Origin of the sequence: uncultured Pseudoalteromonas sp. (assembly GCF_963922945.1) — a bacterium.
Classification (GTDB): Bacteria; Pseudomonadota; Gammaproteobacteria; order Enterobacterales; family Alteromonadaceae; genus Pseudoalteromonas.
Window position 1 is genome coordinate 1 of the sequence record NZ_CAWUKC010000014.1, and the last position, 55,175, is coordinate 55,175.

The 55,175-nt window shown below is 41.8% G+C and carries 58 protein-coding genes; 21 read left to right on the plus strand and 37 right to left on the minus strand.

Features of this window, described 5'->3' with window-relative positions; all coding sequences use genetic code 11:
• The first annotated feature begins 196 nt into the window (after positions 1-196).
• The 4 genes from greB (at position 197) to AABI99_RS04970 (ending at position 4,280) form a co-directional block, all read left to right on the plus strand.
• The gene (greB, locus tag AABI99_RS04955) at positions 197-670 is read left to right on the plus strand and encodes a transcription elongation factor GreB (RefSeq protein WP_055015444.1); all 474 of its coding nucleotides are present in this window, start codon (positions 197-199) and stop codon (positions 668-670) included.
• A gap of 132 nt (positions 671-802) precedes the next feature.
• On the plus strand, positions 803-1,114 hold the full coding sequence (locus tag AABI99_RS04960) for a hypothetical protein (RefSeq protein ID WP_338364006.1): 312 nt from the start codon (positions 803-805) through the stop codon (positions 1,112-1,114).
• Positions 1,115-1,165: 51 nt separating this feature from the next.
• Positions 1,166-1,747: a CBS domain-containing protein gene (locus tag AABI99_RS04965; protein WP_338364008.1), complete on the plus strand. Its 582-nt coding sequence runs from the start codon at positions 1,166-1,168 to the stop codon at positions 1,745-1,747.
• A gap of 211 nt (positions 1,748-1,958) precedes the next feature.
• Entirely contained in the window at positions 1,959-4,280 is a 2,322-nt protein-coding gene (locus AABI99_RS04970) for a Tex family protein (RefSeq protein WP_338364010.1), read from the plus strand.
• A gap of 55 nt (positions 4,281-4,335) precedes the next feature.
• On the opposite strand, the gene AABI99_RS04975 is transcribed toward AABI99_RS04970, so the two are convergent.
• The 3 genes from AABI99_RS04975 to bioH form a co-directional block, all read right to left on the minus strand.
• Entirely contained in the window at positions 4,336-5,199 is an 864-nt protein-coding gene (locus AABI99_RS04975) for a putative metalloprotease CJM1_0395 family protein (protein ID WP_338364012.1), read from the minus strand.
• Between the two features lie 5 nt (positions 5,200-5,204).
• A complete protein-coding gene (locus tag AABI99_RS04980; protein WP_338364014.1) occupies positions 5,205-5,513 on the minus strand; it encodes a hypothetical protein in 309 nt (102 codons plus the stop codon).
• Between the two features lie 90 nt (positions 5,514-5,603).
• On the minus strand, positions 5,604-6,341 hold the full coding sequence (bioH, locus tag AABI99_RS04985; RefSeq protein WP_338364016.1) for a pimeloyl-ACP methyl ester esterase BioH: 738 nt from the start codon (positions 6,339-6,341) through the stop codon (positions 5,604-5,606).
• A gap of 73 nt (positions 6,342-6,414) precedes the next feature.
• Here bioH and AABI99_RS04990 point away from each other — a divergent pair, with 73 nt between their 5' ends.
• Positions 6,415-7,092 (plus strand): ComF family protein, encoded by a 678-nt coding sequence (locus AABI99_RS04990; RefSeq protein WP_338364017.1) that lies wholly within the window; start codon positions 6,415-6,417, stop codon positions 7,090-7,092.
• A gap of 8 nt (positions 7,093-7,100) precedes the next feature.
• On the opposite strand, the gene AABI99_RS04995 is transcribed toward AABI99_RS04990, so the two are convergent.
• Positions 7,101-9,656 (minus strand): M14 metallopeptidase family protein, encoded by a 2,556-nt coding sequence (locus tag AABI99_RS04995; protein WP_338364019.1) that lies wholly within the window; start codon positions 9,654-9,656, stop codon positions 7,101-7,103.
• A 146-nt stretch (positions 9,657-9,802) separates the two neighbouring features.
• Between AABI99_RS04995 and nfuA the strand changes: the two genes are divergently transcribed.
• Positions 9,803-10,378: a Fe-S biogenesis protein NfuA gene (gene nfuA, locus AABI99_RS05000; protein ID WP_338364021.1), complete on the plus strand. Its 576-nt coding sequence runs from the start codon at positions 9,803-9,805 to the stop codon at positions 10,376-10,378.
• A gap of 6 nt (positions 10,379-10,384) precedes the next feature.
• Positions 10,385-10,654 (plus strand): hypothetical protein, encoded by a 270-nt coding sequence (locus tag AABI99_RS05005; protein ID WP_338364023.1) that lies wholly within the window; start codon positions 10,385-10,387, stop codon positions 10,652-10,654.
• Positions 10,655-10,663: 9 nt separating this feature from the next.
• Here the strand turns inward: AABI99_RS05005 and dinF are convergent, their stop codons facing one another.
• Positions 10,664-11,998 carry an MATE family efflux transporter DinF gene (dinF, locus tag AABI99_RS05010; protein ID WP_338364026.1) on the minus strand — a complete coding sequence of 445 codons (1,335 nt, stop codon included), beginning with the start codon at positions 11,996-11,998 and terminating at the stop codon, positions 10,664-10,666.
• Between dinF and AABI99_RS05015 the strand changes: the two genes are divergently transcribed.
• Positions 11,978-13,006: a polysaccharide deacetylase family protein gene (locus tag AABI99_RS05015; RefSeq protein ID WP_338364028.1), complete on the plus strand. Its 1,029-nt coding sequence runs from the start codon at positions 11,978-11,980 to the stop codon at positions 13,004-13,006. The genes dinF and AABI99_RS05015 overlap by 21 nt on opposite strands.
• Here AABI99_RS05015 and AABI99_RS05020 read toward each other — a convergent pair whose 3' ends face one another.
• The 13 genes from AABI99_RS05020 to AABI99_RS05080 form a co-directional block, all read right to left on the minus strand.
• Entirely contained in the window at positions 13,007-14,038 is a 1,032-nt protein-coding gene (locus tag AABI99_RS05020) for a chemotaxis response regulator protein-glutamate methylesterase (RefSeq protein WP_338364030.1), read from the minus strand.
• 8 nt (positions 14,039-14,046) lie between these two features.
• A complete protein-coding gene (cheD, locus tag AABI99_RS05025; RefSeq protein WP_338364032.1) occupies positions 14,047-14,670 on the minus strand; it encodes a chemoreceptor glutamine deamidase CheD in 624 nt (207 codons plus the stop codon).
• Positions 14,654-15,484: a protein-glutamate O-methyltransferase CheR gene (locus AABI99_RS05030; protein WP_338364034.1), complete on the minus strand. Its 831-nt coding sequence runs from the start codon at positions 15,482-15,484 to the stop codon at positions 14,654-14,656. The genes cheD and AABI99_RS05030 overlap by 17 nt, the downstream gene beginning before the upstream one ends.
• 60 nt (positions 15,485-15,544) lie before the next feature.
• Positions 15,545-18,250 (minus strand): methyl-accepting chemotaxis protein, encoded by a 2,706-nt coding sequence (locus tag AABI99_RS05035; RefSeq protein WP_338364036.1) that lies wholly within the window; start codon positions 18,248-18,250, stop codon positions 15,545-15,547.
• A gap of 48 nt (positions 18,251-18,298) precedes the next feature.
• A complete protein-coding gene (locus tag AABI99_RS05040; protein ID WP_338364038.1) occupies positions 18,299-18,784 on the minus strand; it encodes a chemotaxis protein CheW in 486 nt (161 codons plus the stop codon).
• Complete coding sequence (locus tag AABI99_RS05045) at positions 18,781-20,871, minus strand: chemotaxis protein CheA (protein ID WP_338364040.1); 2,091 nt, start codon at positions 20,869-20,871, stop codon at positions 18,781-18,783. The genes AABI99_RS05040 and AABI99_RS05045 overlap by 4 nt, the downstream gene beginning before the upstream one ends.
• 14 nt (positions 20,872-20,885) lie before the next feature.
• On the minus strand, positions 20,886-21,248 hold the full coding sequence (locus tag AABI99_RS05050) for a response regulator (protein WP_338364042.1): 363 nt from the start codon (positions 21,246-21,248) through the stop codon (positions 20,886-20,888).
• Positions 21,249-21,256: 8 nt separating this feature from the next.
• Positions 21,257-21,529 carry an STAS domain-containing protein gene (locus AABI99_RS05055; protein ID WP_338364118.1) on the minus strand — a complete coding sequence of 91 codons (273 nt, stop codon included), beginning with the start codon at positions 21,527-21,529 and terminating at the stop codon, positions 21,257-21,259.
• A gap of 164 nt (positions 21,530-21,693) precedes the next feature.
• Positions 21,694-22,311 (minus strand): SCO family protein, encoded by a 618-nt coding sequence (locus AABI99_RS05060; RefSeq protein ID WP_338364045.1) that lies wholly within the window; start codon positions 22,309-22,311, stop codon positions 21,694-21,696.
• A complete protein-coding gene (gene cyoE, locus AABI99_RS05065; protein ID WP_338364047.1) occupies positions 22,308-23,237 on the minus strand; it encodes a heme o synthase in 930 nt (309 codons plus the stop codon). The genes AABI99_RS05060 and cyoE overlap by 4 nt, the downstream gene beginning before the upstream one ends.
• A gap of 12 nt (positions 23,238-23,249) precedes the next feature.
• Positions 23,250-24,239, minus strand: coding sequence for a COX15/CtaA family protein (locus tag AABI99_RS05070; protein ID WP_338364050.1), 990 nt, complete (start codon positions 24,237-24,239; stop codon positions 23,250-23,252).
• Positions 24,240-24,269: 30 nt separating this feature from the next.
• On the minus strand, positions 24,270-24,764 hold the full coding sequence (locus tag AABI99_RS05075) for a hypothetical protein (protein ID WP_004588220.1): 495 nt from the start codon (positions 24,762-24,764) through the stop codon (positions 24,270-24,272).
• Positions 24,754-25,494 (minus strand): SURF1 family protein, encoded by a 741-nt coding sequence (locus tag AABI99_RS05080; RefSeq protein WP_338364055.1) that lies wholly within the window; start codon positions 25,492-25,494, stop codon positions 24,754-24,756. The genes AABI99_RS05075 and AABI99_RS05080 overlap by 11 nt, the downstream gene beginning before the upstream one ends.
• A gap of 14 nt (positions 25,495-25,508) precedes the next feature.
• On the opposite strand from AABI99_RS05080, the gene AABI99_RS05085 reads away from it, so the two are divergent.
• Positions 25,509-25,820, plus strand: coding sequence for a DUF2909 domain-containing protein (locus AABI99_RS05085; protein WP_338364056.1), 312 nt, complete (start codon positions 25,509-25,511; stop codon positions 25,818-25,820).
• Here the strand turns inward: AABI99_RS05085 and AABI99_RS05090 are convergent.
• From AABI99_RS05090 to lexA, 5 genes are all read right to left on the minus strand, one after another.
• Positions 25,720-26,595, minus strand: coding sequence for a cytochrome c oxidase subunit 3 (locus tag AABI99_RS05090; RefSeq protein WP_338364058.1), 876 nt, complete (start codon positions 26,593-26,595; stop codon positions 25,720-25,722). The genes AABI99_RS05085 and AABI99_RS05090 overlap by 101 nt on opposite strands.
• A 35-nt stretch (positions 26,596-26,630) precedes the next feature.
• Positions 26,631-27,161 carry a cytochrome c oxidase assembly protein gene (locus AABI99_RS05095; protein ID WP_338364061.1) on the minus strand — a complete coding sequence of 177 codons (531 nt, stop codon included), beginning with the start codon at positions 27,159-27,161 and terminating at the stop codon, positions 26,631-26,633.
• A complete protein-coding gene (gene ctaD, locus AABI99_RS05100; protein ID WP_338364063.1) occupies positions 27,161-28,753 on the minus strand; it encodes a cytochrome c oxidase subunit I in 1,593 nt (530 codons plus the stop codon). Before ctaD ends, AABI99_RS05095 begins: the two co-directional genes overlap by 1 nt.
• Positions 28,753-29,889, minus strand: coding sequence for a cytochrome c oxidase subunit II (coxB, locus tag AABI99_RS05105; protein ID WP_338364065.1), 1,137 nt, complete (start codon positions 29,887-29,889; stop codon positions 28,753-28,755). Before coxB ends, ctaD begins: the two co-directional genes overlap by 1 nt.
• A 463-nt stretch (positions 29,890-30,352) precedes the next feature.
• Complete coding sequence (lexA, locus tag AABI99_RS05110) at positions 30,353-30,970, minus strand: transcriptional repressor LexA (RefSeq protein WP_338364067.1); 618 nt, start codon at positions 30,968-30,970, stop codon at positions 30,353-30,355.
• A 175-nt stretch (positions 30,971-31,145) separates the two neighbouring features.
• Between lexA and AABI99_RS05115 the strand changes: the two genes are divergently transcribed.
• Positions 31,146-31,586, plus strand: coding sequence for a hotdog fold thioesterase (locus tag AABI99_RS05115; protein WP_338364069.1), 441 nt, complete (start codon positions 31,146-31,148; stop codon positions 31,584-31,586).
• Positions 31,587-31,596: 10 nt separating this feature from the next.
• Here AABI99_RS05115 and AABI99_RS05120 read toward each other — a convergent pair whose 3' ends face one another.
• Positions 31,597-31,977: a hypothetical protein gene (locus tag AABI99_RS05120; protein ID WP_338364071.1), complete on the minus strand. Its 381-nt coding sequence runs from the start codon at positions 31,975-31,977 to the stop codon at positions 31,597-31,599.
• A gap of 228 nt (positions 31,978-32,205) precedes the next feature.
• On the opposite strand from AABI99_RS05120, the gene AABI99_RS05125 reads away from it, so the two are divergent.
• The gene (locus AABI99_RS05125; protein WP_338364120.1) at positions 32,206-32,460 is read left to right on the plus strand and encodes a Rho termination factor N-terminal domain-containing protein; all 255 of its coding nucleotides are present in this window, start codon (positions 32,206-32,208) and stop codon (positions 32,458-32,460) included.
• 131 nt (positions 32,461-32,591) lie between these two features.
• Positions 32,592-33,308, plus strand: coding sequence for a hypothetical protein (locus AABI99_RS05130; protein WP_338364072.1), 717 nt, complete (start codon positions 32,592-32,594; stop codon positions 33,306-33,308).
• On the opposite strand, the gene AABI99_RS05135 is transcribed toward AABI99_RS05130, so the two are convergent.
• Positions 33,283-33,633, minus strand: a complete 351-nt coding sequence (locus tag AABI99_RS05135; protein WP_338364074.1) for a VOC family protein — start codon at positions 33,631-33,633, stop codon at positions 33,283-33,285. The two genes, AABI99_RS05130 and AABI99_RS05135, sit on opposite strands and share 26 nt — an antisense overlap.
• Before the next feature lie 126 nt (positions 33,634-33,759).
• Here AABI99_RS05135 and AABI99_RS05140 point away from each other — a divergent pair, with 126 nt between their 5' ends.
• The 3 genes from AABI99_RS05140 to AABI99_RS05150 all read left to right on the plus strand — a co-directional run bounded on the left by AABI99_RS05140 (position 33,760) and on the right by AABI99_RS05150 (position 36,519).
• Positions 33,760-34,419, plus strand: coding sequence for an endonuclease (locus AABI99_RS05140; RefSeq protein WP_338364122.1), 660 nt, complete (start codon positions 33,760-33,762; stop codon positions 34,417-34,419).
• 109 nt (positions 34,420-34,528) lie between these two features.
• Complete coding sequence (locus tag AABI99_RS05145) at positions 34,529-36,151, plus strand: S41 family peptidase (RefSeq protein ID WP_338364076.1); 1,623 nt, start codon at positions 34,529-34,531, stop codon at positions 36,149-36,151.
• Positions 36,151-36,519 carry a hypothetical protein gene (locus tag AABI99_RS05150; RefSeq protein WP_338364078.1) on the plus strand — a complete coding sequence of 123 codons (369 nt, stop codon included), beginning with the start codon at positions 36,151-36,153 and terminating at the stop codon, positions 36,517-36,519. The genes AABI99_RS05145 and AABI99_RS05150 overlap by 1 nt, the downstream gene beginning before the upstream one ends.
• Before the next feature lie 59 nt (positions 36,520-36,578).
• Here AABI99_RS05150 and hmpA read toward each other — a convergent pair whose 3' ends face one another.
• The 3 genes from hmpA to AABI99_RS05165 are packed head-to-tail and all read right to left on the minus strand — an operon-like array spanning position 36,579 to position 39,282.
• Positions 36,579-37,760: an NO-inducible flavohemoprotein gene (gene hmpA / locus AABI99_RS05155; protein ID WP_338364080.1), complete on the minus strand. Its 1,182-nt coding sequence runs from the start codon at positions 37,758-37,760 to the stop codon at positions 36,579-36,581.
• A gap of 20 nt (positions 37,761-37,780) precedes the next feature.
• Complete coding sequence (locus AABI99_RS05160) at positions 37,781-39,013, minus strand: NnrS family protein (RefSeq protein WP_338364082.1); 1,233 nt, start codon at positions 39,011-39,013, stop codon at positions 37,781-37,783.
• Positions 39,013-39,282: a hypothetical protein gene (locus AABI99_RS05165; protein WP_338364084.1), complete on the minus strand. Its 270-nt coding sequence runs from the start codon at positions 39,280-39,282 to the stop codon at positions 39,013-39,015. The genes AABI99_RS05160 and AABI99_RS05165 overlap by 1 nt, the downstream gene beginning before the upstream one ends.
• A 160-nt stretch (positions 39,283-39,442) precedes the next feature.
• Between AABI99_RS05165 and norR the strand changes: the two genes are divergently transcribed.
• Complete coding sequence (gene norR, locus AABI99_RS05170; RefSeq protein ID WP_338364086.1) at positions 39,443-40,999, plus strand: nitric oxide reductase transcriptional regulator NorR; 1,557 nt, start codon at positions 39,443-39,445, stop codon at positions 40,997-40,999.
• On the opposite strand, the gene AABI99_RS05175 is transcribed toward norR, so the two are convergent.
• The gene (locus tag AABI99_RS05175) at positions 40,992-41,891 is read right to left on the minus strand and encodes a LysR family transcriptional regulator (RefSeq protein WP_338364088.1); all 900 of its coding nucleotides are present in this window, start codon (positions 41,889-41,891) and stop codon (positions 40,992-40,994) included. The two genes, norR and AABI99_RS05175, sit on opposite strands and share 8 nt — an antisense overlap.
• Before the next feature lie 119 nt (positions 41,892-42,010).
• Here AABI99_RS05175 and AABI99_RS05180 point away from each other — a divergent pair, with 119 nt between their 5' ends.
• Positions 42,011-42,577, plus strand: a complete 567-nt coding sequence (locus tag AABI99_RS05180; protein WP_338364090.1) for an NAD(P)H-dependent oxidoreductase — start codon at positions 42,011-42,013, stop codon at positions 42,575-42,577.
• Between the two features lie 3 nt (positions 42,578-42,580).
• Here the strand turns inward: AABI99_RS05180 and AABI99_RS05185 are convergent, their stop codons facing one another.
• Positions 42,581-43,024, minus strand: coding sequence for a TerB family tellurite resistance protein (locus AABI99_RS05185; protein ID WP_338364092.1), 444 nt, complete (start codon positions 43,022-43,024; stop codon positions 42,581-42,583).
• A 98-nt stretch (positions 43,025-43,122) separates the two neighbouring features.
• On the opposite strand from AABI99_RS05185, the gene AABI99_RS05190 reads away from it, so the two are divergent.
• Entirely contained in the window at positions 43,123-43,497 is a 375-nt protein-coding gene (locus AABI99_RS05190; protein WP_338364093.1) for a hypothetical protein, read from the plus strand.
• Position 43,498: 1 nt separating this feature from the next.
• Here the strand turns inward: AABI99_RS05190 and AABI99_RS05195 are convergent, their stop codons facing one another.
• Both AABI99_RS05195 and AABI99_RS05200 read right to left on the minus strand, forming a co-directional pair.
• Positions 43,499-44,092 (minus strand): hypothetical protein, encoded by a 594-nt coding sequence (locus AABI99_RS05195; RefSeq protein ID WP_338364095.1) that lies wholly within the window; start codon positions 44,090-44,092, stop codon positions 43,499-43,501.
• A gap of 43 nt (positions 44,093-44,135) precedes the next feature.
• Positions 44,136-45,122: a hypothetical protein gene (locus AABI99_RS05200; RefSeq protein WP_338364097.1), complete on the minus strand. Its 987-nt coding sequence runs from the start codon at positions 45,120-45,122 to the stop codon at positions 44,136-44,138.
• Between the two features lie 350 nt (positions 45,123-45,472).
• Here AABI99_RS05200 and AABI99_RS05205 point away from each other — a divergent pair, with 350 nt between their 5' ends.
• Positions 45,473-46,984 (plus strand): DUF3360 family protein, encoded by a 1,512-nt coding sequence (locus tag AABI99_RS05205; RefSeq protein ID WP_338364100.1) that lies wholly within the window; start codon positions 45,473-45,475, stop codon positions 46,982-46,984.
• Positions 46,985-47,067: 83 nt separating this feature from the next.
• Here AABI99_RS05205 and leuD read toward each other — a convergent pair whose 3' ends face one another.
• The 5 genes from leuD to fabR form a co-directional block, all read right to left on the minus strand.
• A complete protein-coding gene (gene leuD, locus AABI99_RS05210) occupies positions 47,068-47,667 on the minus strand; it encodes a 3-isopropylmalate dehydratase small subunit (protein ID WP_338364102.1) in 600 nt (199 codons plus the stop codon).
• Positions 47,667-49,067 (minus strand): 3-isopropylmalate dehydratase large subunit, encoded by a 1,401-nt coding sequence (gene leuC, locus AABI99_RS05215; RefSeq protein ID WP_338364104.1) that lies wholly within the window; start codon positions 49,065-49,067, stop codon positions 47,667-47,669. The genes leuD and leuC overlap by 1 nt, the downstream gene beginning before the upstream one ends.
• Positions 49,068-49,121: 54 nt before the next feature.
• Positions 49,122-50,198 carry a 3-isopropylmalate dehydrogenase gene (leuB, locus tag AABI99_RS05220; RefSeq protein ID WP_338364106.1) on the minus strand — a complete coding sequence of 359 codons (1,077 nt, stop codon included), beginning with the start codon at positions 50,196-50,198 and terminating at the stop codon, positions 49,122-49,124.
• Positions 50,195-51,748 (minus strand): 2-isopropylmalate synthase, encoded by a 1,554-nt coding sequence (leuA, locus tag AABI99_RS05225; RefSeq protein ID WP_338364109.1) that lies wholly within the window; start codon positions 51,746-51,748, stop codon positions 50,195-50,197. Before leuA ends, leuB begins: the two co-directional genes overlap by 4 nt.
• 403 nt (positions 51,749-52,151) lie before the next feature.
• Positions 52,152-52,772, minus strand: a complete 621-nt coding sequence (gene fabR, locus AABI99_RS05230) for an HTH-type transcriptional repressor FabR (protein WP_338364111.1) — start codon at positions 52,770-52,772, stop codon at positions 52,152-52,154.
• Positions 52,773-52,899: 127 nt separating this feature from the next.
• Between fabR and AABI99_RS05235 the strand changes: the two genes are divergently transcribed.
• Both AABI99_RS05235 and sthA read left to right on the plus strand, forming a co-directional pair.
• Positions 52,900-54,033 (plus strand): fatty acid desaturase, encoded by a 1,134-nt coding sequence (locus AABI99_RS05235; RefSeq protein ID WP_338364113.1) that lies wholly within the window; start codon positions 52,900-52,902, stop codon positions 54,031-54,033.
• Positions 54,034-54,045: 12 nt separating this feature from the next.
• Positions 54,046-55,175 (plus strand): Si-specific NAD(P)(+) transhydrogenase (gene sthA / locus AABI99_RS05240; RefSeq protein WP_338364116.1); only part of this gene is annotated, 1,130 nt, incomplete at its 3' end.

Here is a 55,175-nt window from a genome sequence, read left to right on the forward strand (position 1 = left end):
CGCCTGTTTGGCATTTATGCTGCGTTATCGCCTATTTATGGGGAATAACCACACCTCATAGGCTCTACCTTGCCTAAAAACCAAATATGCTGCTGCAAATTCGACCACCAAGGAACAACACGCCCTAAATTTACGCTCGACAAATTTTGGCAAGTTTATTAACGTGCAAAGCATTACAGTAAATAAATAAAAGCCGATGAAAACAAATTTAATAACCCGCGAAGGTTACATACAATTACAGCAAGAGCACGACCATTTATGGAATGTTAAACGCCCTGAAGTTACTAAAATAGTAAGTTGGGCGGCAAGCCTTGGCGATCGCTCAGAAAACGCAGATTATCAATACAATAAGCGCTTACTGCGCCAAATTGATCGCCGCGTTAGGTATTTGCGCAAACGCCTACCCGATTTAAAAATTATTGATTACTCACCGCAGCAAGACGGTAAAGTATTTTTTGGCGCGTGGGTAGAAATAGAAAACGAGCAAGGCGAGATAAAAAAATTTAGAATTGTAGGCCCCGACGAAATATACGACCGCAAAGATTACATATCGATTGACTCACCTATGGCGCGTGCCCTAATAAAAAAGCAAGTAGATGATGATTTTGAGGTACCTACACCACAAGGAAAAAAAGAATGGTATGTAAATAGTATTGAATATCAAAAATAATCCCCCATAACATTATTAATAGAGAATGGCATTGATTCAGATCAGGTAAATTTTTTATTGTGTAATGTATCTCACTAGGATATATATTATGTTCGCAGGTTTATTTTTAACCTGGTTTTCAAGGTAGTGGTTATGTCAAACTTAGTACAGCGCATATGTAGTAATGCCGTATTGTTTGCACTTTTAATGAGTGTGAGTTTGACGCTGCACGCCAATACCAACGAAGTAAGCATAGATAACGCCAGTGTATCTAATCATTTTATCGCTTGTGAATTTCCTGACCAAGCAACCCCCGACATTGACTTAGACTCTCATGTTAATGCGTTTGCTATTAGGTTGTTTCAACCGCTGCCTAATGCTGTTTCATCTTTATACCAAAGCACAAACCTAAGCCGCCCTTTTAGTACGGCGTATCAACGTGGCCCACCTAGCTATTTAATTTAATTCACAATTTTACTTTTTTGATTAAATTTTATAACGAATAAGGTGACTACTATGTCTAGCTTTAAAGAATTACGTACCCAAAATATTTCTAATGCTGTTATTGCAAGCACGTTTGAAGAGCAACAAAGCGCTATTAATTTAACGTCTCCTGCATTAACCGTAATCAATAACTTTACCCAAAAAACGCCTATTCGCGCTCAATACGACACAACAATTAGCGATGCGCTTAAACAGGTGTTAGCAGAGCATTCTGACTATGTATTGGTAACTGATGAGGCACAAAAACTAATTGGTATTGTTTCAAGTGCCGACTTACAAAGCGCTAAAATCACAGCCATTGCACAGCGTTTAAATACCACTCGCAATGAGGTGAGCTTACGCTACATAATGACTCCAATTAGCCAACTTAGTGGCGTTAGCATGCAAAGCCTAAGCTATGCCAGTATTGGCGATGCCCTCCAAACAATGGAGCATCAAGGCAGTATGTTTTTATTAGCAACAACCACTAACAACGAAATATGCGGGTTAATTTCGGCGCGTCAAATAGCCAAAACGCTGCACATTCCATTACATATTACACCCATCGCTCACACGTTTAGTGATGTATTAGAAAGCGTAGAGCACCCTCACTAAAGGGCATTTTTGTATTTAACCAACCCAGCCAAACCAACCATCTTAAAGCAAGCAAAATTGCTTGCTTTAAGAGCTTTTTATTACAACCTGCTGTGATATTATTCAACTAATAAATACCTACCAAACTCATTAAATAGCAACTTTAATAAGCTGGGTATAACAGTACCAGAGGGATTTTCTGGTTTTATTTTTTGTATTAAAAGGTTTATGCATGAGCGATATCTCTGCACGTTTAGCCACTGAGCTAAATGCACAACAGCAGCAAGTTGTTGCTGCTACAAAATTACTTGATGAAGGCGCAACGGTTCCATTTATTGCGCGTTACCGTAAAGAAATTACCGGTGGATTAGACGACACGCAATTACGCCTTTTAGAGCAACGCTTGTCGTATTTACGCGAGCTTGAAGAGCGTCGTAGCTTTATTTTATCAACCATCGAATCGCAAAATAAATTAACGTCAGAACTTAGTGCCGATATTGCCAACGCGCAAAGTAAAACTGAGCTTGAAGATTTATACCTTCCTTATAAAGCGAAGCGCCGTACCAAAGGCCAAATTGCTATTGAAGCAGGCCTAGAGCCACTTGCCGATGCACTTTTTAATGACGCAAATTTAGATCCTGAGCTACACGCGCAGCAGTTTATTAATGCCGATAAGGCAATTAGCGATACCAAAGCCGCCCTTGATGGTGCTAAATTTATTTTAATGGAGCGCTTTGCCGAAGATGCTAAGTTATTAGCAAAATTTAGAAGCCACATTAGCCAACACGGTGCTATACACAGCACACTTATTGACGGCCAAGAACAAGCTGGTAGCAAATACCGCGACTATTTTGATCATCAAGAACCGTTAAAAAAAGTCCCTTCGCATCGCGCCCTTGCTATGCTGCGTGCGCGAAATGAAGGTATTTTACAGCTAGGCATAAACCCAGAGCCAAGTAGCGAAAATGCAGCTCAGCTATGTGCACAAATGATTGCTGATCACTACCGCTTAGATGTTAAAAACAAAGCTGCAAGTGCCTGGTTATTAGGAGTTGTGCAATGGGCTTGGAAAATAAAGCTTGGCCTGCACCTAGAAAATGAATTTTTAGCAGCCATGCGAGAAAAAGCCGAAACCGGCGCTATAGATGTATTTGCTAAAAACTTAAAAGATTTACTGATGGCCGCGCCTGCTGGGCCACGAACAACGCTTGGCCTTGATCCTGGGTTACGTACTGGCTGTAAAGTAGCCGTCGTTGATGGCACAGGTAAATTGCTTACAACGCAAACTATTTTCCCCCACGCGCCACAAAACCACTGGGAAAAGTCATTACGCACTTTAGAGCAGCTATGTCGCCAGCATAAAGTAGAGCTTATTGCGATTGGTAACGGCACTGCATCACGCGAGTCTGACAAGCTAGTCGGCGAACTTATTAAGGCCAATGCTGAGCTTAAATTAAATAAAATTATGGTCAGCGAAGCCGGTGCATCTGTTTACTCAGCATCTGAGTTTGCAGCAAATGAATTTCCTAATTTAGATGTGTCTTTACGTGGCGCAGTATCTATTGCGCGTCGCTTGCAGGACCCGCTTGCCGAGCTTGTTAAAATTGAGCCAAAATCAATTGGTGTAGGCCAGTACCAGCACGATGTATCGCAAAGCCAACTAGGCCAGACACTGACCGCGGTGGTCGAGGACTGTGTAAACTCAGTGGGTGTTGATTTAAATATGGCCTCAGTGCCACTGCTTACTCGCGTATCGGGGTTAAATAAAACCTTAGCGCAAAATATAGTAAATTACCGCGACACTAACGGCACGTTTACTAAGCGTAGCGAGCTTAAAAAAGTTGAGCGATTAGGACCAAAAGCGTTTGAACAAGCCGCAGGCTTTTTGCGAATTAATAACGGTAAAGACCCACTTGATAACTCATCCGTTCACCCTGAAGCTTATCCTGTTGTTAAACTTATTTGTGAGCGTAATAACCTTGATGTTAATAACTTAATAGGTAATAGCGAGTTTTTAAATAAACTAGTTGCTAATGACTACACCGACGAGAAGTTTGGTTTACCTACGGTTACCGATATCATTAAAGAGCTTGATAAGCCTGGGCGCGATCCTCGCCCTGAGTTTAAAACCGCTGAATTTAAAGCCGGCGTAGAAAAAATCACAGACTTAAAACCTGGAATGATTTTAGAAGGTGTGGTTTCTAATGTAGCTAACTTTGGTGCGTTTGTTGATGTAGGTGTACACCAAGACGGCCTAGTGCATATTTCGGCAATTACTAATAAGTTTATCTCTGATCCGCGCGAAGTAGTAAAAGCCGGTGACATTGTAAAAGTAAAAGTGGTTGAGGTAGATGCGCCGCGTAAACGCATTAGCTTTACCATGCGCTTAGATGATGAAATAGACACAAGCAATAAACCCGCTGCCGCGCCGCAAAAACAACGCAGTAATCAGAACCAGCAACCGCGTGCGGCAAAACCAAAACGCGATAACGGTAATGCTATGATGGGCAATGCCTTTGCCGATGCATTTGCTAATGCAAAGATAAAAAAATAAACACCCAGTAAAAACGCCGCTCATTGAGCGGCGTTTTAATTTAGCTTAACTAGTTTTAACCAAAGGCAGAAAAACCACTGTCGTTTTGGGGTGAGCTAGCCATTTGATAAAAATTAGCAATGCGCCCAGCTCGTGCGTCTACTTCTGGGTCGCGTGACTGCTCTGTATCTGTATTTTTTTGCGACTCAGCGGTGCTGGTTTCGTTTATTGATAACGCGTTTTGAGACTCTTCTTGTCCTTGCGCTTCATCGTCAGCAGGGGCTGCTAGCTCTGCTTGGGCAGCGGCCATTTTTTGGGTTGCATCAGCGGCAATAGCTCTATCGGCACTCGAAGGTTCTGCTGGGGCTAGTGCGGCTGCACGTACCGTTTGCATTTTATCTATGGTGGCTTGCGGGTCGCCCGGTATTTCAGACACATCAATCTGTACCTCGCCACCCACAGCGTAATTATTACCATCTGGCCCACGTTGATACTCATAACTTGGTGAGCCTGCATACTGCCCACCCACCGATGCATGAGCCTGTTCGTGCACACGTACTTCTGTATCGCGGGCTTTTAGCTCTTTAATTTGCTGCTGTTCTAATTCTAGCTGTTGTTGTTCTTGCTCTTCTTCGGAGGATTCTTCGCTCGCTTGCTGGCTTTGTTGCTGTTCGCTATTTGACTCTTCACTGCCTTGCTGACGCTGCTCAACAGTTTGCTCATCACTAAGCTTACCGGTTGCATCATAGGTGGCGGCCTCTGCACTGCTTGGAAGTTTTGCTTTATCGGCATCGCTTTGGGCTTTGGTTTCAGTATTACTGGCGCTATTGGGGGCGGGGGCAGGAATAACTTCGCGAAGTTGGTTGTCACGCCGAGCGGTTTCCGTATAAACATTGGCGGTGTTTATGTTAATAGACGGAAATGGCGTGACAATATTCATATCATTTAAACTTTAATATCGATTAGCGTACCAAGCACTTCATCAGCAGTTTGAATAGATTGCGTGTTTGCCTTGGCATTAAACTCTTCGACTTTTAAATTAACAAGTGCTTCGTCAACCCGAGCCGGCTGTGCAACAGGCGCTGTTACAGCCTCTTCAGGCCGCGCTGCTGTTAACTGGCGCTGCTGGGCTAGTTGTGAATCATCTTGCTGTTCAATGGTGGCACGGTTTATCTCTGCGCTCGCTTGCTCTATGCCTTGGCTTGCGCGATTAAACCCTTCTACACCACTATTAAATATAGAACCAATAGCCATGCTGCACCTCCAAAAAAATAAATACTGCTTAATTATCGCTCACTTTATGGGCAAAATAAAGCTTTAAACTGTAGCTTTCTTTAGTCCATTTTAAAGCATTGATTTAACGGCAGATAAAAACTCTTTTTTATGAGAGATGAACGGTGCATGCGAGGCTTTGTCTAATACTTCGTATTCAAACTCAGTATTTAGTGCTGTCATTTTAGCTATTGCTTTATAAGGCACCAATGCATCTAAACGACCAAATATTGCTTTTATAGGCACTGGACAGTGAGCAAACCCATCTCGTAAATCATCATTTTGCAAAATATCCAAGCCTGCACTTAGTGCCTCACTTTTAGGCGCGTTATACTGATTTAGCAATTGCTTTAGCTGCTTTATATCATCGCGTGCCGACTCGCTACCCATAGCCTGAATAGCTAAAAACCGCTCGATGGTTTTTTCTCGATGATTAACTAACTGCTCTTTAAATTGCTCAAGCACATTGGCTTTTATTCCAGGCCAATCATGCTGTTCAGCAAAAAAAGGGGTTGAGGCTACTAAAATAACTTTTGAAACTTTTTCAGGCCAATGCTTTGCAATATACAATGCAAATAAGCCCCCTAGCGACCAGCCCATAACAATAGAGCCAGGGCTAAGTTGCTCGCTTACGATTTCAGCTGCATCGTGTAAATTATAAGGACGTGGGCAGCGACTGCTATTACCAAAACCAGGCAGGTCTATACTGCGCACAGGCCCACTGTGTAAAAACGCTAACTCTGGCTGCACTAGCTGCCATACGCCCTGATTCATTCCCCAACCATGTAATAACACTAACTCGCTTTGCATATTTGTCTAACCTTAACCAAACTTAGCCACATCATAGCGCTTACATAGACGAAAGCAACGCAAGGGGTTACCAATGCAACATACATTTTTTAATTGGTTATTTCCCTCTTATTGCGTGCAATGCCAAGGAATAGTTAGTGCTAAAGAGGGGTTGTGCGAATATTGCTTAGCAGATTTGAGCGTGTTTGATTTAAATAAACACAGCAATTTATTGCACCGTCCTGATATTGCAGACATGTTTCCAGACTGCGAGTTTGATAGACTTTTTGCCTGCGCTTTTTATCAACCCCCTTTTGAGCATTGGCTTAAACGGCTTAAGTTTAATAATCAAATTCATTATAAAAAAGCGCTGCAGCAAGTAATTAACCTGCAACTAGATGTGTTTTTTAAAAGTTTAACAAGCCAACCCGATATAGCGATTATTTTACCTCTGCACCGAGGGCGCTTTTTGACACGAGGGTTTAATCAGGTAAGCCAAGTGTGGCAATCATGTTTGGCAAAACATGTTTGTATAAGTAATGCGTTAATACGAAATAAAGCCACACAAGCACAGTCAAAGCTTACTAAAGCCAAGCGGATTAAAAATGTAAAAAACGCCTTTGTATGCACGCAAGATATGAGCGAAAAAACAGTGGTTATTGTTGATGATATAATGACCACAGGTGCAACGCTCAACGCGGCTACCCGTGTTTTAAAGCAAGCGGGCGCTAAACAAGTATGGGCTTTTGCTACCTGTTTAACGCCACTTTAAAGGTGTCGTTAATCACCACTTACTCTAAAGGTGTGGCCAAAAAATAACGCATTACTGAGTAATCGACTTGTTCCGTACCAGTACCCTCTAAAAACAGGGTTATCTGTCATCGCAATCACACTGCCACGACCGTACGAGTGAGCAATCATAGCTGCTGCACCGGCAATCTGTTGCTCATTTACGCCATCGGTAAATCCTGCTAGTAGTGGTTTTTGTGGGTAAGTGAGTATGTTTACAAACGGTGCATCTGATTTTTCTAATAACCACGTGCTATTTTTAAACACCGGTAATGTTTCGCGATTAAGCGAGAAAGTAAGAGGGTGCGTAGTGTCTACATCAGTATTAAAAATAGCGCCAGCTATACGCTGCCGCCCTGCTAAGTGGTCTTTATCTGCATAGCTTAAACCTTTTGTTTTAAATGCGCTGGCTACATCTTGCCGAGATAAATAATTTGCCTTGAGTAATTGCTGATCAGCTAAAAATTTAGCACCGCCTTTGTGACCCCAAATTACACCACCTTTTCTTATCCAGCTTTTAATGGCAACTTTATCACGCTCTGGTAAGCCTGAATAATTGCCGTTAGCCAGTACAATGTGGCTGTAATTATTTAAATCTAGGCTACCTAAACGCTCCATTTCGACTATGGTAGGCGAAATACCAACAAAGCGATCGAGGTAATACCATACTTCTCCTGCCTCGTATTGGCTGACGCCCTTACCGCCAACAAGCAGTACTTTTGGCTCGTTTAATACCGCCATGGTGCGCGACCCTAAATCGGCACCCTCACTTGTAAGGCCAGTAGTAATAGGCTTTATTGCAATACCAAATTGCGTTTGTGCATCGTTTAAAATAGCCACCCAATCAGGGGTAGTTTGCAGCCCAGCAGGAACAATAATACTGCCAGGTGCAAAGTCTATTTCGGTGGTGCTACTTTTAGCTGTTAATGCGCTTAACGCCACACGCGCTTTAATGCCTTGCTTTAACAAGCTATTTAACATTTTAGGTGCTAAGTAATCATCCCAGGCAAAGCCAAAAGCATAGCTTTGCTTTAACGCAGCAAATGATGGTTTAACGGCTTTTTGCCACGCAGTACTTGCAACCTCTAAACCCCAACTACTTTTTACTTGTGCAAACTCTAAATTAAACGCATGGGCAAGGGTCCAACCCGACACATCGTAAAACGTGTTATCAGCGAAAGTTTTTTGCTCGCTAAAAATAGCTTTTACTAAACGAAACTGTGGCTGAGCTAACGGCACAAAATAACTCTGGGTACTAAAGTTTTTGCCATTGGCTTTTAGCGCCTTTGTAAGTGGATAGGCGTTGATTTGATGCTGTTTTAACAGGTTTAAAAATAGTTTAATCCGCGTGTTGTCCTCAGCCCCCTCAACCACATAGCCTTCAAAATTTTCATCATGTGCTAAATCTTTTGCTTGACTATAAAATTTTGCCTGATAGGTCAGTAACGCCTCGCGGTTATCTACCGCAGCTTTAAAGGTCGATAAACTAGTTAGTAACTGATTTTTAATAGTAAAAGGAAACGTAAGTGTACCGTTTATGGTTTCTTGTACATGGCCACGTGAGCTTGCTTGTTCAAATAAAATGCCTATACCGCCATTTACATCGGGATAAGTTGAGCCTTTTCCGTAATAAAAATCGTCAAAGCTCTCTTCGGTAAAGTAAAGAGCATTATTTTTATCTAACGTTTTTGCATGGTAATTGGCAATGGCTTTAGTCAACGTTACGTTTTCATCAGGTGTAATTGGGTGCTTGCGACTAGGGATGCCGGGTTGAAAAAAATAGCTACTATTTGGCCCCATTTCGTGAAAGTCAGTAAGAATATTTGGCTTCCATTGATGAAATTTAGCGATTCGTGCGCGTGACTCAGGGTGTTGTAACAATAGCCAGTCACGGTTTAAATCAAACCAATAGTGATTTGTACGGCTACTTGGCCAGCTTTCTACGTGCTCACGGGTTTTAGGGTCGCTCGATAAATTCATACCGCGATTACTATTTGCCCAGTTAGCAAAACGCGCTAAACCATCGGGGTTCAGTGAAGGGTCGAGCAAAATAACGGTATTATTTAATAACTTTTCTATTTCTGGGCCTTGGGCTGCAGCAAGGTAATACGCAACCAATAAAGCGGCATTACTACCTGATGACTCATTGCCGTGCACGCTGTATCCCATCCATACAACTGCCGGTGCATTTTGTGTGTTTTTAGCTTGTTCGCTGTTTACTAAACGCGCTAAGTGAGCTTGGCGAATTTGCTCTAAATTAGCGAGCTTTTCAGCGCTGCTAATACTTAGCATCACCAGCGGGCGTTGCTCGTGGGTGCGCCCTATTACTTCAAAATTTATACGATCACTTTTTTGCGCTAGAATTTCCATGTAACGCACCAGTTGGTCATGCCTTACATGCCACTCACCTACTTCGTACCCGAGTACATCTTGTGGGGTGGGTATTGTTTTATCAAACTCTACATCTTGTTCAAAATAATACGAAAGTGGTTTTGCCATACTTGAAAAGCTAAGCATTGCCACCATTATAGTTACTATCCAGCGCATATAAATCACTCTAAAAATGTTTGTTATTTGCACGCTAGCATTGCTTAAATTAGATGCCAACTTTTTACGCTCAACACTAGCCGCAACACGATGAGCGGAGTATGATATGCAGTATCCGAGTAATTTAGTCAAGTATAGACGGTTTTATGATTTCTATTTCCGAAGCAGCACAAGCGCATTTTGCTAAACTTTTAGCAGATCAAGCACAACAAACCAACATTCGTGTGTTTGTTGTAAACCCTGGTACATCACAAGCGGAATGTGGTGTTTCTTATTGTCCAGAAGACGCCGTAGAAGACAGCGATATTCGTCTTAACTTTAATGGTTTTGATGCCGTAGTAGATACTGAAAGCGCTCCTTTTTTAGAAGAAGCTGAAATTGATTTTGTTACCGACAAAATGGGCACTCAGTTAACCTTAAAAGCGCCTAATGCAAAGGCGCGTAAATTAAGTGATAACGCAACACTAAACGAGCGTGTTCAACACATGCTAGAAACTGAGGTAAACCCACAGCTAGCTAACCACGGTGGTCAGGTAAGCTTAGTTGAAATAACTGCTGAAGGCACTGCAGTACTTCAATTCGGTGGCGGCTGTAATGGATGTTCTATGATCGATGTAACGCTTAAAGAAGGCATCGAAAAAGAAATGATTGCAAAATTTGATGAGATCACCGGCGTTGCCGACATTACCGATCACCAAGCGGGCGATCACTCTTATTATTAAGTAATAATGTTAAAGCCGCTTATTTACCGCTTAGGAAGTAACCCTAAGCTAAGCTTAAAGCGCTTTTTTCGCGGACTAGCACTGTTTGTGCTAGCCGTGATATTTATTACCCTTGGCTACTACACTCACTTTAGTTTGCAAATTATAGGTGTGGTTATTTTAATCCCGGCTTTGTTTTTTGCTGCATGGGGTTACAGCGGCATTTTTGCTAACCGCTTTTCACAAGTTTTAAAAGATATAGGGCCAAAAGATCATGACCCCGACCTCTGGAAGTGACACGTTTGATTAATCAAGTAGCTGATTATTCGCCTTTAACTGCAAATACTTAATAATTAACGTAACACCGCGCATAAGCATAAAGCAGCTCATAGCCAACCACAGCGCGTTATTTTGCCACTCTATAAACACCCAAAACACCCCATAAAAGCCAATGGCTGCAGAAAGTATCATACTGTTACGCATGTTTTTTGCACGTGTAAGCCCTACAAATACGCCATCAAATAAAAAGCAGCTCATTGCTAACATAGGCAATACTATTACCCACGGTAAGTAACTTGTCGCCGCTTCTATCACTTCAGGTACATTGGTTAAAAGCTTAATAATGGCGCTGCCAAATACAGCAAAAACCACACTGTATAGTACGCCAAAAAGCATTCCCCAAAACACGCTTATTTTTACCCAAAGTCTTATTTTTTCAACGCTTTGCTGCCCCTTTGCTTGGCCTACTTTGGCTTCGCTTGCATACGCTATCCCATCAAGCGCAAAGCTAACCAACATTAAAAAGTTAAGTAACACAGCATTCGCTGCAAGCGTTGTTTCACCTATACGAGCACCATAAAAAGTCATAAAGCTAAAACACAATTGCAAAATTAATGAGCGAATAAATATATCTCTATTTAAACTAAGTAGCTCTGCCATTTTGCTGATACTGAGCCAATTTGGCACGCTTAGCTCCACGCCTTGCTTCTTAGCAAGCTTAATCACTAGTAGCAACGCAAAGGCCAACGCGCTGTAATCTGCAATTAATGACGCCCACGCAGCTCCCGCTACGGCCCAGTCTAAATACACCACAAAATATATATCGAGCACTATGTTGGTAATATTGGTCACTAGCAGCAAGTAAAATGGCCCGCGCCCATAATGTACGCCAAGCATCCAACCTAACAGCACTAAATTACAAAGCGCGGCAGGGGCACTAAATATACGAATATTAAAATACTGGTAGGCTTGAGCAAGCACCTCGTTATTTGCATCTGATAAGAATGCAATGGCTTGTTTTATTAAAGGCGATAAGGCAATAAGCGCTAACGCTACACACACCGCAAGCAATAAGCTACGTTTTAAAAGCGCTGCCAACTGTGTTAAGTTATTTTGCCCATATGCCTGAGCCACTAAACCCGTAGTACTCATTCGTAAGAAGCCGGCGAGCCAAAACAAAATAGAAATAACAGCAGAGCCAAGCGCGATTCCCGCTAAGTAATGCGCGCTACCTAAATGGCCAATAACGGCGGTATCAACAATTCCTAACAGTGGGACAGTAATGTTTGATAAAATCATTGGACCCGCTAGCAACAGCAAGCTTTTATGGTGTGCCTTATTATGTTTAAGAAATTGTTTCATCTAGTTTTAATTACTCTCGTTTGTTTATCAGTACGCGTTCATGCCGCTGTTATTTTACAGTATCATCATGTAAGCGAAACCCTACCTGCGGTCACCAGTGTAAGCGCAAATACATTTACCAAGCATTTGAGCTACTTAAAAGAGCATAACTTTAATGTGATAGCACTAAATGAGCTAATAAGCGCGTTACAACAAGGTAAAACCTTGCCAGAGAAAACCGTCGCTATTACCTTTGACGATGGCTACAACAATAACTACGAGCAAGCAGCACCTATTTTAGAAAAATTTGCCTACCCTTATACTATTTTTGTAAACCCTAGGCTGATTGATGAAGGCAAAGGCTACGTAATGGGGTGGAACAAATTAAAAGAGCTCGCAGATAAAGGCGCATTAATTGCCAATCATACTGCCCAGCATGATTACCTGCATATTAAGCTAAAAGGTGAGAGCGATGCACAGTGGCAGGCACGCATAAAGAAAGATATTCTGCATTCACAGCAGCGCATTAAAGAAGAAATAGGTCACGACTATAAATACCTAGCGTACCCGTATGGTGAGTTTAATAACGAGCTACAAACACTTGTAAAAGAGCTTGGTTTTGTTGGTATTGGTCAACATTCAGGCGCGGTTAATAGTAATTCTAATTTTACACGTTTGCCTCGTTTTCCAGCTTCTGGCTTTTACAGTAAATTGGACACCTTAATTACCAAGTTAAACTCACGCGCATTTAATATTAAAAGTTTAAATTACCAAGACAGCGTAACCTCGCAAAACCCACCAACGCTTAGCATTGAGCTTGAAATGGGGGATTTTCATAAAAGTCAATTTGCCTGTTATGTATCAAGCGTTGGCCAAGCTAAGTTAACCTGGATAAACGACAGTACGGTACAAATTAACTCGCCAAAGGCGCTAAATAAAGGGCGTTCTCGCTTTAATTGTACCGCCCCTTCAATTGAGCACCCAGGTAGTTACTATTGGTTTTCGCAGCCGTGGGTTATCCAAAAGTAATTACACTTTTATAGCTTGATGTAATAAACGATGCGTTACTTTATCAAGTGCAACAATTTCGTTAGCGGCGCCTAAATCAACCGCTGCTTTTGGCATTCCCCATACCACGGAAGAAAACTCGTCCTGCGCAATGGTGAATCCCCCAGCTTGTTTAATCCCAAGCAACCCTTTGGCGCCATCACTCCCCATACCAGTGAGTAGGGCTGCAATAATGTTTTTTGCACCGCATTCCAGTAAAGAATTAAATAGCACATCTACTGCAGGCTTATGGCGGTTTACTGGCTCAGAATCATCAAGCTCGCAATATAAACTCGCCCCTCTTTTTTTTATGCTTAAATGTAAACCACCTGGAGCAATATAAGCACACCCTGCGGCGAGCTTGTCGCCGTGCTGCGCCTCTTTCACATTAATTGTACAAGTGCGATCCATACGTTGAGCAAAAGAGGTACTAAATACCGGAGGGATATGCTGAGTAATCACAATTGGCGGGCAATTGGCTGGCATTTTTATAAGCACTTCCTTTATTGCTTCAGTGCCTCCCGTTGAGGCCCCAATAGCAATCACTTTATTTAATAAAAACTGTGCATTGGTAGGTAAAGCCCCACTCGCAGTACTTACCTTTTTAAAGCTTCTTACCCGCGCACCTGCCGCAACACGCACTTTTTGCTGCACAACATACGCATATTGACTCATTTGCTGCTTTACATTTACGGTCGGCTTGGCAATAAAATCTACCGCACCCAATTCAAGCGCCTCTAATGTAATAGGCGAGCCTTGCTGGGTTAATGTAGAAATCATCACAACAGGCATAGGCCTTAAGCGCATTAGGTTTCTTAAAAAACTAATGCCGTCCATTTTCGGCATTTCTACATCGAGGGTAAGCACATCGGGGTTAAGCAATTTAATCATTTCCCGTGCTTGATAAGGGTCTTCAGCACAGCCAACAACCTCTATATCGCTAGCCTGAGATAAAATCTCGCTTAGCAAACGTCTTATCAGTGGTGAATCATCAATTATTAGAACTTTAACCATGACGTCTCCTAAAACAGCTCTATGTTAGTCTCGGTGGCTTTATCTTGTTGTTTAAGATTTTGCAGATAACGTACTTCACGTTTTTCAATGGTGTTATTGTGCAAATTCTTCAGTTTTTTTACATGGACTTTACCCGTATGCGGATGAAAAAAAATTTTTCGAGGCCATGGCCCCCCCATATCTTGTGCAACAAGATTAAGCGACTCCTCCTGAATATACGCATTCGCGAAGCTAATATTGCCTATTCCTATATCGGTCATCGCGCTAATGATTTTGCCGCCACCGAATAGTTTTACTTTTAAATTTTTTCGCGTAGCCCCGCCTTTTAAAACTTCGTTAATTAAATACTCCATTGCCCAATTTCCGTAGCGACAACTAAAACTGTGTGCACTGTTTAATTCAAGGCCTTTTTTTACCGGCAACATAAAGTGATTTACACCGCCTATACCGGCTTTTTCGTCATACACGCACGCAGCTATGCACGACCCGAGCACAGTAGAAATAAGCTCATCATTTTTTGAAACATAAAACTCACCAGGTAATATTTTTGCCACTACACTTGTGCGCCCTGCATCCCAGTAACGTTTTATATGTTCAAACCCAGGCAGCACAGACCTAAACTGGGTGTGCATTATTTTGCTTTTGATACATGGTTTTCCCTAAATTTTTAAACTCAGCGTGCTCTTTACCCATACTTTCTGAGTGGCCTAAAAACAAATAACCATCATGATTAAGCACGTTTGCATAACGTTTAAACAAGCTATCTTTGGTTTCCTTATCAAAGTAAATAACCACATTACGGCACAAAATTAAGTCAAACCGCCCTTTCATCGGCCACTCTTGTAAGAGATTAAGGCGCTTAAAAAAAATGTGTTTATTAAGCTGTGGTTTCACTTTATACGTTTGCCCATCTTTGCTTTTTAAAAACCACTTTTTAAGTACGTTTTTTTCTAAACCATTAACATTAGCTGCGGTATAAATGCCCGCTTGTGCTTTAGCCAATACATTAGAATCTAAATCAGTCGCTAAAATTTTTACATCCCACGAGCTTGGGAATAAATCAGCAAGCGTAATCGCTAAACTGTAAGGCTCTTCTCCGGTAGAACAACCCGCTGACCATACCCGAACTCGTTTAGCTAGTTTATTACTGCTAAGCAACTGCGGCACTATAGTACTTTTCAAAAATTCAAAGTGGTGGGGCTCTCTAAAAAAAGACGTTAAATTGGTGGTAATTGCATTAATAAATGCGTCAAACTCTGCTTCTTTATTATTATGTAAGTATTCTAAGTATTGTGAAAAGTTTTTAAATTTATGCTCCCTTACTCTTCTTGCTAAGCGGGAATACACCATTTCACGTTTGTGATCGCCAAGCACAATACCGCACGCGTTATAAACTAAAGCAGCAATGTCTTTAAAATCTTTATCGGTACATAAAAATTCTTTCATTGTTATACCATCCCTTGTAAGACCAGCTTGCTAGAGTATTAACTAGCAAGCCAATGATGACTAAAACTCTTCCCACTCATCTGCTGAGTCTATAAAGTTTTCACCTTTAGGTTGGGTATGTTTTAAATAGCCACTAGGTTGACGTGTAGGGGCTGCTGCGCGTTCAAAGTGGGTATTTTGCATTACATTTGCACCTTGCTGCTCAAGAGAGAAAAAGTGCAGTAACTGGCGCATCTCGTTTGCTTGCTCAGCCATTGATTCACCTGCAGCAGAGGCTTCCTCTACAAGCGCTGCATTTTGCTGAGTCATTTCATCCATTTGAGCAACCGCTTTATTAACTTGCTCAATGCCTGCGCTTTGCTCCTCAGAGGCCTCGGTTATATCGGCAATCATTTGAGTAACCCGCTGTACACTCGTTACTATCTCTTTGAGCGTTTCACCCGACTCATTTACAAGCACAGTACCATCGGTCACTTTTGCTACACTGTCTCTAATGAGTTCTTTAATTTCTTTAGCTGCACCGGCTGAGCGCTGCGCTAAGTTGCGAACTTCGCCTGCTACAACAGCAAAACCACGGCCTTGTTCACCTGCTCTGGCAGCTTCAACAGCGGCGTTAAGTGCCAGTAAGTTAGTTTGAAAGGCTATCTCGTCAATAACGCCAATAATATCAGCAATTTTTTTACTCGACTCGTTAATAACCGACATACTCGCTACGGCTCTATTTACAACTTCGCCACCTTGAATGGCTTTGTCGCAGGTTTCTTCAGCTAAATCGTTAGCAACTTTTGCATTATCCGCATTTTGTCTTACGGTACTGGTCATTTCTTCCATACTTGACGCCGTTTCTTCAAGTGATGAAGCTTGCTCCTCAGTACGCTGACTTAAATCGGCATTGCCTTGCGATATTTCTTCGGCACCACTGGCTACAAGTGTGGCTGATGAGTTTATGCGATTTATAACATCGGTTAGTTTATCTGCTGTGGTATTGGCATCTTGTTTTAGCTTATCAAACGAGCCTTGATACTCTTTTTCTATGCGTTTTGATAAATCACCATTGGCCATTGCATCAAGCATTTGCGCAGTATCACTGACCGCATCATCTACAATTTTAACAAGGCTATTTAAGCCTTGTGCTAAGCGCAAGAAGAACCCTTCTTTTCCAGTTTCATCCACTCGGGTTTCTAGATCGCCATTGCCCGCATCAGTCACTAATTGAGCAATTTCTTTTTCTATTGCTACCTCTGCGGTTCTATCTTCCCACTCGACTACTGTGCCAATCCGCTCTTGTTCAGACGTAAAAATAGGGTTAGCGATTAAACCAAAGGTACGCCCGCCTACTTTTATTTCGGCTCGGTAAGTTGTTGTAAGCTTAGCTAATAAGTTTTGTTGATGAGCTGGGTTTTTATGAAATATATCAATGTTTTGCTGAATTAAGTTGGTGCTATCAAAGTTTGGTAGCTCCTTTTTCAAATCATCTTCAGCAAGACTCATCATCGATTTAACCGCATTGTTCATATATACAATTACATTTGATGAGTCGGCTATCATAGTATTTGTCGCTACAGTATCGAGCGCTTGCCTTACACGTAAGTTTTCTTGTGCTTCGGCGCGCTCTTGCTCTGCTTTGGCGACGCTATCGGTAATATCTTCCCATTCAACAATAGTGCCCAAATGCTTACCTTCATGGTTTATCCATGGCGTAGCAATTAAACTAAAAATAAGCCCCGCTAAACGCAATTCGGTTTTATAAGGTTGCTTTAGATCTTTTAATAACTGACGTTGATGAGCAGGGTGTTTATGAAAATCATCAACACAAGTGCCAATTAAACTATCAACCGAAAAGTTAGGCAAATCGCTTTGCAAAGCCGCTTCGCGTGCTTTGAGCATTAACTTAACTTGTTCATTTGCAAACACTATGTTGAGGTCTTTATCTGCAATCATGACATTGGCTTGGCATACGGATAATGCACTTGCTAGATCTGCTGCCTTTTTAGACTCACGCTCAAGCTGTTTTTGTGCGGTGATATCACTGGCATATTTAATAACTTTATATGGCTTACCGTTTAAATCGAATATTGGGTTATAAGAAGCTTGAATCCATATTTCTTGCCCTTGTTTACCTATTCGCATGTACTCGCCCGAGTCGTACTCACCTCGTCCAAGTTTGTCCCAAAACTGTTTATATTCGTTTGTTTTAGCGTACTGAGGATCTACAAATAATTTATGATGCTGGCCTTTTATTTCGCTAAGTTGATAGCCTAGACCATTCAAAAAATTATCATTAGCCGTAATAATTGTACCATCAAGGTTAAACTCTATCACCGCCTGAGATTTACTAATTGCCTCAAGTTGACCTTGCGCTTCAGCAGATTGCTGTTTTTGCTCAGTAATATCGGTGGCAAATTTAATTACTTTTAACACTTGGCCTTGGCTATCAATAATGGGGTTATAGGTTGCTTGGATCCATACATCACGCCCCCCATTAGCAAAGCGTTTAAACTCATCAGAAATAAACTCTCCACCGCGCAAACGCTGCCAAAAATTTTTGTACTCGCTGCTTTGTGCTTCATCAGGTGCAACAAACATAGAGTGGTGCTGCCCCTGCACTTCCTCTAAACGATAGCCCATGGCATTTAAAAAGTTTGAATTGGCCGTAATTATTCTACCGCTAGGTTCAAACTCAATAACCGCTAATGATTTATTTAATGCCTTAACGATTAAGTCATTACTTGATTCTGATTGCTTCGGATTACTAAACCATCCCATGCCCATCACCACCTTTATGTTTGTTTTTGTTGCTACATAGCGCCGTGGCTATATATCCATTGTTCTTTGTAAATCGATTAACGAGACCATTTTCTCGCCCACGCTTACCAACCCTGCTACGTACTCACAGTGACTAGCATCAGACAGGTTAGGTACGGGTTTGGCGTCTTGCTCTGCAATGCTGTAAACATCTGAGACTGCATCCACTGCAATGCCCATTATTTTTGAATTATTTTCAAAAATAACTTTTACAACAATAACAACCGTTAATGGCCCATACTCAGTGCTTGGTAAGCCAAAACGTAAGCGTAAATCTATTATCGGCACTATGGTTCCGCGCAAATTAATGACCCCTTTCACAAAATCAGGCGCGTTGGGTAGCACGGTAATTTCTTCCCAGCTTCTAATTTCTTGCACGGTTAATATATCTACGCCGTACTCTTCATCTGCCATAATGAAAGTTAAAAATTGTTTGATGCCTTGCTGTTGTTCTAAATCAATTTTGCTATTGAGCTCTGTTTGCGTACTAATCATGAAGCCTCCATAGGAGCTTTAGACTCTATGATTAGCTCTTGGCTACCGGGTTTTTTAAGCCCTGATAATTTGATTAAGCCACTAATATCAACAATCAACGATACGCGCCCATCACCTAAAATTGTTGCCCCAGACACCCCATCTACCTTTTGATAGTTGGCTTCTAAACTTTTTATTACTACTTGCTGTTGAGAAAGTAAGTCATCAACCAGCAAACCCACTTTCTGGTTATCGGTTTCAACAACCACCAGCAAAGTTTTGTCTAATGACTCTATGGCGTTTTGATGATTAAAAATTTGATATAAGCGTAAAATTGGGATGTATTCGTCACGCAACCTTAGTACATCTAAGTCTTTTCCCACTCGGCTTACTTTAGTGATATCAATTTGCAGTGATTCAACAATTGAAATGAGCGGAATAATATAAGTATGCTGGGCGACTTTAACTAATTGACCATCTAGTATCGCAAGCGTAAGGGGCAGCCTAATTGTAAAGGTAGAGCCAACGCCAGGCGCTGATGAAACCTCTACTGAGCCATTTAAAGATTGAATATTACGCTTAACAACATCCATGCCTACACCGCGCCCAGATAAATCACTCACCGCATCGGCGGTAGAAAAGCCGGGCATAAAAATAAGCTCGTTAATTTCATCATCAGTTAAGTTACAGTCAGCAGCAATTAATTCGTTAGCAATGGCTTTTTCTTTAATTTTTTGCGTATTTAGGCCTTGTCCATCATCCATGATTTCTATAACGATATTACCGCCCTGATGAAAAGCGTTTAAAGTCACCGTGCCCACAGGATCTTTGCCTGCGGCAACCCGTTGTTCAATTGTTTCAAGACCATGATCGAGTGAGTTTCTGACAAGGTGCACCATGGGGTCAGATATTTTTTCCATGACCGTCTTATCTAGCTCGGTTTGCTCTCCTAATAGCTTTAGCTCCACCTGCTTGTTTAGTTTTTGTGCAATATCACGCACTAAACGTGGAAACCGGCTAAATACAAAATTAATAGGCAGCATGCGAATACGCATTACGTTTTCTTGTAAGTCCCGAGTGTTGTGCGCCAGCTGAGCCAGCCCCTCTTGTAATGATGTAATAGTCGATTCAGTAATTTCTTGCTCGCTCAACTGGTTTAACATAGCTTGTGTTATCACTAATTCGCCAACCATGTTGATTAATGAATCAACTTTGTCTATACCCACTCTGATAGAGGTGGACTCCGGTGCTGATGTTGTTTTTTTATCTGCTGAGGCTTTGCTTTTAGGTTTATCGGGTACTTTTTTAACATCGCTGGCAAGCTCTGTTTGCTCTGTGCTATCGCTATTTTTTTCATTAGCGCCTGCAGTGTGAGCCGCATCTTCATCAAATAACCCGCCACAGAGTTCTATTTTTATATCAGCGTCATCTTCTACCCATTCAAATACCTCTTTAATGGCGGCTTCTTGTTCACTGGTATTTAAAAAAAAGCGCCAGTGTAAGTAGCATTCATCACTACTTAAATCTTTAATATCAGGGATATCGTCTAAAAATGCCTGAGTTTCAAGCTCACCAAGTTCAGCTAATTCGCTGATCATAAATAAGGGCTCATTGCCTGTTTTAAAAAGGTGGTGATGTGGCTTGAAGTCAATTTGAAAAGTATTTACCTCAGCTTCGGCCGTTACTTTGCTTGGCTCATTTAGGACTGAATCGACTTGCTCTTCGCCTAGTACAATTTCAAACTGCTTTTTTAAGGTTGTGGCTTGTGATAAATCAGGCTCTTGCTCAGCTTGCAACTCGCCGAGCAATCCGCGCAAACAATCAACCGCTTTTAATAGTAAATTTACGTGTTCGGTAGATAGTTCGCGCTCTCCTTGGCGTATTTGATCAAGTAAGGTTTCTAGCACATGGGTAAACTCAGCAACTGAGTTAAATCCAAAAGTGCCACTGCCTCCTTTAATTGAGTGTGCGGCTCTAAAAATAGTATTTATTGTTTCTAAGTCTTCTTCGCCGGGCGTTAAATTTAGTAGCTCGGCTTCCATTGTATCTAGGCCTTCAAAACTTTCTTCGAAGAACACTTCAAAAAATTGACTTAAGTCTATACTCACGCCGCGCTCCTCAGTTAACGAATTACTTTTTTAAGTACCGCTAATAACTGATCTGGATTAAAAGGCTTTACAATCCAGCCCGTAGCGCCAGCTGCTTTACCTTCTACTTTTTTATCTAACCCTGATTCGGTGGTAAGCATAAGTAACGGGGTAAATTTATAGTCAGGCAGACTTCTTAGCTCCCTAATAAGGGTGATGCCATCCATAATAGGCATATTCACATCTGAAATGACCGCATCAAAACTTTGCTGCTTAGCAATTGCCAACGCTTCACTGCCATCTTTTGCTTCGGTAACATCAAAACCCGCGGTTTTAAGCGTAAAACTCACCATTTGACGCATTGACGCAGAATCATCAACCGCTAAAATTTTCTTCATATAAACCTCTAACCTTTACTTTCAAGTGTTAAATATTGACTCAAGCCAAGTTGATTAATGGCGTTTTGCAGTGCATCACTACTACCTACCCACACAATTTTATGCTGTATGGTAAGTAGGTGTTTTTGTAAGGCACACAAAAGTTGAATTGACGCGGTATCGGCTGAAACAACCTCACTGACATCTAAACAAATATCGTTGTTACTATTGAGTTCTTGTAATAAATCTTGGTGAAGTGTCTCTACTTGCATAATTGCAAGTTCGCTTGGAAGTTTTAGCATTTTTTCAGGACCTTCCCTGTCAATTCTATTCATAACAAAAGCTTAGCCTTAGTTATTAAAATTGCCATAAAAGGCTAAAAAAAATTAATAAAATTTTTAAACTTGTCACCAAAAAGCAAAAAAGGAGCCATAAGCTCCTTTTAAAATACGCAAAAAGTTTATAACTAGCTTTTATAGTAATCCGCTATTTGTTTAAACTCGTTTATCAGTTGAGTGGTATTAATAAGGGGCACATTTCCTTGTTTAAACTCTGGCTTAAATACCGCTCTTACTGCACCACTTGAATCAACTAAAGCCACCGAAGCACTATGATCGACCGCATAATCTGACTCTGTTGAATCGCTTATCGCGTAGATCAAACCCAGCTCCCTGACTACCGGAAATAAATTTTTATGCTCACCCGATACCGCTAAAAAGTCAGGATTAAAATAATCTATGTACGCTTTACGTTTTGGTGCTGTATCACGCTGAGGATCTACCGACATAAACCAAATCTGTAATGGGTAGTCATTATGTAACTTTTTATACACGCTGTTTAGTTTTGCAAGTGTTAATGGGCAAATATCTGGACAGCTGGTGTAACCTAAAAAGACTAAGTTCCACTGCCCTTTAAATTGTGCTTTAGTAACTAACTCACCATTTTGATCGTTAAGTGTGAAATCCGAAAGGGGTTTTGCTTGCTCATACACTAAAGCTTGCACATCAGGTGCGCTATTTTTCTCAGAGCAAGCAACAACTAATAACGAAAAAATTACAACTAAGCTAATCCGTAACTGCTTCATAATGGGAGCCATTTATCTATAAATAAGATCACGAAGAGTACCATTAAATGCACAATTGAAAAGCGAAATAAGTCCATGGCGTTATTATTGTTAGCATCTAGCTTGAGCTTAATCGCTTTATATAAAAATATTGCATTAATTAAACACGCACCTATTAAGTAAATAACACCCGACATACCAATTAAATAAGGTAATACGCATACAAGAGCCAATAATATTGTGTAAGCCACCACACAGGTTTTACAAAAGTCGATACCGTGTGTAACCGGAAGCATAGGAATTTTAGCGCGTTCGTAATCACTTTTGCGTGCTATTGCCAGCGCCCAAAAATGCGGTGGGGTCCAGGTGAATATAATCATTACAAGTAACCAAGGCGCAGCTGCCATTTGATTAGTTTCAGAAACCCAACCTAATAATGGCGGCATAGCTCCAGCTAAGCCACCAATTACAATGTTTTGCGGTGTGGCACGCTTTAAAAAAGAGGTATAAATAAAAGCATATCCCACTAGTGCAAACAACGTTAGTACGGCCGTGAGAATATTCGCCCAAAGCATTAGCATGATAAAACCGCCAACCCCTATCACGCCTGCAAAGCTTAGTGCATGAGTTTTGCTTAACCTGCCTTTTGCGACTGGGCGGTGGCGTGTGCGCGCCATTTTTGTATCTATTTCGCTATCAACAACATGGTTTATTACCGCTGCCGCCGCCGACAGTAACCCTATTCCTAATAAACTAATAAATTGCGCCAAAATGCCACGGCCAACATCAGGAGCGAGCGCCAAACCAACCCAGGCAGTCAGTACCAACATAGCCACAACTTTAAATTTGCTAATAGCTAAGTAATCTTGCAGCAAATTATAAACACGCAGAATAAAAGGGTGTGCGCTAATAACTTGTAGTTCTTTTTTGTCGAGTGTGAGTGCCATAAGTATTCCCCTTTATGTGCGTGCTTTTAGGTAGTAACACAACCTAACCATAGTCAATAACAAAATAGCTGCCATTAAATTATGGGCCAGTGCTACTCCAAGAGGAAAGTGCCAATGCACCACCGCAAGCCCCAAGCTAATTTGGCAAAATAACGCGACGAGCACACTCACAGTACCGTGTTTTATTTTCGTAGATTGCGCCTGACTGTATATTCGCCACATAGTAAGTGCCAACACAATACAAGTAACAAGCGCCCAAATCCTGTGCAGTAAATGAATAGACATGCGCGCCTGTTGTGATAACACACCGTACTCATAATTACTGTGCTCAAGCGGCAGCTGAAACACACTACTGAGTGAAAATGGCTGGGCATAGCTACACAGCGGTAAGCCATTACAGTGCGGCGCTGCATAATTTGCTGCAAGCCACCCACCTAATGCAATTTGAATCACCAACACAGTCAATGCAACTAAGCTCAACGAGAAGTAACGTTTAGCGTTGCTATCTCCGCCTTGTATGGGTTTTGCTGTTAATCGTAAATACAAAAGAGTAAGGAGCGACAAAATACTAAACCCACCCAGTAAATGCCCCATTACAATGAGTGGTTGTAAGTTCATCGTAACAGTCCACATACCTAGCGCAGCCTGAAATATAACTAACAATAATAGGGCTAACGATAATTTAACGGGCGTATTTGAGTAATGACGCTTTAAAAAAGCCAATAAAAACAGCACTAAAATGAGTATCCCCAACGCGCCTGCAAAGTAACGATGGATCATCTCTTTCCATGCTTTGGCAGTTTCAAACACCATATCGGGGTAACTTTGTGTAGCTAGTGCAATATCGGCCTCATGCTTTGGTACTGTTAAAAATCCATAGCAACCGGGCCAATCAGGGCAACCGAGGCCAGCGTCACTTAAGCGTGTATAAGCACCTAGCCCAACAACTAACAGCGCAAGTAACCCAGTTGCAAGTACCCAGTTTTTATAATTTTTATACATAGCAATCTCCCATTATCAATGCGCTATTAATTAGCTTGAACGAGAATAATTAAGTAGTTTTTTTAGATCTTTTAATAAACCCTTTTGGACTAAGCGGTTTTCTTGTGGCTGCTCTTTAAATGGATATTCAAGTACCACTAACCCCATATGATCGATTAAATATAAGCTCGCGGGCTGCAAATTTTGTTGCGCGTTAAAGGTTTTCCAAGGAATGTTTTTAACTTTAGGCGCCCCCATTACAGCCATATCAACCTTACCTTGGTTTTTACCTAGGGCGATATATAAGTTATCAAGCGCATTGAGCTGCTCATTACACGAAGCATTACATTTATTGGAATAATTAAGCGCAATTGTCCATTGCTTAGGGTTATGTTGCTGCCAGTTTTCAAGTTTTACTTCGTGCTGTAAAAACTCGCCATTATTGGTAATAGCGCTTGGCAACCAGTCTAGTTTTAGCGCACCGTATGCGAGTACTAGCGGTACAGCGCAACATACAACAAACAAAACTAAGGGATTATTTTTCATTATTAGTCCTCTTTTTACTGGCAAAAATGGCCACCACCACACAGGCTAAGGCGATTAAAAACCATTGCACTGCATAGGCTTGGTGCTTTTGCGGACTCATCACCACCGCTTTATAATGCGGTATTGCTAGCGCATCTCCAGCACCTTGACGATAAGCCATAAAATTAAATAACGATTGATTACTCTGCTCGCTTAGCTTTTTTAAATCTATTGATTGAATTCGTTTTTGAAGATCTTGCTCTGTCGAATTGGTTTCTAGGTTAAAACTCGTTAAGTTTTGCTCTTTTATCTGTGCTTTAAACGTAATATTTTTTTTAGGAAGTTGAATGTTAGGTAATTCGCTACGTGAAATAGGCGCTTTAACCCATCCTAAATTAACGAGTAAAGCGTTACTTGCTTGGCTTGGCTTAAATAAAACCAATAAATCGTAACCGACTTGCCCTTGATAAACTTGGTTATCTAAAAGCCAGTATTGCTGACTTATTATTTTTCCGACAAGCTCAACCACTACACCTGTTTTATTCCACTTTGTAGGCATTGCTTGTAATTGCTGCCAGCTCATTACGCCTTGGGTTTGCATGTTAGCTATAGTTGTTAGCTGTTGCTGCTTTTGCTCAGCCCTTGCTAATTGCCAATACCCTAAACGTACACATACCAGCACCACAGCTACCACAACGCAAAGTGCGATAAATGAGCTAAGCTTTTGTTTACGCCTTAAAATTAACTGCATAAAGGGTCAACCCAGTGATTATTAAAATTATTATTGTGCTGCTGTTACTATTTATACTTTTCAACTTGTTTAGAGCGCTATTTATTATGGTGACCGATAAATCTGGCGGTCGGCCTATGTCGCATTTTTTAGGCCGTCGCGTGCTGTTTTCTGTAGTGGTTTTGGTGATGGTGATAGCCGCTGTAAAACTTGGTTTCATAAAGGCTAATCACTCATCATTAACCGTTACAACACATACACAAAAACAAATAAACACAGCCACACCACATCAACAAAATGCCAATACCAAGCCGCTGCTTGAAACGCAAAATGTTTATCTTTCGTAAAGTGGCCTTTTAAAATGCGCACAAATACAACAAACAAAATGATGGCGCCAAGGGTCACATGCATGCCATGAAAGCCTGTCAGCAAAAAGAATGTATTCCCGTAAATGCCTGCATCTAGTGTTAAGTTTAAGTCGTTGTAGGCATAAATATATTCTTCTACCTGCAATGCTAAAAAGCACACACCCAATAAAATGGTTGCCCCTAGCATCACTTTTAGCGGTTTACGTTTATTATTTTCAATGGCTACGTGAGCAAAATGCAAAGTAACCGAAGACGCTAATAAAATAAGCGTATTAATAAGGGGTAAGCCTTGCCACCCCATAGCTTGCGTGGTTTCACCTGCTGGTGTGGTTAGTAGTGGCCATACAGCCTCAAAAGTAGGCCAAAGCACCTCGTTGGTCATCGCATTATTCCCAGCGCCGCCAAGCCAAGGCACAGACAAAACACGGGCGTAAAATAATGCGCCAAAAAAGGCCATAAAAAACATAACTTCAGAGAATATAAACCAGCTCATGCCTTGTCGAAATGAGCGGTCCATTTGCGCTGAATATAAGCCCTGATCAGACTCGCTAATTACATTTTTAAACCAGCTAAAAATCATATACAAAAGCACTGCAATGCCTGCATACAGCAAGTACACACCGCTGCCCCCTTCACTTTCTAAGTTCATGACTGTTAAAGCCGCACCCACTGCAATAAAAAACAACGCCACCGCGCCCACTATGGGCCAAGGACTTTGCTCGGGTACGTAGTAGTTTTCATAATCTTGATTCATGTTACTTGCTCCTAGTTTTACACTAGACATGCAGGCTAGTTATTACTTGCTACTAGCTGCTCACTAATATCAAATACGGTGTACGATAATGTTAGCTCTTCTACATCGCTCGGCAGTGCAGTATCAACATAAAACAGCAGCTTAAACTCAAGCTCTTCACCCGCTTTTAGCGGTTGTTGATCAAAGCAAAAGCACGCTATTTTATGTAAGTACTTGGCTGCCTTTCCGGGCGATACAGAAGGCACCGCTTGCATTACTTTAGCCATATCACTGGTGTTTTTTGCGCTAAACATTACCTCACGCATGGCACCGGGTTTCACATCAACACTGTATTCTTTAGATTTAACAATAAACGGCGCACCACGTTGCGCATGGGTTGTAAAGCTCACGCCTATTTCTCGGTTTTCAGTGATTTGTGTACTTTGCTTAGCTTGCTCAAGCGACGGCTTGCCATTAAGCCCGGTTATGTCGCAAAACACGTCATATAAGGGCACTAGGGCAAATGCAAAAGCAAACATGCCTATACACATAAGAATGAGGCGCTTTAATAGCGGTGCATGTGTCATTATTTAATTTCCGGCGGTGTTGAAAAAGTATGATAAGGCGCAGGAGAGTCAACTTCCCACTCTAAGCCCTCGGCACCATCCCATACTTTTGCAGAGACTTTATCGCCCCCTCGGGCACACTTAATCACCACAGCCACAAAAAGTAGTTGTGATAAACCAAAAGCAAATCCACCTATACTTATAATCGCGTTAAAATCAGCAAACTGCAGCGCGTAATCGGGAATACGGCGCGGCATCCCTGCAAGCCCAACAAAGTGCATAGGGAAAAACAGCACATTAACGCTTACCAACGACAGCCAAAAATGCCACTTAGCCAAGGCAATGTTGTACATATTGCCCGTCCATTTAGGCAACCAATAATAAGCCCCTGCCATAATCGAAAATATGGCTCCCGTAACTAACACGTAATGAAAGTGCGCCACCACAAAGTAAGTATCGTGATACTGAAAATCAGCTGGTGTTATAGCCAACATCAGCCCCGAAAAGCCCCCTAAGGTAAACAGCACAATAAAGGCAATACTAAATAGCATGGGCACTTCAAAACTTATTGACCCTCGCCACATAGTGGCTACCCAGTTAAATACTTTTACCCCTGTAGGCACCGATATCAGCATGGTCGCGTACATAAAAAATAACTCGCCAGCAACGGGCATACCGGTCGTAAACATATGATGCGCCCACACAATAAAGCTCAGTAATGCAATAGAGGAGGTTGCGTAAACCATTGAGGCATAACCAAATAGTTTTTTACGTGAGAATGTAGGCACTATGGTCGAAATAATACCAAAGGCGGGTAAAATCATGATGTACACTTCGGGATGGCCAAAAAACCAAAATATGTGCTGAAACATCACCGGATCGCCGCCGCCTGCCGCATCAAAAAAGCTGGTTCCAAAGTATTTATCGGTGAGCACCATAGTGACTGCTCCGGCCAGTACGGGCATAACAGCAATTAATAAAAATGCGGTTATTAGCCATGTCCAAACAAATAATGGTAGTTTCATCCATGTCATGCCTGGGGCACGTAAATTAACAATGGTCACAATAACGTTGATTGCGCCCATAATTGAGCTAATCCCCATAATGTGCACTGCAAACACAAACATCGCGGTGTTATCGTTACTGTACGTTGTTGAAAGCGGCGCATAGAACGTCCAGCCAAATGCGGGGCCGCCTCCTGGCATTAATAACGAAGCCAATAAAATTAAAAAAGCGAAGGGTAAAATCCAAAAGCTCCAGTTATTCATTCTGGGCAGCGCCATATCAGGCGCACCAATCATGAGCGGTACCATCCAGTTAGCGAGCCCCGTAAAGGCTGGCATAACAGCACCAAACACCATAATTAAGCCGTGTACTGTGGTCATTTGGTTAAAAAAGTGCGGGTCTACCAATTGTAACCCTGGCTGAAATAACTCAGCCCGAATGACCATGGCCATTGCACCGCCAATTAAAAACATAGTCAGCGAAAATATTAAGTACATGCTGCCAATATCTTTATGGTTTGTTGTGTACAACCAACGTTTAAAACCTTTAGCAGGCTGATGGCCGTGGTGAGCATCATTGACGTTAGATTGTTCTACTATGCTACTCATTAGTTCGCCTCCGCATCAAGCGCTGCCTGAATTTCACTAGGTTGAATCACATCGCCAGTATCGTTACCCCATGCGTTACGCTTGTAGGTAATTACAGCTGCAAGTTGTTTAATTGACAATTGCTTTGCAAATGCCTGCATAGCAGTTCCTGGGCGACCATGAATGACTACATCAATGTGATCTTTTATATCTCCTAAAACAATTGCATTGCCTTTAAGCGCAGGAAATACACCTGGCAATCCCATACCGGTAGGCTGATGGCATGCAGCGCAACTGGCCATATACACTTGCTCGCCCAGCGTCATTAGCTCTTCTTTAGGAATCGTTTGATCAAGCAGAGCGGCATCAGCAAGTGCGGCTTTTTGCTTAGCCTGCTTTGCATCGGCTAGCCACGTGTTAAAGTCCTCTTGTGATTTGGCTTCAACCACCACAGGCATAAAACCATGGTCTTTTCCGCACAGCTCTGCACACTGACCACGGTAAATACCTTCCTCATTAATGTTGGTCCACGTTTCGTTGATAAATCCTGGGTTAGCGTCTTTTTTAACTGCAAAATCGGGCACCCACCAAGAATGAATAACGTCATCAGAGGTCATCAAAAAGCGCACCTTTTGATTTATTGGCAGTACCAAAGGTTTATCAACCTCAAGTAAATAATTTGGATTTTTATTGGCAAGATTAGCTATTTCATCTTGAGGGGTAGACAAAATAGAGTAAAACTCGACATCTTCGCCCATATATTCGTAATGCCACTTCCACTGTGACCCTGTAATTTTAATGGTTAAGTCAGCCTTGCTGGCATCTTCCATTGCAATAAGGGTTTTAGTGGCAGGGATTGCCATGGCAATTAAAATAACAAACGGAATGGCAGTCCAAAGAATTTCTACTTTGGTACTTTCATGAAATTGGGCAGGAACTGCCCCTTTAGATTTACGGTGATGAATCAGTGCCCAAAACATTATTGCGAACACTATCACTCCAATCACACAACATATTAAAAATATGGTCATGTGTAGCTGATATACATTATTACTTATATCGGTTACGCCCTTGCGCATGTTGTATTGGCTATTAGCTAACACAAGCTGCGGGAACATAATCAATACAAGCCACAAGGCAGAGGTCAGTTTACCCATGTGACGGCTCCTTTGATGCTATTGCGAATGCAAAGCGAAGAGGCATACGGCTTAAACGCCAATTCGTTATTTTTAACCAACCTTATTTTTGATTGGTATCGCTAGGACAACAAAAGATTTGTGTATTGTGTGTTCTCATAACTAAAAAGCTGTGAGTTATTGTTAGTCCAGCACATTAATGATTAGCTAAAAAACGTACAACAAGCAAGTTTTAGTATAAAAAACAATCAGGTGATATTTTAAAATTGACTAAATAACGGTGTATTAAATTGTTATTTAACAGCTAAGATACGAGCAAAACTAAGGGGTGTAACACGCTTAGGGAGATAAAAGTATGAGTGAAAAAAAGTTTACAGGCTCAATAATGTTAGGGCGCTCTGAGGTAGTGGAAGATCTTTTTTAAAACAAAAATGCACACCTAAAAGTGCGCATTTATAAAAAGTGACTTAAAAATAGTTAAAAATTACATCCAATCTGCATTTCTTATTACGCCAACGGCTAAACCTTCAATATTAAAAGACTCGTTTTCTAGGTCTACTTCTATAGGGTTAAATTCTTCGTTTTCGGCATGTAGTAATACTTTGCGGCCTGCTTTTTCGAGGCGTTTTACAGTTACATCTTCATCCACTCGTGCGACTACAACTTGGCCGTTTTCTGCTGTTTGGGTGCGGTGTACGGCAAGTAAGTCACCATCCATAATGCCTATATCTTTCATACTCATGCCATTAACACGCAGTAAAAAATCGGCGGCTGGTTTAAACATTAAAGGGTCTATTTTACAGTGACTCTCAACATGTTCTTGCGCCAAAATAGGCGAACCCGCTGCAACTCTACCTATTAATGGTAGACCTAGTTGCTCTGGCTCTTCTTCTTCAACCAATTGAATACCACGGCTTGCGCCTGGTTTCATTTTAATTACACCTTTTTTGGCAAGCGCTTTTAAATGCTCCTCAGCAGCATTGGCACTTTTAAAACCGAGTGTTTGCGCAATTTCGGCACGTGTAGGAGGCATACCAGTGTCTTTAATAAAAACTTTTATTAGTTCGAGTATTTGAGCTTGGCGTTTAGTTAATGGTCGCATACAACTGGTTTTCCATACAGTACATTTAACTGTGAGTATATACAGTTAAATAAAAATCGCAAATTTAAATTGTGCTTTAAAACAGTCACACACTATGCTTGGATAAATTTTAGGTAATTACAGACAACTAAGGTTTAAAATGCTATAAATTTGCTTTCAATACAAAGGAGTAATTATGAGTATTTGGTATCAACCCATTACACTAGCGCTTTGCAAACAACTGGACGAAGGAATAAACGGCCAAGGCACTTTAATGAAAACCATGGGGATAGAAATAACCGAAATAGGGGATGATTATTTAGTGGCCACCATGCCCGCTATTCCTGAGCATCATAACCCTATAGGCATGGTGCATGGTGGTGCAAATGTGGTACTTGCCGAAACGGTTGCTAGTTATGCCGCTAACTTTGTGGTGGACTTTACAAAATTTTATTGTGTTGGACAGGAAATTAGCGCCAGTCATTTAAAGGCATCTCGAAATGGTACTTTAACCGCCGTTACTCGTGCATTTCATATTGGCAAGCGCAGCTCCGTGTGGGAAATCAAAATAACCAATAGCCGTGGCGAGCTTTGCTGCGTATCAAAAATGACCGCAGCGGTTGTCGAGCGTAAATAGTTACCTAAGGTTACTTCTCAATAGGGTAAATTGTAATTTCCATGCCAGCGCCAATGGCAGATATACGTAATAGTGTATCTGCATGAAGAGCTTGGTTAAAACACTTAGGTGAAGTGCCTGATTCAAAACCTATATCAAACGTTCTGCGCGAGCAATTTAGCCATTGCTTAAGTGCATTACGTGAACACGACTCGATTAATTCACATAAGTGGTTAATTGCTTTATCAGGTGTAGTTATGTCACCTGAAGCTTCAATACGCGCCAATTGACGATATTCGTCTTTGTCATAATGCAAAACCATCGCGTTTTTCTTTAAGTCTGCCACCAGGGCGCTAATATCTTGTTTAGACTCAAGCTCTAGATCTACATTTAAAAATTGAATTTCCGACATTGTTTGCTTTTTACCCTCTTATAGTTTCATCGCAAACTTTAACGCAGTTTTACTTTTATACCAAATCAACTGAGCGTTAAACATGGCTTTATTAATAGAAAACACCTGTTTAAACGCCATTGGCACCTAATTTGCCTTATGTAATGGGTTAGGCTAGTTACGCTTAATTTTACCGTTTAGGTATGAAAGTTATACATACACTGTGTAATTAAACGCTTCAGGAGAACAATTATGGTAGATCATGGTCCACAAATTAAAAACGACGATCAGTACGAGGCGCTTCGCGATGAGGGCATGAGCAAACAAAAAGCCGCGCGTATTGCTAATAGTAATACTCATAAAACCGCAGTTAAAGGCGGCAAAGCCTCAAAGTATGAGAAGCGCACTAAAAAACAGTTATACGATAAAGCAAAAGAGGTAGGTATAAGTGGGCGCTCAAAAATGAGCAAACAAGAGCTAATAGATGCCCTGCGAGAAAACTAAGCCTATGAGTGCTTATTTATAAAATACTTGGGCCTTATATTTATAAACTTATGAAAAACTGCGACAAAATGCCGCAGTAGAAGCGTTGGCCACTATAGTAAACTTGTGTCAAAAAGAATAAGAAAGTAAATATGAGTAAAAAAGTATTTAGGCGTGCGCGTCAATTTCATAAGTGGCTGGGCTTTTTACTGGCCTTACAAATTTTGGCTTGGCTTTTAGGTGGCTTAGTAATGAGCGCGATACCACTTGAATACGTGCACGGTAAGCACCTTGCCAAGCGCACACTTACAAACCCATTTGCACAAGCCGACTACCCCACATCACTCGATAATATTACTGCCCAAGTGCCTAACCCCACTCAAATAATATTTGAGCACTTTTTAACTACTCCGCTTATTACTGTTATTAACAGCACCAAGCAGCAAAGCTTTAATGGTTTAACGGGCCGCCCATTTGCGCCACCCACTAAAATACAAATTACCGCTAATGCGCAGGCTCATTTACTCATCGATGCTAAGCCAATGAGTACAACGCTTTTAAAACAAGGCCCTCGAGAGGTGGGATACAAAACAAATGTGTGGCAAGTACAATTTAATGACACCTTTAATACCACACTATATTTAAATGCAATTAACGGCAAAGTTATTACCGTTCGCAGCACATTATGGCGCATATTCGACTTTTTTTGGATGCTACACATAATGGATTACGACGAACGAGAAGATTTTAATAACCCGCTACTTATCAGCTTTGCAGCCACCAGCGTACTATTTTGCTTATGCGGTATCGTTTTATTATTACAAAACGTTAGGCTAAAAAAGCTTACACGTGTTGGTCAATCAAAATAGGGTTGCCGTCTGGGTCGGTAATAATAAAACTTTTATCACCTACAGGCTCAACGCTTATATCAGCGCTTTGAAAATATTCACTGAGCGCATCAACATCTTTAAAGTTTGTAACTGTTTGTGCATGCTGATCCCAGCCAGGGTTGAAGGTCAGCATGTTTTTATCAAACATACCCGAGAATAAGCCAATCAAATGCTCACCGTTTTTCATTACTAGCCAGTTTTGTTCTACCTCGCCCGCAAACTCGCTAAAACCCAGCTTTTCGTAAAACGCTTTAGAGGCTCTAATATCTTTAACCGTTAAACTTATTGAAAAAGCACCTAGCATGGCCATCTCCTCGCAATTTTTTATATCAGTATAGAGTGTACTAAGTATTGCGGATTAAAATTTGCTCAGGGTTTATCTTTTAGCAGCAAAACTTTAGACTAGCGCCTCCTGTAGTTCACGTACGTGATGGATATGCTTAAATTTATTTTGGCCTTTGTGGCTTGTTGTATTTGTTTTTCTGCATCGAGTGAAGAATTTACCCGCTTTTCAACAGCTAAAAGGCACTTAATTAAAACCTTACCCAATAACGCCAAAAGCCTTTACTGCGGCTGCGATATAAAAAAGCAAGGTAAAAAGCTTATCCCCGACCCTAGCAACTGCGGTTATATACCCCGCAATACATATACACGCTCTGGCAAAGTAAATGCACGCGCGCTGCGCATAGAGTGGGAGCATATAGTGCCAGCGTGGGAGTTTGGCCACCAACTACAATGTTGGCAAAACGGTGGGCGTAAAAACTGCCGAAAAGTCAGTGCTAAATTTAGAAAAATGGAAGCCGACATAAACAACTTAGCCCCCGCTATTGGCGAAATTAACGCCGATCGCTCTAACTATCGCTTTGGTATGCTTAGCGAAAACGCCACCCAATATGGCCGTTGCCAAGTAAAAGTTAATTTTAAACAACGCGTAGTAGAGCCACCATTTTTTGCCCGTAAACGCATTGCCGATGCCTACGCTTATATGCAAAAAACATACGGTTTAAAAATATCAGACAAACAACAAAAGCTATTTGATGCCTGGCAAAGGCAAGCATTTGCGAATAAAAGCAGTGCAAGCACACTTTAAAAAACGTGTTTTATACACTCATTTACACAAAGCAGGGCCAAAAACGTTGAATAAATAAGCAGGTGTTGTAGTATTTTAAACAACTTATTTACAAAAAAAGTAGTTTTGTATGTTTAAAAATAATAAAGCATCGCTTGCTATCGCTGTTGCACTTTCAGGCCTAACACTCGCAGGCTGTGGCGGCGGTAGTAGTATGAATGAAACGCCAGACCCAGTAGTCGTCACTCCTCCAACTAACACTGCACCTACGTGGACGGCGGGCGTATTTGAGCCGTCAGAAGAATTAAAAAACTTTTGCGAGAACCCGCGCACAGGAAACGATCCGTTTAACAATAACGAGCCTTACCCAGATCAAGCAGGATCCGCCCTTTACGAAAAGCTCTGGCTTCGCTCATGGAGTGACGAAACTTACCTTTGGTATGATGAAATAGCCGATAACGATCCTGAAAACTTTGCAACAGTGGCCAGTTATTTTGCCCAGCTAAAAACCGAAGAGCTAACCGACTCTGGTGATAAAAAAGATAATTTTCATTTTTCAGAGCCAAGCGAGGATTACTTTCAAGAAGCACAATCAGGTGTTACCTCAGGCTATGGCATAAACTGGGCATTTATTGGCGACCCTGCAGATAGAATTTTACGCGTTGCCTACCTAGAAGATGACTCACCGGCAAGCCAAATTGGTTTTCAACGAGGCGATACCGTACTTGAAGTTGATGGCGTAAGCATTAATACCAGCACACAAGCAGGCGTTGATACCCTAAACGAAGGCCTATTTAGCCCCACTAATGGCGATTCCCACACCATCGTGGTGCGCAGTAACGATGGCGCCGAGAAAACCTTTAACGTAACGGCTGGCAACATAGAGCAAACACCGGTGCAAAACGTAAAAACCATTACCACAGAAAATGGCACTCGCGTAGGATACATGCAGTTTAATAGCCATATAGGTATTGCCCAAGAAGGCTTGATTGCGGCGGTTAATAAATTTAAAACCGATAATGTAGAAGAGCTTGTTATTGATTTTAGATATAACGGAGGCGGTTTATTAGCGCTTTCTTCGCAGCTTGCCTACATGGTAGCCGGCAGTGCTAATATCCAAAACCGTATTTATTACCAAACTCAGCGAAACGACAAGCAACCTGTAGAGTCACCTTTCCCGTTTATAGATGAAGAAATTGACTATTCTACATTTTTTAGCACAGGTGAAAGCCTACCCGATTTAAATCTATCTAAAGTGTATGTGCTTAGTACATCAGGCACGTGCTCCGCTTCGGAGGCGTTTATCAATGGCTTAAAAGGGATTGATGCCGAGGTTGTACTTATTGGCGATACCACCTGTGGCAAACCTTACGGTTTTAACCCAACACATAACTGCGGCACAACCTATTACACCATTCAATTTAGTGGTATTAACAGTAAAGGGTTTGGTGAATATGCAGCAGGGTTTACGCCTACGCCAACACCGCAGTTTGATGCGGATGTAAAAGGCTGTGTAGTGAGTGATGACTTCGACAATCAATTAGGCGATCCAAACGAAGGGATACTCTCTACTGCGCTTTACCATATAGATAATAACGGCACGTGCCCTGTTAGCACCGCCTCTGCGAGTATCAAAACGCAAATACGAAGCGCGGCTGGCGATAGCAAGCAACTATTACCTCTAAACGCACCTAATGACTTTAACCGTGGCAATATGGATTTAACATGGCCTACGTTAAATAAGGATAAATAATGGCTAAACTACTGGCAATATTAACCTTATTATTTATTGGAGGCTGTAACAGTATGAATACTGCCACTGCCAAGCCTGCACTACTTACCGAGGTAAACCCAGGCGTTATAGCCACGCTACAGCAAGCGATTATAAAAGCGAAAGGCGGCACACTAGTTACACTTGCCGACACCGTTTTTACTAAACGCAGCGAGCTGTTACTAAGCCATGGAAATAGTAAAGACTCAAATGGTATGCCCATAATGGGCGCGCATAATATCAAGCCAGAAAAGTTTGTTTTACAAATAATTGCCGAGCAGTGCGTGCTTTATTATCCTAAAAAAGATATGGCTATTGAGCTTAAAAACGTAAGTTGTAAAGCACAATAAAATACTATTAAAAAGGCACACAACATTAATTTGTGTGCCTTTGTCATTTTTCCCTAGGTTTATAAATCTTGATGTGGGCCAAATACTTCGTAATGAATATGCTCGTTTTTAACACCTAGCACCAGTAACTGGCTTTTCACACACGCCATAAACCCAGCGGGGCCACATAAGTAAAAATCGCCATTTGTAAGGGGGAGTTGTGTTTGTATGGCCGTTAAGTCCATCAACCCTGTAAAATCAGCCCCATCACTGCCTTGATTAAGCCATGTCACAGTTTGCAAACAGTTATAAGCCGTACTTAACTTATTTAAATAGTGTGCAAACGCATGCTGCTGAGTATTTTCGCACGCATGTAAATACATAATACTTTGCTTAGGGTTATCACTTAATAGCGTTTCGAGCATCGCAAGCATTGGCGTTTGCCCAACACCTGCTGAAATAAGCACCGCTGGGTTTTTACTATTTCGTAAAAAGAAATCTCCTGCTGGCGGGTATAGTTCAACTATGTCACCTTGCGTTAGTGAGTGTAAATAATTAGACACCACACCAGGCTTTGGCTGTAGTTCTTTTTTAACGCTAATACGGTAGTTTTTACCGTTACTTTTTTGCGAAATAGAATACTGGCGAATTTCTTCATATTCAGCGCCCTCTGGCTTAACTTTAATCCCTAAATATTGGCCAGGTTTATGGGCAATAACCGCTTTGCCATCAACAGGTGTGAGTGTAAAACTTGTTACTAGCTCAGATTCAATCTGCTTATTGGTTATTTTAAAATGACGAGTACCCGCCCAACCACCCAGTGTGTTTTTACTATGCTCATACAAAGCCGCTTCTTCGGTAATACAAATATCAGCAAGCAGTGCGTAAGCTTCACGCCATGCGTATTCTACATCTGGCGTAAACTGCTCTGGTATTAGCTCTTTTAAAGTGCCAATTAAATGAGCACCAACAATGGGATAGTGCTCTGGTAAAATATTTAAACTGGTGTGTTTATGGTTAATGCGCGCTAATGCCTCTTTTAACACCGCTAAGTTATCAATATTTTGAGCATATGCCGCTAAGGCGTTAAACAAAGCAAATTGCTGGCGGCCGGTGTCCTGGTTGGTCATATTAAAAATATTTTTAAGCTCTGGGTTATGGCTAAATAGTCGCTTATAAAAATGATCGGTCACAACGGTGCCAGCCTGTGCTAACAGCGGAACAGTGCTTTTAACAATTTCAATGGTTTTATCAGATAACATAAAATAGTCCTGTAAGTAAGCTAACCACGACGCCCATCAACACGACGCCGCGTTAATATAGGTGTGCAGTAAATTAAAAATAATAAAAAAGCCACTAACCACAGCAAGGCACTTATTTGCCAAGCAAAGTGTGGCCAAATAATTAAGGGGAGTATTGAGCGCGTAATCGCTGCTACCAGCACTAACAAAAAAGCAACAGATATATATTTAGGAGTATTAAGCCCCCGCCCTGTATGACCAAGCGATACACGGGTCATCATAGCTAAAATCATCATCCCTATTGTGCCAATAGTGATAAGGTGGAGCGCGTCTTTGAAAGGGATTACACTTGTGTAAAAGCTCAGTGCAATTAGCAATAGGCCAACACCTAAAGCAAGATAAGAAAAATGCAAAGACCATAATAAAGGCACTTTTAGCACGTTTGCATGCCACCAAAGCTTTGCACGAATTAAGTGGAGCACAGCCACTATTGCAACAATGAATGCGGGGCTAATTGAGCTTAAAAATAACTTGCTGATAAAAAATAAAGTTATTGCCAGTATTGATAAATACAGCAGTGCTTTATCAATTTTAGGAGTGCGTATTTGCTTGCTGAGCGCTAAGCCTTTGGCAGTAAAAAAAGGAATAACTCGCCCTGCTACAATGCCTACCAGTAAGCTGATGACCAGTACGGCAGTGTCAACCACTGCAAGCGCCAGGTGAAAACTGTTGTTTAAAATAAGTAAAAGGTAAAGTGTATTTAGAACACATAGCACACTCAAAATAACTAAAAGCTGATAGTTATTCTTACTGCCTGCTGTTATTAGCATATTAGCCAGCGCAATAATTGCACCTAGCCACCATATCAGCTGTAGCACTGTAACAGCCCATAAACTAGCATTGGCAAAATTAGGCAGCTCTATAAAAAATGCCAAACGAGCACTTAGCCATATAAAGGTAAGTAGTAGGAGCGTTTTACCTTTTATACTCAAAATGCCCGTCCAGGTTTGTGCTGCAGTAAGTAAAAATCCTACGGCCACTACGCCTGCAAAGCCAAATAGCATTTCGTGCGCATGCCAAAGTGCGGCAGGCAGCGTTAAGTGCCAATTAGCACGCCCCGATAAAATAAGTAACCAATAGCCGATCGATAAAAACGCTAGCAAACCGCCTGCTAAAAAGTAGGGTCTGAATGCAAGTGCCCATAACGGCCATTTAGTGACTTGATAAATAGCAACACGAGTAGGCATTGGCTCTGTCAGGTTTATTGGGCGCATTAACGTACCTCCTGCCCTAAACCATGTTGAGCAACACAGCGCAGCACATAACTCACTTTCAAAATAGCTGCCACTATAATCGTACTAATATGCGCTGATATTTGTACCTGCATCGAAAAGTGCTCTGCGTACGGGTAACTAATTAAAATGCTCACAACCATACAAATAGCGCTAAGCCCTAATACTGTATTAGCAGTAAATAATAGCGATTTAAAAAATGCGCCTAACTCAACCTGGTTGTTTACATTATTTAATGTAAGTGTGTTCATAACTACCTCAGCAACCATTAACGTTACTTAGCTATTACACATAGTGTGCCAATAAAATAAGACACTAATATTCAGTAATTTAAATATAAACACTTTACAAAAAGAGTCTTTATGACACACTCTAATTTAAATCATAAAAACACGAATAGGTCATTTTGACATGAACCAACAATTCAACCTTACCCAAGTGGCTTTAGAGCTTGCCCAAAGCACGCTGCACGAGCACAGTTTTGATCAATTATTGGCAACGGTTGAACGTGTAATACCTAGTGATGCCAGTGCATTACTAGTACTACAAGGTGAGCAACTTAAGCCCTTAGCTATTAAAGGGCTAATGCCCGACAGCCTTGGTAGGCGCTTTAAAATAGCAGAGCACCCACGATTAGCGGCCATTTGTAGTGCAAGCCACGCATTACAATTTGCACACGACTGCCCCCTGCCCGACCCATACGACGGCCTACTGCTGGCCAAAACGGGCGATATTCCTGTGCATGCTTGCTTAGGTTTACCCCTTCACGATAAAAGCACTTTGCTAGGCGTACTTACTTTCGATAGCCTTAATGCAAACGCTTTTAGCGAAATTAGCGCTGATACACTAAACACCTTACAAACCCTATGTAGCGCGCACTTTAAAACAGCCCTGGAGCTTACCCATTACAAACATCATGCCCAGCATTCCAACGCCCTTGTACAAGCACTAACGCACGATGCACTTACTCGCGATGGCGGTGAAATAATTGGCCAAAGCCCAGTAATGCAAACGCTTAAAAATGAAATAAAACTTGTTGCTGCCTCTAACTTTAGTGTATTGGTGTTAGGAGAAACGGGCGTAGGGAAAGAGCTAGTAGCGCGTAATATTCACTTAAATTCTGCCCGAAAAGATCAACCGCTGATTCACTTAAATTGTGCCTCACTCCCCGAAAACCTTGCAGAGAGTGAGTTTTTTGGCCACGCCAAAGGCTCATTTACTGGCGCACAAAATGCCCGCCAAGGTAAGTTTCAGCTAGCAGATGGCGGCACGTTATTTTTAGACGAAATTGGCGAGCTGCCATTGGCTATGCAAAGCAAACTATTACGGGTGTTGCAAAGTGGTGAAATACAAACAGTGGGAGAAGACACGCCAAAATATGTAGATGTAAGGGTAATAGCAGCTACCAACCGTGATTTAAAACATGAGGTAGCGCAAGGCCGCTTTAGAGCCGATTTATACCACCGTTTAAGTGTTTATCCTATCACCGTGCCACCACTTAATAAGCGCGAACACGACATAACCTTGCTTGCTGGTTATTTTATTGAGCAAACCGCCCGAAAGTTAGGCATCAAACAACTTAAGTTCAGCACGGGTGCGCAAGCGTTGCTCAATCAATATGAATGGCCAGGTAATGTACGCGAACTAGAACATGTTATTAGCCGCAGCGCGTTAAAGGCCAAGCAAAGCCAGTGGCAAAACCCCATAGTAACGATTACTAAAGAGCACTGCGATTTAACCCCGCAGATAAACAGCACTGCGCAAATTAGCACACCACCTATCGCCCACACTACCCGTCATCAGCCCTTAAAACAGGCCGTTGAATCTCTGCAATTTTCGGTTATTACTGAGCAATTAAAGCAGCATAATTATAATTGGGCAGCTACTGCACGAGTGCTTGAACTCGACAGAGCCAATCTAGTAAGGCTTGCTAAACGCTTAGGTATTAAAGTTAAAAAAGCTATTTAGCGTGCGGCGTGGTACTAAAGTAGCTTTTTAATAACCTAGCAAAAGCTTGCACTTTAGCCGTGCGGTGTACCAAATGATGAGTAACCAACCAAGAGTCAAACTCCCAATGCAGTTGGTCATGAAGTATTGGGATTAGATCGGGGTTACCCTTAACAGCACTTTGGTGCAAGCCACCAATACCTAAACCTTTTATAACTGCGCGCGCTGCTTCAGAGGTTTCTGACACACGTAATTTTATTTGCGACTGTGGAATAAACTCATCAACCCAGCCAAAGTAAGGTACACGGGCATTAAACCCTGCCACACCTGATACAAAATTATGTTGTTTTAAGTCATCTAAAGTTTTAGGCATACCGTGTTTAGCAATGTAACGTTTGTGAGCATATAAGCCAGCCGATAATGTAGCTAAGTGCTGCGCTATATAATCACCCTCGTCGGGTTTAGGGCCAACTCGTAAAGCAATATGCGCTTGTCCGTGGTCAAGCCTTAAGCGCTTTTGCTCTAAAATCACCTCTAATTGTACTTGTGGGTGCAATGTTTGAAACTGCTCACACACAGTACTCAGCATATCCATAAAACCACTTACCGTGGTAAGTAGTAAGCTACCTCTTAGCTCGCTGTCGGCCGCAGCAATTGCGTTGTGTAAACCTTCGAGTGAGTTATCGATTGCTTGCGCGGTTTCAAATAGCTTAGCGCCACTTTCAGTTACTTTATAACCGCGCGCATGGCGATGAAATAGCCTTACAGTTAAGTTTTTTTCTAGGTTATTAATACGCCTGAGCACAGTACTGTGGTGCACATTTAAACTCTCTGCCGCAGCCGTGAGTGTACCAAGCCTTGCCACTTCAAAAGCCACTTTCACGTCTTGCCAATCATCAAATTTTACTGCCACACCTTCTCGCCTTTTACTTATGTGCGTATATGCACATAAGTGTTGCGTTTATTCGGGTTTTCTACAAGTAAAAATTTGCTACATTAATTGCGTAACTCAAACTTTAAAAGGTCATTACCATGTCAGCACCAAAAATTATCGCCCTTGCGGGGAGCCTACGTAAAGATAGCTTTAATCAAAAACTCATTAACGAAGCAGCTCGTTTTGCTCTACAAACCGGTGCCGAGGTGGAAGTCATTACACTCGCCGATTTAGATTTACCCATTTTTAGCGAAGACATTGAAGCGCAAGGCGTACCATCTGACGCTCAACGTTTAAAAGATAAACTACGAAATGCAGACGGTATTTTGCTGGCGAGCCCAGAGTACAACGGCTCTATAACTGCGGCGCTTAAAAATGCAATTGATTGGGCATCACGTACTGAGCAAGGCGCAGTGCCTGCATTTCGCAATAAAGTAGTGGCGTTATTTGCTACATCACCGGGTGGCTTAGGCGGCCTGCGCGGTTTAAACCATGTACGTGATATTTTAAGTGGTATTGGCTCGTTAGTTCTTGCTGATCAGCTTGCTGTACCTTCGGCCTTTACGGTATTTGACGAGCATGGAAAAATCAGTGATCCAACTACAGCTGAAAAAGTGAGTGCATTAACGCAGCAGCTTGTTTCTGTTGCTAGTAAATTAAGTTAATGCTTACGATTGTGTCGCTGCTAATTTAGCAGCGATAAAATCAGTATGCGCTACATATAAAAGCCCAGCTACTTTACGTATTACGTACTCTTCTTGCGGGTCTATTTCGCCATCTGCATACGCTAGGCGCCATAATAGCTCAATTATTTCAATGCGCTGTGACGCACTGCAATGATCGTTAATTTGCTTAGAAAATTGAAAGTAATCAATCGCCCCATCTAAGCTACCTGCGGCATTGGTGGTTAGCTCATCAACTTCTGATTCTGTTAAATTAAAGTATTTTTTTAAGGTTACAGTCAGGGTGTGTTGTTCATTATGGTCAAGCTTAGAATCAGCACGCATTACTTCGATAAGTAGTGCAGCAACGGCTGTTTTTAGATCATGCTGCTCTATGCTTGGCTGTTGCTCGTCAAAAGCGGCAAACAGTTGTTTTATTTGTTTGAACATCACATATTCTCTTTTTGGGTGTTAGACTTAACTTAAATACTTTGTACTTAATACTTTATTAATGGGTATTAAGTTCGCAAATTAAAGGATCCATTTTTATGAAAGGCTTATACACACCGCATTTAGTTGCTGGCGCTGCATTGCTAGCCTTTTCTGGTATAGGGAGCGCCTTTGCAGAAGTAGGCGAAAAAGAAAAGTCATACGACTTTGATAACAAAGTACATTACTACCAAACCAAAATTGGTGAAGACAACTACAAAATAGAAATACAATCTGACGATTACAAACACTTTGCTAATCAAAGTATGTTTTTACTGCGCCACGCAGACAGGCTATGCCGCGGCAGAACCTTTATGTTAAAAGTACTAAAAGGCGTGCAAGAGTACGAACGTTTTCCTACTAAGCCACGCCCTTATCAACCTCCGCTGAGCGTTTTATTGCAGTGTGATGCCCCCGAAAAAAAAGAAAACTAATTTATTTTTCGTAGCCCCAAGGCGCTGCGGGCGGGGTAATTGGTTTAGTTAAATCAAAGTCCACCTTAAACTCGCGCCCTTGTCGAATTAGCCTATAAGTAAACACCTCAGGGTAAATATACATTTGCCATGTATTACCTGCCGACTGCGCAATACCTTGTGCTACAAATAATTCTTTAGAGTATTGATCGGCTGGAAAAGACTGCATTTGTGCAAAACCCGCATCAAGGGTGTGACCGCCATACATAGTTGAGGCATCGTCGCTACCATCTTTATGGCGATGATCGTGCTTTAAGCTCAAACCACTCCCTGTTTTAGTAATGATCCACGTACGTGATGCATCATCTCCCACATGAAATGGAACTTGCAGCTCGCTATCTGTACATTTACGTACATGCATGATTAGCTTTTTATTCTCAAATGAGCTTGGGCCTTTTGCGTTATCTACACTTACCTTGCCCTCAAACGCTTTGCCACAGCGCGCCGCAATATTATTAAAAAACGCATCATGTGTAGGTATAGACACCAAAGGCGCAGGGCGCGCAATAGCCGCTGATGAGGCAAATAACAATGTTGCTGCCGTTAATAGTTTCATAAAGTACTCTTATAATAGTTTTTTAATACCATAGCGGTTTAAGCTAATAATGGGAAATAGCTGCGGTGAGTGGCTTTTCTGCTCTGTTTTTCATTAATGTTAAAAGTGAATGATGGAAGTCTTGAAAAATTACCTCACCCCATATTCGTGAATAAACACCAAAATTTGTATTATCTTGCACAGTCGTTTTTAAAGTTAAAATTGTATTGCCGCTTTTATCTTCACTTAACTCATACCCACCATAAAGAGGTGAAAAGTATTCCCCGCCTAGTTTTACGTGTTTATCGAGTGCGTCATCGGGGATAGCATTTGGGTCTATCTCAAATCTGTAAAGCATCTGTTTATTTGGCTGCCAATCCGTAATCACTTCCTTAAATATAACCCCTTTTTGCCATTTACTGGTTCTAACAGCCCCAACACCCGTAGCATTCATATTTGCCTCTAAAGGTTTAGGTACACCTATTAATTGAGTGAGTGAAAATGGTAATTCTTGTGGTGCTATGGTGCTGACATTTGCAAGTTGCTGCCATACACGATTTATAGGCGCTTCAATAATTATAGAGTTGGTAACTTCGTACATTCTTGATAAGTGTAAATAATTTACCTCAATAGGTGAGAGCAATACAGGAAGTAAAGCTATTGAAAGTAAAGAACGGTTAGCGTTTTTTGTTTTACGATTTTTAATAAAGCCTGCCAGTAAACCGCCGATACTTGCAAAGAGCATAAAGGCAGGCAAAGCCATTGCCACACAAATACTGCCTTCAAGTAACGTAATAACACTCACAAGTAAAAAAACAAAAATTGGCTGCCAAGCAATGGTCACCATTTGCCTTTTAGTTAATGTATTTGAGCTTTTAAATTCAAAATGAATACGAATATAGCCAATTGCAACAGGCACTAAAAACATAAAGGAAATAGACACCAAGCTACTTAAATTATATGAATCAAGTAGCTCTAAAAACAGCCGCATAAATATGCCGTAAAGCGTGCCGAGTAAAATACCTATTGATTTAGGGGATTGAATTTTCATTGTATTTCTTATTATTTGAGTAACTATTGAACCTAGCAAATGCACTATTTCAGTTCAATTAAAATACATAAATCACGACTTAGACTAAAGGATAACAGACCTGCATTTATAATTTACCATCTAATTAAAAAACACCAAAAACCACCTAACCGATTGATTTATATTCAAATAAAAATAAACACACTTTATAACTAAGAAAGCTAACTCATGGGCTAAGCGTTAAATTAAGCCATACACGACCTTTTGCCTATACATTCCTGAGTAAAAGCTGATCTACCCTGATCCTTCACTATTCATTTGCTTTAACAAAAGCCGTATTAATAAATAAGCAACGAGTAACAGGAGGGACTATGTCAGTAACCCCAAAGGGTAACGAGCCAGAAAAAACAAGCGCATCGCACGTAGATGATGCCAGCAGCTATCAAAATCAGCATAAAGCGAGTTCAGAATTTACTACCCGCAACGAATACCTAGAGCACGAGCTACAAATTATGCAGCCTAAGCGTTGGCGGCCTAATTTACCGTTTAGAGACTACCGCTTTGAATTTGAAGACACTATTCCAGCTATGGCGGGCACCATTGGTAAGGTCGTTATGGTGGGGGCTATTGCCGCTACTTTTGCAGCGCCGCTGGGTTTAAGCGATGCATTTGTGTTAGAAAACGTACGCTATGAATTACTCATTGTTTCTATTTTTATTATTTTGTTTTCGGGCTTTATTTTACCAACGGCTAACTTAGCCGGTACTCACGGTCCGCTCATTCCTCTTATTCCTATTGTGGTTGCCGCTGGCGGTCACCCTATGGCATTTGGCTTACTCATTGGTGCTTTTGGCTTTATTTTGGCCATAACTAAAGGAGGGAGCTTGCTGGCACGCTTAACGAGTAAAGGGGTGTGCGGGGGCTTACTTATATATTTAGGCTTTATTGGGACTATTTCGCAGGTTAAAAAGTTGTTTGCATGGGCTGAAGGCATTGATATGGCGCACATTGCATTTATTGTTATTTTGGCGACCATTTTATTGTATGCGTTACTTGAGCATTTTAAAAAGCGCTGGCTAGCTGTGCCGCTTAGCTGCCTTATTGGCGGTGGAGTTGCTTTTGCGCTCGGTGCCCCGTTTGAATTTAATACCGCGCCAGGCTTACCAAATATGAACCCAGCTTATTGGTGGGGCGAAAACACAGGTTGGATGTTGGGCCTACCAACACTTGAAAGCTTTGTGGTTGTGCTGCCGTTTGCGGTACTGGCTGTCGCTATGTGGTCACCGGATTTTTTAGGGCATCAAGTTTTTCAAAAAATTAGTTACCCGCAGCGCACTGAAAAAGTTCAAATGAATATAGACGACACCATGCTAAGCGCATCGGTTAGGCAGACCTTTGGCTCACTTGCCGGTGGTGCTAACTTTACCTCATCGTGGGGGACTTACATTGTCCCTGCCGCTATTGCTAAACGCCCAATTCCGGCGGGCGCCATTTTAACAGCCGTATTTTGTATTATTGCAGGTTTATGGGGCTACCCGATGGATTTAGCCATTTGGCAACCCGTGCTGTGTGTTGCGCTTATTGTTGGTGTGTTTATTCCGCTGCTTGAGGCGGGTATGGAAATGACACGCGAAGGTAAAACAACGCAATCGGCCGCTATTGTGGTATTTGCCTCAAGCTTGGTTAACCCTGCTTTTGGTTGGTCACTAACTATGCTGCTTGATAACTTGGGCTTAATAGGCTGTAAAGAGCGCAGTGCTAATTTAACTAAAATGAGCCGCTGGGTTATTCCGCTAATTATGTTTGTTATTTTAACTACCGTTATGGCTATTGTTGGTATGCTGCCAGGTATACCTGCGCTAATGGCAGATTTTAGACATTAATAATTAGAAAACTTAAACATAAAAAAAGCGCGGCTTATATACTCAGCCGCGCTTTGTTTTCATATGTAATTAATTGCTTTTCGTTACTGCCAAGGGCGCTCAGCAGCAAGTTGTTTTTCAAACGCATCAATTTGTGGATTTAGCGTTTCGGTCACACCAATAAAATCTAAGCCACTTAATAAACGCTCTTTTACGTCTTTACGAATATCAAAACTAATTGGCGCAAACTTATCGCTTGTTAGTGTTTGGTTTTCAAGATCAATTTGAATGTTTATATCGTCTTGTTGCTCACTAAGTACAAACAATTGCTCAAGCGTATCAGCGGGTAGCGCAATGGCTAACATTTGGTTGTTGCCACAGTTATTAAAGAAAATATCAGCAAAGCTTTCTGCTAAAATTACTTCAAAACCATATTGCTTAAGTGCCCACGGTGCATGCTCGCGTGATGAGCCACAACCAAAGTTGTCGCGGGTTAATAATATTTGCGCGCCTCGGTAACATGGGCGGTTTAAAATAAAATCAGGATTTGGTTCGCCGTTTTCTAGGTAACGCCAATCGTAAAACAGTGCAGCATCAAAACCATCACGGCTAGTTGATGTTAAAAACTGCTTAGGAATAATTTGGTCTGTATCTACATTGTTTTTATCAAGTGGGGCCATTAAGCCACTAAAAAATACGCTCATTAGGCTTCTCCTCTTATATCAACAAAGTGACCATGTATTGCAGCAGCGGCTGCCATTGCAGGGCTTACTAAATGTGTACGCCCGCCACGGCCTTGGCGGCCTTCAAAGTTACGGTTAGACGTAGATGCACAGCGCTTGCCTGCTTCTAAGCGGTCGTCGTTCATTGCTAAGCACATTGAACAGCCTGGCTCGCGCCATTCAAAACCTGCCGCTTTAAAAATATCGGCTAAGCCTTCGTCTTCGGCTTGCTTTTTAACAAGGCCTGAGCCCGGTACGATTAACGCTTCTATGCCAGCCACTACCTGTTTGCCTTCAACAATTTTTGCCGCGGCACGTAAATCTTCAATACGGCTATTAGTACACGAGCCAATAAATACTGTATCTACTTTTGCGCTTGATAATTTATCGCCCGCTTTTAAGTCCATGTATTTAAGCGCACTGCGTATAGCATCGGCTTTAATTAAATCAGGTTCTTGATCAGGATCGGGTATGCATTCATCAACGCCAATTACTTGCTCTGGGCTTGTGCCCCACGTAATTTGCGGCTGAATGTTGTCGGCTTCAAGCTCAACAACCAAGTCAAACTCAGCACCTTCATCTGATTTTAAGGTTTCCCAGTATTCAACTGCGGCGTCAAAGTCAGCGCCTTTAGGTGCAAATGGGCGACCTTTTAAGTAATCATACGTAATTTGATCTGGTGCTATTAAACCTGCTTTTGCACCCATTTCAATACTCATATTACATAGTGTCATACGGGCTTCCATTGAAAGTGCTTCAATGCCTTCACCACAAAATTCAGCAACATAGCCTGTGCCACCAGCGGTGCCTAGCTTGCCAATAACCGCCATAATTAAATCTTTAGAGGTGACAGTTGGGCGAAGCACACCGTTAATTTGAATTTTTAACGACTTTGCCTTTTTTTGCTGTAGCGTTTGCGTTGCTAATACATGCTCAACCTCAGACGTACCAATACCGTGTGCTAATGCGCCAAACGCGCCATGCGTAGAGGTATGGCTATCACCACATACAATGGTAGTGCCTGGCAGGGTAATACCTTGTTCAGGCCCCATGACATGCACTATGCCTTGGTTAATTGAGTTTAAATCGTAAAGTACAATACCAAACTCTTTACAGTTTGCATCTAGCGCCATTAACTGGTTTTTAGATACTTCGCTTGCGGCATCAAGTGATCGGCTTTTAGTCGATACATTATGATCCATCGTTGCAAAGGTTTTTTCTGGGCAACGTACTTTACGGTTTTTTTCACGTAGGCCCGCAAAGGCCTGCGGTGATGTCACCTCGTGTACTAAATGACGGTCAATATAAAGTAAATCAGTTTGCTCGTTTATACTGGCAACGGTATGTGCTTGCCAAATTTTGTCGTATAACGTTTGGGCCACTTGCTAATTCCCTACTTTGTTAAGTCGCAACATAACGGTGCTGCGATTTATATATTAAATACGTGAAACGATGGCTGCTGCCACATCGCTTGTGCTGTATCCACCCTGTGGGTAGATATCTGGCGTGCCAACGCCTGCTTCTACAGCTTCGGCTACGGCTTTTTCAATGGTGCGCGCTGCTTCGTCTTGCCCCAATGAGTAACGTAGCATTAGTGCAGCACTTAAAATTTGTGCAATCGGGTTTGCAACGCCTTTACCAGCAATATCAGGAGCGGAGCCGCCGGCTGGCTCGTACAAACCAAAGCCCGATTGATTCAAGCTTGCCGATGGTAATAAGCCCATAGAGCCTGTGATCATTGCACATTCATCTGACAAAATATCACCAAATAAGTTATCGCAAAGAAGTACGTCAAACTGACTAGGCTGTTTAACTAACTGCATTGCGGCGTTATCTACATATATGTAATCAAGGCTTACTTCTGGGTAGTCTTTACTTACTTCGGTAACTACTTCGCGCCATAACACGCTTGATGCAAGTACATTTGCTTTATCTACCGAGGTGACATGGTTACTACGTAATTTTGCCGCTTCAAAGGCAAAGCGAGCAATGCGTTCAATTTCTTTACGTGAGTATGTTTGTTTATCAAATGCGGCTTCTTCAGCACCCTCTCCACTTCGGCCTTTTTCGCCAAAGTAAATACCGCCTGTAAGCTCGCGCACACATAAAATATCAAAGCCTTTTTCGCTAATATCAGCACGTAATGGCGATGCTGCACTCAGTGCGGGTAAAAGCTGTGCTGGGCGTAAGTTACAAAACAAACCAAAGTGCTTACGAAGTGGTAAAAGCGATGCACGCTCAGGTTGCTCGTTTGGTGGTAGGTTTTCCCACTTAGGGCCACCTACTGAACCAAATAAAATGGCATCGGCGTTTTCACACGCGCTTAGTGTTTTTGGTGGTAATGCTTCACCAAATTCATCAATGGCTGCACCACCAATAGCATGATGCTGACGGTTCAGGGTAAAACCAAACTTATTGCTAACAGCATCAAGTACCAGCTCTGCTGCTGCCATTACTTCTGGGCCAATGCCGTCGCCTGCTAATACGGCAACGCTGTAGTTTGTTTTACTCATCCTGCTTTCCTTTGTTGTTTTAAATCAGACACTTTTTGTGCACGATAAATTAAGTTGTAAACACGGATCATGGCGCGTACCGACGCCTCTACCACATCCGCAGCAATACCCGCACCGTGATAAGGGCGGCCATCGTATTTAGCAATAATGTTTACTTGACCAAGCGAGCTTGCGCCTTGGCCAGTGGCTTCTAAATTGTATTCAATCATTTCAACGCTCATACCAGTTAAGCGCTCAATAGCCGCAAACGACGCTTCAACCGGGCCATTACCTGTAGCAGCTTCTTGTTTCGCTTCGCCATCAATTAACATCCCAATGGTAGAGCTGGCTACCGACTGTGAGTTAGACGCTGAGTTTACAAACTCTAATTGGTATTTTTCGTCTTTATCGTTAATTTGATTAAAGTAAATCATGGCTTCAAGGTCGTAATCGTATACGGTGCCTTTTTGATCAGCTAACGCTAAAAAGCTCTCGTATAGGCTGTCCATATCGTAATCAGCTTGTTGATAACCTAACTCTTCTAAGCGATGCTCAATAACATGACGGCCCGAACGCGAGGTCATATTTAATTGGTTATTTGGCACACCAACGCTTTCTGGCGACATAATCTCATAAGTATTTTGTGCTTTTAATACGCCGTCTTGGTGAATGCCCGAGCTATGTGCAAAAGCGTTTTCGCCCACAATGGCCTTATTTGGCTGTACCGGCATATTGCATATTTTTGCCACTTGGCGAGATGCGCGATAAATTTCTTCGCTTTTAATATCGGTATGTACGTTTAAGTGGTCTTTACGCATTTTCATGATCATCGCCACTTCTTCAAGCGAACAGTTACCCGCACGCTCACCAATACCATTTATTGTACATTCAATTTGGCGAGCACCCGCTTGCACTGCGGCAACCGAGTTAGCCACAGCTAAACCTAAATCGTTGTGGCAATGCACACTTAAACGTGCTTTATCTATATTTGGCACGTTATTCATTAAATGGCTGATCATCGCGGCGTATTCGTCTGGCGTTACAAAACCAACGGTATCGGGTAAATTAATAGTAGAGGCACCGGCGTTAATTGCCTGCTCAACAATTTTACATAAATCCCAATGCGGCGTACGTCCGGCATCTTCACACGAAAACTCTACATCATCTGTGTAGTTACGCGCTAATTTGATTGACTTAACCGCCATGGCCGTTGCATCGTCTAGGCTCATGCGTAATTTATGTTCAAGGTGCAAAGGGCTTGTAGCAATAAAAGTATGAATACGGCTTTGCTGTGCTGTGCGAAGTGCCTCACCACAGGCTTCTATGTCTTTTGCTACTGAACGTGCTAAACCACAAATAATTGGGCCTTTAACCTCGGTTGCAATACGTTGCACCGAGCGAAAGTCAGCAGGGCTCGAAACCGGAAAACCCACTTCCATCACATCCACGTTCAAGCGGCTAATAGTATGCGCTAACTGAATTTTATCGTCTTCTGTAAGGCTTGCTTTAAGCGCCTGCTCGCCATCACGTAAAGTGGTATCAAAAATCCATACTTTATCTTTGTCTTGCATAACTGCCCCTCATTCCTGTGTTACCCAAATTTCAATTTATCCCAGCCGCGAGATAATAAAAAACCCCGCAATTGCGGGGCTTTTAGTGTTTAACTCGATGCAAACACACTAATCCCCGCTCACTGACCATAGCAGTAAGAGGTTCAGTTTTAGTGTAATTAAACGAATATTTTGCATCTTGTTTCTTGTGTGTGTTCAGTGAGGCCTATTTTTAACATTACAACGCATCGGGTGCAAGCATAAATATTCCCTAAAAAGGTGTTTAAGGTTAGCCTTAAAGAATTATTTATACCTAAAAATAACTATTTGGGGTTTTTAATATCACCAATCTACTCACTAGAGCTTAAATTAATGTATTGAGTAAACTTGCGTGCTTAGATTAACTTATTGCTAATTTTTTAAACTATGTTGGATTATTTGACTCACGAATGTAATGCCCTGCACCGCGAGTAATATAACGTAATTGCCAAATAACCCGCTCAATGAGCTCTTCGCGTTGTTGCCCTTCTATATCGAGTGCTTCAGCGCCAGCATTAAATACCAGTGTAACCATGGCTTCGGCCTGAATATAAGCGTGGATTGAATCGCACTTAGTTTCGCTTTCTAAATAATGCGCAAGCTCTAAAATAAAGTGTTTTACCTCACGCGCAACGGCGGCTCTAAAGGCCTTTGAGGTGCCAGAACGCTCGCGTAGTAGTAATCTAAATTGGTTACTTGAGTTATCAATAAACTCCATAAAGGTAACAACCGAGGTAGTTATTACACTGCCGCCACTGGCTATACGTCTGCGTGCTTGGCGCATAAGCTGGCGAAGCGTTAAGCCTGCTTCGTCGACCATAGTTAAACCTAGCTCGTTCATATCTTTAAAGTGGCGATAAAAAGAGGTGGGGGCTATGCCTGCTTCACGGGCAACCTCGCGTAAGCTTAAATTAGAAAAACTATGATCAGCACTTAGCTGATTAAATGCCGCCTCAATTAAGGCTTGTCGTGTTTTTTGTTTCTGTTGCGCTCTAACACCCGACATCCACAGCTCCCTGAGTAATTTTATATGAAGTTTTAATGATAATTAGCCTAATTGTCTAGTCTAATACTTGACGCCAAGAGATTGAAACACTATTTTAGCTTACAGTTGTACGCTGAGAGTGAAAACGATGAATAAACCACCGATTATTTGGACAAACGTCCTATTTTTTAGCCTAACCTTTTTGGCGGCTGTCACACTTGTACCTTGGTACGGCATTAGTTACGGATTTACCAGCGCGCATTGGATTGCATTTGTAGGCTGTATGTTTTACGCAGGCCTATCTATCACTGCCGGATACCACCGATTATGGGCGCATAAGGCCTATAACGTTCACCCTGCAATAGAATTTATTTTTGCTCTTGGTGGCGCATTTGCTTTGCAAAACAGTGCACTACACTGGAGTAGCGATCACCGTATACACCACGGTCAAGTAGATGACCCAGTAAAAGACCCTTACGCCGCAACTAACGGTTTTTGGTACAGCCACATTGGCTGGATGCTTCGTGACTACCAAGGCGAAAGCTACGGCGATTACAGCAACTGCCGCGATTTACAGCGCAATAAAATTGTTATGTGGCAACATAAACACTACTTAAAGCTTGTTATAGCCATGAATGTCGGTTTACCGCTTGTACTTGGTTTATTGGTAGGTGATGTGTGGGGCATGTTATTACTAGCCGGTTTACTGCGCTTAGTATTGAGCCAGCACTTTACTTTTTTCATTAATTCACTGGCGCATATTTGGGGTTCACGCCCATACACAGAAAAAAACACCGCACGCGATAATGGCTTTTTAGCGTTATTTACTTATGGCGAGGGTTACCATAACTTCCATCATATTTTTGCAAGCGATTACCGTAACGGTATTAAGTGGTTTCATTACGATCCAACTAAATGGATGATTCGCTCTTTAGCAGCACTGGGGTTAGCCAGCAAATTAAAGCGTACGCCGGTTGAGCGCATAGAGAAAGCAAAGGCCGAAACCCTAATGAGCAAAACGCAAACGCGCCTTTCAAAATTGCCTTTAGCGCAAGATAAGCTTACATTATTACAACAAGAGTACGATTTACTGCTGAAAAAGCTGCAAAATTACTGTTCACTACAAAAACAAGTGTTAGAAGCGAAAAAAAATAACATGGCAAAGCAGTGTGAACAATCAGCATTAATGACACAATACCATGAGCTGGAAGCCGCCTGGGAAAATCAAAAACAGGCATGGCTAGCACTTAATGCGAGGTTATTAAAAGCCTCTTTTAATTAATTAGGAGTGGCTGTGGCCAAACAACCAGAACAAAAAAAAGCACCCGTAGTTTACCAATATGATGCAATAATTATTGGTACGGGCCCTGGCGGTGAAGGCACCGCCATGAACTTATCTAAAAACGATAAAAAAGTAGCGGTAATTGAGCGCCAACAAGCAGTTGGTGGTGGCTGTGTGCATTGGGGAACAATTCCTTCAAAAGCATTACGCCACTCTGTTAGCCGCTATATTGAATACAAAGCAAATCCACTTTTTAATGTTGGCGAGCGCCCTAGCCGCTTAACGTTTCCTGATATTTTAAGCCATGCAAGTTCTGTTATTTCTAAGCAGTCAAACTTACGTAGCAGCTTTTATGACCGTAATCGCATTCATATGTATCAAGGTGATGCGAGTTTTGTAGATAAACACACGGTTGAGATTAAGCGCCTTGATGGCTCAGCAGAGCGTATAACAGCAAAAACCATTGTAATTGCTACTGGTTCGCGCCCATATCGGCCACCAGAGGTCGACTTTAGCCATTCTCGTATTTACGACAGCGACACTATTTTAGGCCTAGAGCACGACCCACAACGCGTACTTATATACGGTGCGGGTGTTATTGGCTGTGAATACGCTTCTATATTTAAAGGCTTAGGCGCCAAGGTAGATTTAGTAAATACTCGCGACCGCTTGCTTGCCTTTATGGATGCAGAGATCTCTGACGCGCTTAGCTACCACTTTTGGAATAGCGGCATTGTTATTCGCCATAATGAAGAGTTTGACCGCGTAGAAACACGCTCAGATTGTGTGGTAATGCACTTAAAATCGGGCAAACGTGTAAAAGCCGACTGTATTTTGTTTGCTAATGGCCGTACAGGTAATACTGATACGCTAAACCTTGAAGCCATTGGTTTAAAAGCCGATGGCCGCGGCCAGCTTAAAGTCAACGAAATGTACCAAACTGAGGTAGATAACGTTTACGCAGTAGGTGATGTAATTGGCTACCCAAGCCTTGCCAGTGCAGCGTTTGATCAGGGCCGTATAGCTGCCGATGCAATTGCCTGTGGTAATTGCGAAGATAAGCTGATTATAGATATTCCAGCAGGTATTTATACCATTCCTGAAATGAGCTCAGTAGGTAAAACAGAGCAACAGCTAACCGC

Excerpts from the sequence above, each read along its gene's own strand:
- greB (WP_055015444.1), top strand. The coding sequence starts at position 197 with ATGAAAACAAATTTAATAACCCGCGAAGGTTACATACAATTACAGCAA.
- AABI99_RS04960 (WP_338364006.1), top strand. The coding sequence starts at position 803 with ATGTCAAACTTAGTACAGCGCATATGTAGTAATGCCGTATTGTTTGCA.
- AABI99_RS04965 (WP_338364008.1), top strand. The coding sequence starts at position 1,166 with ATGTCTAGCTTTAAAGAATTACGTACCCAAAATATTTCTAATGCTGTT.
- AABI99_RS04970 (WP_338364010.1), top strand. The coding sequence starts at position 1,959 with ATGAGCGATATCTCTGCACGTTTAGCCACTGAGCTAAATGCACAACAG.
- AABI99_RS04975 (WP_338364012.1), bottom strand. The coding sequence starts at position 5,199 with ATGAATATTGTCACGCCATTTCCGTCTATTAACATAAACACCGCCAAT.
- AABI99_RS04980 (WP_338364014.1), bottom strand. The coding sequence starts at position 5,513 with ATGGCTATTGGTTCTATATTTAATAGTGGTGTAGAAGGGTTTAATCGC.
- bioH (WP_338364016.1), bottom strand. The coding sequence starts at position 6,341 with ATGCAAAGCGAGTTAGTGTTATTACATGGTTGGGGAATGAATCAGGGC.
- AABI99_RS04990 (WP_338364017.1), top strand. The coding sequence starts at position 6,415 with ATGCAACATACATTTTTTAATTGGTTATTTCCCTCTTATTGCGTGCAA.
- AABI99_RS04995 (WP_338364019.1), bottom strand. The coding sequence starts at position 9,656 with ATGCGCTGGATAGTAACTATAATGGTGGCAATGCTTAGCTTTTCAAGT.
- nfuA (WP_338364021.1), top strand. The coding sequence starts at position 9,803 with ATGATTTCTATTTCCGAAGCAGCACAAGCGCATTTTGCTAAACTTTTA.
- AABI99_RS05005 (WP_338364023.1), top strand. The coding sequence starts at position 10,385 with ATGTTAAAGCCGCTTATTTACCGCTTAGGAAGTAACCCTAAGCTAAGC.
- AABI99_RS05015 (WP_338364028.1), top strand. The coding sequence starts at position 11,978 with ATGTTTAAGAAATTGTTTCATCTAGTTTTAATTACTCTCGTTTGTTTA.
- dinF (WP_338364026.1), bottom strand. The coding sequence starts at position 11,998 with ATGAAACAATTTCTTAAACATAATAAGGCACACCATAAAAGCTTGCTG.
- AABI99_RS05020 (WP_338364030.1), bottom strand. The coding sequence starts at position 14,038 with ATGGTTAAAGTTCTAATAATTGATGATTCACCACTGATAAGACGTTTG.
- cheD (WP_338364032.1), bottom strand. The coding sequence starts at position 14,670 with ATGCACACCCAGTTTAGGTCTGTGCTGCCTGGGTTTGAACATATAAAA.
- AABI99_RS05030 (WP_338364034.1), bottom strand. The coding sequence starts at position 15,484 with ATGAAAGAATTTTTATGTACCGATAAAGATTTTAAAGACATTGCTGCT.
- AABI99_RS05035 (WP_338364036.1), bottom strand. The coding sequence starts at position 18,250 with ATGGGATGGTTTAGTAATCCGAAGCAATCAGAATCAAGTAATGACTTA.
- AABI99_RS05040 (WP_338364038.1), bottom strand. The coding sequence starts at position 18,784 with ATGATTAGTACGCAAACAGAGCTCAATAGCAAAATTGATTTAGAACAA.
- AABI99_RS05050 (WP_338364042.1), bottom strand. The coding sequence starts at position 21,248 with ATGAAGAAAATTTTAGCGGTTGATGATTCTGCGTCAATGCGTCAAATG.
- AABI99_RS05055 (WP_338364118.1), bottom strand. The coding sequence starts at position 21,529 with ATGCTAAAACTTCCAAGCGAACTTGCAATTATGCAAGTAGAGACACTT.
- AABI99_RS05060 (WP_338364045.1), bottom strand. The coding sequence starts at position 22,311 with ATGAAGCAGTTACGGATTAGCTTAGTTGTAATTTTTTCGTTATTAGTT.
- cyoE (WP_338364047.1), bottom strand. The coding sequence starts at position 23,237 with ATGGCACTCACACTCGACAAAAAAGAACTACAAGTTATTAGCGCACAC.
- AABI99_RS05070 (WP_338364050.1), bottom strand. The coding sequence starts at position 24,239 with ATGTATAAAAATTATAAAAACTGGGTACTTGCAACTGGGTTACTTGCG.
- AABI99_RS05075 (WP_004588220.1), bottom strand. The coding sequence starts at position 24,764 with ATGAAAAATAATCCCTTAGTTTTGTTTGTTGTATGTTGCGCTGTACCG.
- AABI99_RS05080 (WP_338364055.1), bottom strand. The coding sequence starts at position 25,494 with ATGCAGTTAATTTTAAGGCGTAAACAAAAGCTTAGCTCATTTATCGCA.
- AABI99_RS05090 (WP_338364058.1), bottom strand. The coding sequence starts at position 26,595 with ATGAATCAAGATTATGAAAACTACTACGTACCCGAGCAAAGTCCTTGG.
- AABI99_RS05095 (WP_338364061.1), bottom strand. The coding sequence starts at position 27,161 with ATGACACATGCACCGCTATTAAAGCGCCTCATTCTTATGTGTATAGGC.
- ctaD (WP_338364063.1), bottom strand. The coding sequence starts at position 28,753 with ATGAGTAGCATAGTAGAACAATCTAACGTCAATGATGCTCACCACGGC.
- coxB (WP_338364065.1), bottom strand. The coding sequence starts at position 29,889 with ATGGGTAAACTGACCTCTGCCTTGTGGCTTGTATTGATTATGTTCCCG.
- lexA (WP_338364067.1), bottom strand. The coding sequence starts at position 30,970 with ATGCGACCATTAACTAAACGCCAAGCTCAAATACTCGAACTAATAAAA.
- AABI99_RS05115 (WP_338364069.1), top strand. The coding sequence starts at position 31,146 with ATGAGTATTTGGTATCAACCCATTACACTAGCGCTTTGCAAACAACTG.
- AABI99_RS05120 (WP_338364071.1), bottom strand. The coding sequence starts at position 31,977 with ATGTCGGAAATTCAATTTTTAAATGTAGATCTAGAGCTTGAGTCTAAA.
- AABI99_RS05130 (WP_338364072.1), top strand. The coding sequence starts at position 32,592 with ATGAGTAAAAAAGTATTTAGGCGTGCGCGTCAATTTCATAAGTGGCTG.
- AABI99_RS05135 (WP_338364074.1), bottom strand. The coding sequence starts at position 33,633 with ATGCTAGGTGCTTTTTCAATAAGTTTAACGGTTAAAGATATTAGAGCC.
- AABI99_RS05140 (WP_338364122.1), top strand. The coding sequence starts at position 33,760 with ATGGATATGCTTAAATTTATTTTGGCCTTTGTGGCTTGTTGTATTTGT.
- AABI99_RS05145 (WP_338364076.1), top strand. The coding sequence starts at position 34,529 with ATGTTTAAAAATAATAAAGCATCGCTTGCTATCGCTGTTGCACTTTCA.
- AABI99_RS05150 (WP_338364078.1), top strand. The coding sequence starts at position 36,151 with ATGGCTAAACTACTGGCAATATTAACCTTATTATTTATTGGAGGCTGT.
- hmpA (WP_338364080.1), bottom strand. The coding sequence starts at position 37,760 with ATGTTATCTGATAAAACCATTGAAATTGTTAAAAGCACTGTTCCGCTG.
- AABI99_RS05160 (WP_338364082.1), bottom strand. The coding sequence starts at position 39,013 with ATGCGCCCAATAAACCTGACAGAGCCAATGCCTACTCGTGTTGCTATT.
- AABI99_RS05165 (WP_338364084.1), bottom strand. The coding sequence starts at position 39,282 with ATGAACACACTTACATTAAATAATGTAAACAACCAGGTTGAGTTAGGC.
- norR (WP_338364086.1), top strand. The coding sequence starts at position 39,443 with ATGAACCAACAATTCAACCTTACCCAAGTGGCTTTAGAGCTTGCCCAA.
- AABI99_RS05180 (WP_338364090.1), top strand. The coding sequence starts at position 42,011 with ATGTCAGCACCAAAAATTATCGCCCTTGCGGGGAGCCTACGTAAAGAT.
- AABI99_RS05185 (WP_338364092.1), bottom strand. The coding sequence starts at position 43,024 with ATGTTCAAACAAATAAAACAACTGTTTGCCGCTTTTGACGAGCAACAG.
- AABI99_RS05190 (WP_338364093.1), top strand. The coding sequence starts at position 43,123 with ATGAAAGGCTTATACACACCGCATTTAGTTGCTGGCGCTGCATTGCTA.
- AABI99_RS05195 (WP_338364095.1), bottom strand. The coding sequence starts at position 44,092 with ATGAAACTATTAACGGCAGCAACATTGTTATTTGCCTCATCAGCGGCT.
- AABI99_RS05200 (WP_338364097.1), bottom strand. The coding sequence starts at position 45,122 with ATGAAAATTCAATCCCCTAAATCAATAGGTATTTTACTCGGCACGCTT.
- AABI99_RS05205 (WP_338364100.1), top strand. The coding sequence starts at position 45,473 with ATGTCAGTAACCCCAAAGGGTAACGAGCCAGAAAAAACAAGCGCATCG.
- leuD (WP_338364102.1), bottom strand. The coding sequence starts at position 47,667 with ATGAGCGTATTTTTTAGTGGCTTAATGGCCCCACTTGATAAAAACAAT.
- leuB (WP_338364106.1), bottom strand. The coding sequence starts at position 50,198 with ATGAGTAAAACAAACTACAGCGTTGCCGTATTAGCAGGCGACGGCATT.
- leuA (WP_338364109.1), bottom strand. The coding sequence starts at position 51,748 with ATGCAAGACAAAGATAAAGTATGGATTTTTGATACCACTTTACGTGAT.
- fabR (WP_338364111.1), bottom strand. The coding sequence starts at position 52,772 with ATGTCGGGTGTTAGAGCGCAACAGAAACAAAAAACACGACAAGCCTTA.
- AABI99_RS05235 (WP_338364113.1), top strand. The coding sequence starts at position 52,900 with ATGAATAAACCACCGATTATTTGGACAAACGTCCTATTTTTTAGCCTA.